Source organism: Sporosarcina sp. BP05, from assembly GCF_014282005.1.
GTDB lineage: Bacteria > Bacillota > Bacilli > Bacillales_A > Planococcaceae > Sporosarcina.
Genome location: NZ_JACFTD010000021.1, coordinates 1 through 55786, shown reverse-complemented (window position 1 = coordinate 55786; position 55786 = coordinate 1). Strand labels below are relative to the sequence as shown.

The window sequence follows — 55786 nt, the reverse complement described above, 5'->3', positions numbered from 1 at the left end:
TCGCCCGTCTCGCACATTTATCTTTCGACATATATGTGGTGAAGTTAATTAAAACGTCGAAAAATACTACATGTTTAGGTCCCGTGGTGTAGCGGTTAACATGCCTGCCTGTCACGCAGGAGATCGCCGGTTCGATCCCGGTCGGGACCGCCATTTTATTTGAAATTCAGAACCGATTCCAGGAAGATATATTCCCGGGTCGATTTTTTGTTTTATGAGATAAATAACCATGTTTTGTGGTTCTTTGTCAAATGACGTTGGTGAAGAATAGTAGCCAACCATAACTTAGTTATTGTCGGGCTATCCAAGAAGTCAGTAAAGCTGATTTTTTAGGATAGTCCTTTTTCATATAGTCTTCCATGTATCCCGTTGTTTTCCGCTCCAGATGGACGCTTTCCGCGCGCACGGCTTCAGCCAATCGAACTGCGAAGGGTTCGATTTGCCGTATTTCTGTGTTCTTTGCAGAAATTAAGGCATTCTTGCCCCGTGCTCCCAACGCTAGCGCTTATGCTCGCAAAAGCCGTTCTTCGTGACGGCTCTTCCTGTGGGGTCTTCAGCTCGCGCTGTTCCCGCTGGAGTCGCCATCTTGCACTACAAACAACTAGTATTGCACTTGTGAATTACATAAAAATAGACAAAAGACTTTCAAGCCTATTAAATTCTCATAAATGTCACACAGCGTCAAAATGGGATTGTCCTTGTTCCTGCTGTTTAACCGATGGTTTTAACTTGAAGTGTAACAGAATCCGTTTTCTATAGTTCTGGAAGTTTCTATATCCATAGGCGACACGATTCAATACCTTGATCTTATTGTTGTTCCCTTCAATTCTTCCGTTATTGTAGGGGTAAATAAAACTGTTTTCTATAAATGGAAGATGTTTTCTCAACGTTTTTAAACTTGTTCTCATATAATTTGGAATTGCAGATGGAACCGCATTTGTTAAACAGGACGATAGTCCTTCGAAGTCCTTATTTGCCATGGATTCCATTAATTCTTGATAAAGTTCATAGTTCGCTTTTAGTACAGGATCATAATTTAACATCTCATCTACAATACTTTGCCCTGTACGTTGGCCAAACAATGGATAATACTTATATTCTACGCTGGATAGATCTGAACGTTTTTTTAATAATAGCTTCCAATAACGCTTAAGGCGACGGTATTTCTTCATATCTTCCCCATTGGACATTCTTAGCTGATTCATGACCTGAATACGACATTTATTCATAGAGCGATTAATCAGTTGAACCAGATGGAATCGGTCAATGATAATTTTCGCCCGTGGAAATAATTCTTTAATCACACTTACATAACCCGCATTCATATCAATTGTTACGGTTTCCACATGTTGACGGTCAGTCCAACTGTAGTTCAAAATAAAGTGATTCTTAATTGTAAGATTATCTCTTCTATTTAAGATATCCAATATGTCGCCTGATTCCGCATTTATATATTCGAAGGCCATTTCACCTTTTGCGTATTTGAATTCATCAAAAGAAAGATGCTTAGGTAGTACTTTGTAGTTCGTAATAAATTGTTTCGCGGCTTGATTAATTTGCCGTTGAACAGTTGCAGGTGATACTGAACAATCCCTCGCGATAGACGTAAGCGACTGTGCTTCGGCAGACTTTAATATGACTTGTGCTTTTACATTTTGTGAAATAAAACAATTCCTTTGAACAATAGGTGTTTTAGCGGTAAAACTCCCTTGACAGGCTTGGCACATGAAACGTTGTTTCCGTAGAAGTAGGTAGGTTGTATTTATACCCGTAATGGGTAAGGTAATTCTGGATAATTGTGTCCCGTTTTTAAAGACTGTAAAGTCGGTGTTTTTCACACCACATTTCGTACAATGTGTGGGAGTATAGGTCAACTTTCCGGATATATATTTACACTTTACCCCTTTATAGGTTTCTTCTATTACACATTCCTCATCAAATTTAATGTTTGGGTCTTGAATATCAAGCAATAATTTAATACTATTAGAATTAGACAAGTGAGTTCTCTCCTAGATGATGGTTTTAGTCGACTTTTATTCTACAGGGAATCTCACTTGTTTTCTATTTACATAAAGGGATTTTATCTTACCTCGACTCTCCAGCTGATTGAAGTGGAAAGCGGCGACTCCAGTGGGAACAGCACGAGCTGAAGACCTTGGACTGAGCGCAGCGAAGGAAGCGGCTGAGGCCGTGCCCGCGGAAAGAGTCCGCTTGGAACGGAAATCGGCGGTTGGTAGGATTACCTTATCCAATATAGTTATAAAAAATGACGTTAGTGAAGATCCTCCCCATCTCCTTTTAAAGGGATGGGGATTTTCTTTCACCAACGTCATTTATTGTACAACCTGTTTTGTTAGATAATGTGTTTTCGGTATACTATAGCTTGGAAGTAGATACTAATTTATAGGTAACTTAATTTATGTTCGAAAAGGACTTTTATCAATCTATTTTATTCTTTTATTAACGAATAAAACACATCGATGAAAAAACCACTTGTAATTATCATAAGATATGCTATACTAAGTATTGTCTTTAAGAAAAGACGATGTAGGTCTGGTGACGATTGCGAAGAGGTCACACCCGTTCCCATCCCGAACACGGAAGTTAAGCTCTTCAGCGCCGATGGTAGTTGGGGGTTTCCCCCTGCAAGAGTAGGACGTCGCCGGTCTCACATATTTACTTTCGATATTAATGTGATGAAGTTACTTGAAAAATCGAAAATTATTACATAGTAAGGTCCCGTGGTGTAGCGGTTAACATGCCTGCCTGTCACGCAGGAGATCGCCGGTTCGATCCCGGTCGGGACCGCCATTAAATTTTAAATTCAGAACCGATTCTAGGGATTAATTCCGGGATTGGTTTTTTTGTATATAGAATTCTAGGATTTAACAAATATATTTATTTGAAAAAGAAGTAGGCAACATTTTTTTTGCAAAGTAGACAACACTTCAACAAAAATAAACAACGTTATAACAAAAGTAAGCAACGTTTTCAGCAAAGTAAACAACACCCCCATCCGAAAATACATATATAAGCGTAGATGCTTTCTGATATATCATGTTTTCGGTACACTATAGCAAAGAAGCAGAGAGGAAATAACCTATGACTAGGGAAATAGAAGTAAATTCTATAGAAGAGACAGAGCAGATTGCAACGAAACTTGCAGCCCTTCTGACACCACCGGACGTACTTACGCTTGAAGGCGATTTAGGTGCGGGTAAAACGACCTTTACAAAGGCACTTGCAAAAGGACTTGGCATTACACGCACGGTTAACAGTCCGACATTCACAATCATCAAACAGTACGAAGGTAATTACCCACTAAATCATCTCGATGTCTATCGCTTAGCTGGCAGTGATGAGGATCTTGGCTGGGATGAATTGTTTTACGGAGATGCAATATCTGTTATCGAGTGGGCGCATCTTATACAAGATGATTTGCCGGCAGAACGTCTGGAAATCCAGCTTGTTCATGGTGGCGGAGATAAACGGATGATTACATTCACGCCAATAGGTGAAAGATATGAAAAGATTTGCGAGGGGATTTTCTTATGATCTGGCTAGGTATCGATACGGCTAACACGCCCATTTCAGTTGCACTTGTGAAAGATGGGGAACTATTAATAGAAGGAACTTCAGCGATGGCTATTAACCACTCGCTACGTGCCATGCCAGCAATTGAAGAGTTGTTGGAACAAGCGGGTTTAGTACCTACGGATATTGATGCAATTGCAGTCTCAGAAGGGCCGGGTTCTTATACAGGCGCACGAATTGGAGTGACGATAGCGAAGACACTTGCATGGACACTTGGTAAACCTCTTGTGGGCGTATCCACTTTAAAAGCACTGGCGGCAAATGCATTATTCTTCAATGGGTTGGTTTGTCCAATTGTTGATGCGAGACGGGGCAATGTCTATGCCGGCGTTTATCAATATGTTGAAGGAAAGCTTACTGAAATTATTGAGGATGGCCATTACTCGTTGGAAGAGTTGGTCCATTTGCTTGAGCAACACAGTAGTCCTGTTTTATTCGTTGGAAAAGATACAGCAATGCATGAGAAAAAACTTATTGAACAACTAGGACACCGTGCAGTTCTAGCACCCCTTCAATTTAATCTACCACGAGCTTCATCCCTTATATATATTGCTGCTCAATCAGAATCAGAAGCGGATATACATGCATTTGTTCCGGAATATCGACGTATTGCTGAAGCTGAAGCAAATTGGTTAAAAGAGCAGGGGAAGGACAATGATCGTGGATAAAGAGATTAGTTATAGAGAAATGGGAGTAGAGGATATTCCTTCAGTTGTTGAAATCGAAAAGGAATCATTTGCTACGCCGTGGACTGCAGAAGCTTTTGAGCATGAAATGACCGAAAATGAACATGCGCACTATGTTGTTGCAGTTTATGAAAATGAAGTTATCGGGCATTGCGGAATGTGGATAATACTGGATGAGTGCCATATTACGAATGTTGCGGTACGAAAGCATTTAAGGGGTAATGGCATCGGCGAAGCTCTTATGAAGGAAGCGATTACGCTTTGTATAGAAAAAGAAGTCCGTTTAATGACACTGGAAGTGCGGATGACCAATATTACGGCTCAAAATCTATACCGTAAGCTTGGGTTCCAGGACGGCGGAATTAGGAAAAACTATTATACGGACGACCATGAAGATGGGCTCGTCATGTGGGTGGAATTCAAATGACAAAAGATAGCTATATTTTAGGAATTGAGACAAGCTGTGATGAAACCGCTGCATCCGTCGTGAAAAACGGCACAGAGATTATATCGAACGTCGTAGCATCTCAAATCACTAGCCAAAAACGGTTTGGTGGGGTAGTGCCGGAAATTGCATCGAGACACCATGTTGAGCAAATTACACTGGTGATTGAAGAAGCACTTGCGAATGCTGAACTAAAACCTGAGGAACTTGACGCAGTTGCTGTTACGGAAGGACCTGGTTTGGTAGGGGCCTTGTTGATTGGTGTTAATGCTGCGAAAGCATTTGCTTTTGCCAACGGTTTACCGATTATCGGTGTTCATCATATTGCAGGACATATATACGCTAACCAACTAATGCAGCCCATGGAGTTCCCACTTCTTGCGCTCATCGTCTCAGGAGGCCATACAGAGCTAGTAATAATGGAGGGGCATGGTTCGTTTAAATTAGTTGGAGAAACACGTGATGACGCTGCTGGTGAAGCCTATGATAAAGTAGCTCGTGTACTGGGTCTTCCTTACCCGGGCGGACCAAAAATCGATAAGTTAGCGGCTGAAAGCGATGGCCAAGTTGTTTTCCCGAGAGCATGGCTCGAGCCAGGTTCATATGACTTTAGCTTCAGCGGTCTTAAATCATCAGTGATTAATTATAAGCATAATCTCGCACAAAAGGGGGAGGATGTAAATCCCTTTCATGTTGCGGCTGGCTTCCAAGCAAGTGTCGTTGAGGTGTTGACGACGAAAGCGTTAAGAGCAGCGAAAGAGTTCGGTGTGAAACAGGTAATTGCCGCTGGCGGAGTAGCAGCGAATAAAGGGTTACGTGCTTCTCTTGAAGAAACATTTAAGACGCAAGATATACCTTTTTACGTTCCACCAATCGCATTATGTACAGATAATGCGGCAATGATTGCTGCAGCTGGATCGGCCATGTTTATAGATGGAATACGCGGAAATCTTGCGATGAATGGTAAGCCTGGTATGCCCCTAGTGTCATGGAAACAGTAATTAAGTAAAAACACGAAAGTCGTCATATTTTGACAACTTTCGTGTTTTTTTATCCCGATTTTTTTTTAGATGTCAATAGGGAACGTTCGTACTTATGCACAGTTGTGGATAAGTTGTGTATAACAATTGTATATGTACATTTAGTAACAGTGATTAAGGGATAACTATGTGTATAAGAAATGCATTGTTTGTGGATAGTGTGGATAATAACGGAGTATTACAGGTATAACTACATTTCTTGTGTGGATAAGGTTGTGGAAACATTTTTCAGGGAATATCTTTTCCTACTTTTATTTGATAGGTTACGACAGCAAGAAATGACAAAACGTCACGCTAAACCATTGGATCTGGTTTAGCGTGACGTTCAAACTCATCTTACAATGCCTCTAGTTCTTCTTGAAGACCAAGCCAATTTTCGGACTTGCTGTCATGCTGTGCCTGAATTGCATCAATCTGTGCCTGTAACTCCATTAATTTCACATGATCGTCTGCAAATTCAGGAGTAGAAAGTTCATCTTGCAGTGCTACGATTTCATCTTCCAAAATAGTTAGTTGCGATTCGACTTCGTCAATAGCTCTAGTCAGTCTTCTTTCCTGCCTTTTTAGTTCTTTATCATCATCATTTTTTCTTTCAATGACAGGAGTTGCTGTTGCTTTAGCGGCGTTAGATTCGGCAAGTAGTTCTTCCTGTTCCAGTTTTTTCTCGATGAAGTAATCATAATCACCGAGGTATTCGGTTGTACCTGTTGCACTGATGTCGATTACCTTTGTAGCGATGCGATTGATAAAGTACCGGTCATGCGACACGAAGATGAGGGTGCCTGGGAAGTCATCCAATGCATTTTCAAGAATTTCCTTGCTATCCAAGTCAAGATGGTTCGTTGGCTCATCAAGGACAAGTGTATTTGATTTTTGTAACATTAATTTAGCGAGAGATAATCGAGCTTTTTCTCCACCTGACAGGGAAGAGACGGGCTTCTCAACATCTTCACCTGTAAATAAAAAGCGTCCAAGTACTGAGCGAACATCTTTTTCATTCATCGTCGGCCAATCATCCCAAAGCTCCTGAAGAACGGTCCCAGTTCCGATAAGTGTCGCTTGTTCTTGGTCGTAATAGCCAAATTGAACATTTGTACCATAACGAATTTTTCCTGCTAGTGGTTCTTGGGACTTGACGATGGTCTTCAAAATGGTTGATTTACCGACGCCGTTCGGTCCGATAAGTGCAATGCGGTCTTGTTTGTAGACACGCATGCCGATACCAGTTGAAACAGGGATACTGTCATAACCGACAGCTACTTCTTCCAGTGCTAGTACATCATTTCCACTGGGACGATCAATCGAGAAGGTAAAGTTTGCGGATTTTTCATCTCCATCAGGAGAACCCATCCAATCAGTCTTTTCAAGCGTTTTACGTCGGCTTTTCGCCATTTTTGATGTTGATGCCCGGGCAATGTTACGTTGAACGAAATCCTCGAGCTTGGCCTTCTCACCCATTTCCTTGACGTAAAGTTTTTGATCACGTTCATAATTTTTCGCTTTTTCGTCAAGATACGCACTATAGTTACCTGTAAACTTCGCGACTTTTTTCCGCGAGACTTCGTAGACAATTGTCACGATTTCATCTAAGAAATAGCGGTCATGGGAAACAATTAAGATTGCGCCTTCGTAGGATACCAAGTATTTTTCTAGCCAGCCAAGCGTTTCGATATCCAGATGGTTTGTTGGTTCATCAAGGATGAGGAGATCTGGTTTACTAAGCAGCATTTTAGCGAGTGCCAATCGCGTCTTCTGACCACCGGAAAGAAGATTGACGTTTTTGCTGTAATCCTCTGGGTAAAAACGCATCCCGTGAAGCACGGAGCGAGTATCAGATTCATATTGATAGCCGCCAGAGTCTTTGAATTCGATTTGTAGGGCGTCGTACTCTTTGATAACGCGATCATAGTCGCTCGGGTTGTCGTAGACGGACGGGTCTGCCATAAGCCCTTCAAGCGATCGAAGCCGTCTTTCAATACTATGGAGTGGTTCGAATACAGTCATCATCTCTTCCCAAACCGTCAAGACAGAATCAATACCTGAATGCTGTTCAAGGTACCCAATCCGGATATCTTTAGGGACGATTAAATCCCCCGAATCAGCGCTCATTTCACCTGCAATTATTTTGAGTAATGTCGATTTACCGGCTCCGTTGCGTCCAACAAGTGCGACGCGGTCGCGGTGCTGTACTTCCAGCTTTACGTTTTCTAATATATCTGTTCCTGAAAATGATTTTGTTAATCCGTTCACTTGTAATACGATCAAATAAAGCACCTCTATTCCTCTTCAGTTTAAATGAATGGCGTCAGGCGTGCAACGGTCGACTTTACAACGCTCATTATCTACTGTACGATAGAATCGCCTTTAGATACACTCAGGAGGGTTAAAATGATAGGGGAAACAATCAAAATTCCGCAGGCGACGTCAAAACGTTTGCCTTTATATTATAGGTTTCTTCAAAACTTCGCGAATTCAGGGAAGAAACGAGTATCATCCAGTGAATTAAGCGAAGCTATGAAAATTGATGCTGCCACGATTCGACGTGATTTTTCACATTTCGGTGCACTTGGCCGTAAAGGGTACGGGTATGATGTGCATTATCTAGTCGACTTTTTCCGTCAGGCTCTCGATCAGGATGAAGTGACAGATGTAGCGCTCATTGGCGTTGGTAGTTTAGGGAACGCTTTTTTGAAATATAATTTCCATAAAAATCACAATACGCGCATCATCATTGCATTCGATCCGAAAGGTACGCATGAAGGGACAGAGATGAGTGGAATTCCGGTCTTTCATCCTGATACGATTGAGGATAAAATCAAGGAATTAGGAATCGAACTCGTCATTCTTTCAGTACCTTCACGTGTAGCGCAAGAAGTGACAGATAAGCTTGCAGCTATTGGTGTGAAAGGAATCCTTAACTTTACTCCGGTACGGCTAACGGTACCTGAATCGTTACGGGTTCATACAATCGATTTGTCTGTCGAATTGCAAACGCTTATTTACTTTATAAAAAACGACGTAAAAGATTCACATATGTGACGCTTCGTAAATAGTAATTCCGGCGGATTTCGTGTAAAATAGACAAAAGAAGGATTGAGTTCAATCCCCATCTTTATGAAGGAGGTGTCCGAGATGCCAGGTCCAGGAAGTCTGATTATCATTGCTGTTATTGCTTTGCTCGTATTCGGTCCCAAGAAACTGCCTGAAATCGGGAAAGCCTTTGGTTCATCACTGCGTGAATTCAAACACGCGACAAAAGGTCTTGTAGAAGACGATGAAGTAAAGAAAGTTGAAGACAAGAAAGAAGAACTGAAGTAAGTTAGGATGTTTGTCAGATGAATGATAAAAACTTAACAGTCATTGAGCATATAGATGAAATTAGAAAACGGCTGATGATTATCGTCGTTTTCTTTGTTGTTGCGGTAGTGGGGGCTTTCTTTATAGCAAAACCGCTTATTCAGTTCCTGCAAAATGATGGGGAAGCACATAATATTGCGTTAAATGCTTTCAATGTACTTGACCCGATTATGATTTACGTGAAAGTGATTGTCTTTATTGCACTCATCGTCATTTCACCGGTGCTTATGTATCAATTATGGTCCTTTATTTCACCTGGATTACATGAAACTGAGCGGCGCGCGACATTGAATTATATCCCGTTCACATTTTTCCTGTTTGTTGGTGGTATTGTATTTTCGTATTTCGTCCTGCTACCTTATGTGATGAAATTCATGATGACTTTATCCACGGAGCTCGATATAACCCAAACAATTGGCATTAATGAGTATTTTTCGTTCCTTTTCCAATTGCTAATTCCGTTTGGTATTGTTTTCCAATTACCGATAGTCTTGTTATTTTTAACAAGACTTGGTATTTTGGATCCAACCACACTTGTGAAAGTACGGAAATATGCTTACTTTGTTCTATTTGTAATTGCGGCATTCATTACACCGCCTGACTTGTTGTCACACGCATTTGTCACAGTTCCATTGTTTGCACTTTATGAAATAAGTATTTTCATTTCACGCTTCGGTCACCGAAAATACTTGAAGGCCGAACAGCAGCGACAATTTGAAGAGGCGAAAGCTGAACAACAGCGTCAGATTGATGAAGTTAATGAGCAACAGCAGAAATGAAAAAAGTCTTCCACAACCCTACATAGGGCTGTGGAAGACTTTTTTAGTGCATAAAGAAGATTATTGCTTGTTTCAAGTCCTCTTGCAATTGCTGTAACTTCTCAATGTTTAAATTGAGGACAACGACAAATCCGTTCATTAGTAAATGGGCAATCATTGGTGTCAGTATGCGTTTCGTCCGGTAATACAAGTAAGAGAAGACGAAAGCGGGCATCATATAAATTAGAAGGTGTTCGAATTCATTATGAACAGCAGCAAACACTAGGGCGCTGACAATGGCTGCAATCCAAAAGTTTGTCTTTTGATAAATTCCGCCAAAGATAACTCGTCGAAAAATGATTTCTTCTAGGAATGGTGCGAATAGTACGATTGAAATGATGATAATTGGTGACACTTTCGCAATGTCGGAAAGAATTGCGGTGTTATCGGATCCTGGTTCTATTCCGATTGCAATCTCGATGGCACCAGCAAGCATTTGTCCACCCAAGGCAAGGAAGAAACCGATGAATCCCCAAAGTACTGAATTGCCGATGGTAGATTTTTTACCTCCGAATACTTGGAAGAATTTTTTCTTCTTCAAAATGATTAGTAGAAAAATGATCGCGGCAATTGAATTAACGGTGAAGAGCGACCAAGAACTCGCCCGGTACTTCATGTCCTGTTCGGTGTATTGTTCATTCCAAGGAAAGTTTTCGAATAAGCCCTGCGCCAAAAATACACTGCCCACATGCATTAGAATGTAGGTAAATAAAAGATACATATAGATTTTCCAATTCTTCAAGTAGCGCCACCCTTTCAACTGGGGATGAAGTCAATTTTAGCTGTTTAGAGGTAGATAAGCAAAGAGAAAATGTTCGGAGTATTTCACTTGCAATATATGCAAATGTTCATTATGATTAGAAATGTATTAGCACTCATGTCTACCGAGTGCTAAAAGGGAGATATTATCTGAGGAGGTTGTTTCAATTGTTGAAACCATTAGGTGACCGTATTGTTATCGAGCTAATCGAGGCAGAAGAAAAAACGTCAAGCGGTATTGTTATACCGGACTCTGCAAAAGAAAAACCGCAAGAAGGTAAAGTTTTTGCTACAGGTACTGGACGCGTTCTTGAAAACGGACAACGTATCGAATTGGAAGTTAAAGAAGGAGATCGAATCCTCTTCTCAAAATATGCAGGTACTGAAATCAAACATGAAGGTAATGAATATCTGATCTTGCGTGAAAGTGACATCTTAGCAATTATTGGCTAATAGACTGATGCACAACTTGTTTAAAAATACACGAAAAATCAGGAGGGTACTTATAAATGGCTAAACAAATTAAATTCAACGAAGACGCACGAAGCGCAATGCTACGTGGGGTCGATACATTAGCAAACGCTGTAAAAGTAACGCTTGGACCTAAAGGACGTAACGTTGTCCTTGAGAAGAAATTTGGTTCACCGCTTATTACAAATGACGGTGTAACAATTGCACGTGAAATCGAACTTGAAGATGCATTCGAAAATATGGGTGCAAAACTGGTTGCTGAAGTAGCGTCTAAAACGAATGAAATTGCTGGTGACGGTACAACGACTGCAACGGTTCTAGCGCAAGCAATGATCCGTGAAGGACTGAAAAACGTTACTGCGGGTGCTAACCCTGTCGGAATCCGTAAAGGAATCGAAAAAGCGGTTATCGCTGCTGTTGAAGGGCTTCAAGAAATCTCCAATGAAATCGAAGGAAAAGAAGAAATTGCACAAGTTGCATCTATTTCTTCTGGAGACGAAGAAGTTGGGAAACTCATTGCTGAAGCAATGGAGCGTGTTGGCAACGACGGCGTTATTACAATCGAAGAGTCAAAAGGCTTCACAACTGAACTAGACGTTGTTGAAGGAATGCAATTTGACCGCGGTTATGCTTCTGCATATATGGCAACGGATACGGACAAAATGGAAGCTGTGTTGGACAATCCTTATATCTTGATCACAGATAAAAAGATTACGAACATCCAAGAAATCCTTCCTGTTCTTGAACAAGTTGTACAACAAGGTAAACCACTTCTTATGATTGCAGAAGACGTTGAAGGCGAAGCACTTGCAACACTTGTTGTGAACAAACTACGCGGTACATTCAATGCTGTTGCTGTTAAGGCACCAGGCTTCGGAGATCGCCGTAAAGCGATGCTTGAAGACATTGCAACTTTGACTGGCGGAGAAGTTATCACAGAAGACCTGGGTCTTGACCTTAAAACTGCTGACATTTCTCAGCTTGGCCATGCAGTGAAAGTTGTTGTTACAAAAGACAACACGACAATCGTTGAAGGTAGCGGCAATTCAGAGCTTATTGCATCACGTGTTAACCAAATCCGTGTTCAACTTGAAGAATCCACTTCTGAATTCGATAAAGAGAAATTGCAGGAGCGTCTTGCTAAACTTGCAGGCGGTGTTGCAGTTATCAAAGTCGGAGCAGCTACTGAAACTGAACTTAAAGAACGTAAACTTCGCATCGAAGACGCATTGAACTCAACGCGTGCAGCTGTTGAAGAAGGTATCGTTTCTGGTGGTGGTACTGCTCTTGTAAACGTCTATAGTAAAGTAGAAGCATTACTAGAGACTACTGAAGGCGACGTAGCTACAGGTATTAAAATTGTGCTTCGCGCGCTTGAAGAGCCTGTACGTCAAATCGCTAACAACGCTGGTCTTGAAGGATCTATCGTTGTAGACCGTCTGAAACGCGAAGAAGTAGGAATTGGCTTCAATGCAGCTGACGGTACGTGGGTAAACATGATGGAAGCTGGAATCGTTGACCCGACTAAGGTTACACGTTATGCACTCCAAAACGCAGCATCTGTTGCAGCGATGTTCTTGACTACTGAAGCAGTAGTTGCAGACCTTCCTGAGCCAGCTGGTGCAATGGGCGGAATGCCTGATATGGGTGGCATGGGCGGCATGATGTAAAAAGCACCCATAAACCTTGGTGTCAAAGGGTTTAGGATGCTTTAATCATTGTTAAGGCGAGAAAAAAGCGAGAATGAAATATAAATAAAAAAGTGTCAGGTTTCTTTGAGTTTATCAGTCCATACCGAAAGGTGGCTGCTAAACAAATGAGAAGCCTGACTTTTTGTGTTTCTTGTGATTTGAGAGTAAATGGTCATAGATGTATTTATATCAGTTTTCATTTGTCCAAAAATTGATGTCAGATACTTTCAAAGCGAGTAATACCTCAATTCGAAGACCGGAATGTGAAAGTGTGGTAAGAACTACAAGATCATTTCTCAATTCTCTACGTTCTAATAAATTGTAAAACGCCTCTACTTCTTCAAACACTTCCCTTGGAAGGATTTCCGAAATGTACAATTTGTTTTGTTTGAAAAGTTTCAATTTCAGTGCATCGTTAAGAATCATTCTTCCCGTTAAATGGATGCTATCAATGTAATTCAGGCTGAACATATTTTTTGTCACGGGATCTTTACCACCCCGAAGGCAATCGCCGAAAACACAAAAAGGCGCTTGTTTATATTCGAGATATGGGCCCATTTCCGGAACATCTTATATTAGATATCAGGCTATTGAAATTATACCAAAGAGTTGATTCATATAATCAAGGGGGATAAGTTGTTGCTGGATGTCAATTCTATGCGAAAAGTAGTAAGGGCTACAACGTGCATTGGTACCGAAATAAATAAAAATAAAAAGCCCCTTGCATTTTAATACAAGGGGTTTAAAAGTCGTTTAGAACACATTCATGTGAACTTTTTCCATCGATAGTAAGTGTTTACGAGATAGTGATACCTGCACTTGCTGTACCGATAGCCAGACCTGCGATATCTATTCCAGAAGTAGTTGATGAAAACACCATTAACAAGCGGTCTCCCACTGCCACTGGTACAGGTGAGAAATTCGACGAATCCCCAAAAACTGTAGTACCTACAGGTAGGGCAACTGTGATAGATGGAGCTAGATTTACAGATACACCTGTAGGACTAAAGGTATTACTTCCTGCCGGTGCTCGATAGATTTGAGCTGTGATTGTTGTCGTTCCGAGAAGTGTCCATGTAACTGTTGCAGTGAAAGATGCAGAAATAGCTGTTAAAGTACCTGCTCGCGGAACTGAAAAAGCTTCGTTGAATAAACCTGACAAGTCTATTGTGCTACCAAGAACGGTTGGGCTGAGAATGTTAGTACCAAACCCAACGAATGCGGGCGTACTAACTAATCCACCTAGAATACTAGTCAAAGTGACTGGTACAACACCAGAAGCGAATGGGATGATTGAACCAGTATTAGCGTTAGCTGGCGGGATACAACCAGCGGCAACGGCTGTGAATGGTCCAACATTACAATTGAGTTGTCCTGTATCGACCCGGAAGCAACCTGAACTGTTGCGATGAGATCCACCGCATCCACTACATCCATGCATTTTAAAATTATTTGAAATCATATTAACACCTCCTTTCTCTGTTATCCTATTCAAAACAATTGCAGGGCGGACGGGCTATCAACTACTTGTTAGTAATAACTTTTAACTTAGTGCAGCGTAAAGCGTATTCTCTTGAATAACTGTGTAACTACAGAAGAGCTGCTATTAGCTGGATTTTGCTAATCTAATTTTAGAATCAAAAAAAGCCGTCCTGACACTCAGTCGGAATGGCTTTTTTAATTGGGGTACATAAATTTGTCGATGCCAGAGATTTCATCTAACTATAAAGGTTAAAGTATTGAATATGGCATATGAACTAAGCTGAGGAGCGCCCTAAGCGAAGAAGTGTTATTGATGGGTTTATGAAGTCAACATATTCAGCGATTATTTTTCAGAAGTTTTAAATTACTGCTTCTTCCGAAAAATATTAAACAACGATAACGATTCTTTGTTTTTATGTTGTTGTCGTTTCATTTCGTTAGAAGGTTCAATTGGAGCTTTGTCCTCCTCAATTATAGCTATATTATGCACTTCCTCAGGGTACGGCGTCACTGTTTCATTAATTGCATACTCGCTATCCGCCTGTAACAAAGACAGATCTGGCGTCACTGTTTCATTAATTGCATACTCGCTATCCGCCTGTAACAAAGACAGATCTGGCGTCACTGTTTCATTAATTGCATACTCGCTATCCGTCTGTAACAAAGTCAGATCTGGCGTCACCGTTTCGTTATTTGCATACTCGCTATCCGTCTGTAACAAAGACAGATCTGGCGTCACCGTTTCGTTATTTGCAAGTTCGTTAGTCGTTCGTGACGAAACCGGATCCGAATTCTCGTTTACGTTTATTGGAACTGCTTTGTTTTTGGTAGTATTAGTAAGATGAATGGTCGTTGCCCTACTCACATTTCTGTACGGCCCATTATAGATTTGACTAGGATGAATGCCGGTATACGGAAAACTAAGTTTATTGGGTTGCTGTTCTTCTAGATAATCCTTGTGAATATCGGTACTTACTATCGGCGTTACTTCATTTGAATCTTCTTCGATGTTAGTAGCGTTTCCTATTAGATTTTGCAGTTGTCTATAAGATGGCGGCCGATTAGATTTTCTCATGGAAGAAATAGGTGCAGTTTCTTCTATAAAGTCCTCTTCCTTTTCTTGAGTAGCATAGGCGATATTTGCAGGGTATTGTGCATTGTATGGAGCAATTATATTTTCAATATGTTCCTCGTTATCACTTGTTATTAATTTATTCTTGACGTGGGAAAGGTCTTGATTTAACCCCTCAATCGTTTGGTTAAGAGAGTCCATCTGTACTGATAAACTTCTAATTTGTTGCTCATACTCCTCCAGTTGTACACTTTGCTTTTCATTCATTAGTTCCATTACGCCTTCTAACTTTGAGACTTTTGTTTTAAAACCATTCGCTTCGATCTTCATGGCAAGGTAATCGTCAACCGAGTTTCCAGTTTTTAATGTGGTAAGGGTATCTTTGTAAGTCGCGATTTTTTGCTTCAGTTTTTCAATGTCCTGTGCGGAGTATAACTTAGAATCTCCCATCACTTTTCACCCCTTTGTAGTACATTACTATACTATTAATCGTGTTTTCATTACGTGACACATTATCACTTTTAGAATCGGATGATAATAGAATAAAGAGCTGGAATCTGTATAGGTGAACTTCACCCATACAGATACATTTATTCCAATTGACTCTTGCATTTTCTATTTTAAATATGTTGAAAAAAAAGCGTACCTATATATACTGAGCTTAGGCGCCTTACAAGGAATACTTACTTCAAACTATCTGGTTTATAATTTTATCTCGATAAGTCATTGGTGTGCCTAAACACTAATTTCTTCACATCATATGATACGAATGAAAGAAAAAAAATTTGGAGGTGCCTGCAACATGCAAGAAAAAAAGCCATGTGATGGAAAAGAGTTAATTTGTATAAATGTAGATAAGGTATATGATTGGATCGTTAAAGAAAACTCGTTTGATATTTCGCCAACGGGTCCAATTACTTTCAATCCCGCGGCTTTAATGCCTACTGGCGCGATTAGTGGTGCGATGGTTACATGTGAAGTGAATCCCGCTGCGTCGAATCCAATCGTCATCCTACATCGGGAGAATCGCCCATTTTGTATTGATGGAAAGACAGTTTTACTTCAGCAGCTCGGTATTCAAAAGAATTTTGATGTAAGCATCATCGTTACTTTAGCGAACGGAACGATAATGACGAGTGCAAATATCCCGGTTACCCGTTGTGAACAAGTCATTCTATGTGCCCCTGAAGGAACAAATGTTGAAGTTACGTACACAGATCTTGATTGTTTCGTCTGTTCTACTGGAACACTCACTGGTGGTGGAGCAGAAGGTACAATGACATTCTCTGGTCTATCTATCTCGGTATCTACCTGCCAAAGCATTCAATCGACATTCCCAGTAACTGTTGAATTTTTAGCTGATTACTGTGAACCAAGAGATGATTTACCAACTGTTTGCCCTGCACCAATGCGTCCGAAACAATGCTCAGTTGTTTTCCCTGAAACCGGACATTGCTGCCACTAATATAGGCCAATTGTGATAACGAGTAGGGCCAAAACATATAATGAAGGGAGGATATTCCTCCCTTCATTTTTTTTGGGAAAGGGGTAGAGAATAATGAGGAACAATCACAACGATGTAGAAGCGAAAATTACTCAGCTTCAGCATCAAACAAAATCGTATTTATATGAAATTAAAAAGTTGGTAGATGAGCTCAGTGAACCTGTCAGTATGAATATAATAAGCTATTTCACTTATTCATTGAACATTTCTCACGATCCTGAGCAGGAGAGCTTATGCATTGGTTCTTACCATATACATAACTTGGGTAACCAGCCAATCACAAATCCATCTATGTGTATAAAAGTATCTACAGGGTCTCCCTTCTCCTTTTCAGGGAGGTACGTTTATGCCGATTTTAAGCAGTCATTGAAAGTTGCAGATGGCTGGGAACGTACAAATGAGAAAACGAATAAAGAGGAGTTTTGGCTTAGACCTTTAGGGAAAGCATCCATTGAACCTAATGAGACCATTTCATTTTCAAACTTCCAGATTACATGGTCTCCCAAAGAATCTTATGCGGCCAGTATCCTAGGATTTACGTATAGTGATCAAATGAAAGATGGAATCGCTGTGATTAATCCCATTAATCTCAATGGAACCGTGCAGAAACAGGAGGATGAAAATGAGTGATCTAGATGGCAAAGAGCAAGAATTATTAGTGCAGCATGTCATCAGCCAATTTATGAAAGATCAGCTTAATGGGCTAAAAGAAGGAAAAGGGGAAGCCAATAATAGTTTTGTGTTTTTGGAAAATAGCACATTGAATATGTTGATACTCTATCTATTGATGAATGGAAAAAGTCGAACGCATGAAAAAGTGTGCGAGGATTCTCAAGTGAAAAACGTAGAGGAACTTGAGCATATTATTGCGGATAGCAAAAAAGAATTTGAAGAAATTCTTACATTACTAAAAGAAAAGTTCTAATGTCATCTGTTGCAACCTAGCCTTAAAAATATTGCTATAGGAGGTACTGACGTGAATAGTGAAAACATAAAAAATAACGACCCCTTACAACTTCGACAAATGATCATCTTTTTAAAGGCGGAATTAGCTAGACATAAACATGAAGTTAAGAAATACCAAAATAGCTATCACTATTCAGTAGTAGAAAACCTAGAGCAAGAAAATATACAATTAACGAACGAAAAAAACGAACTAGCTGAGGAGTTAGTTAAGTTAAATCAAGAAATTAAAAAGCGGGCTAGTGATTATAAGGGACCTGTCCAATTGCGAGGAATACAAGGCAATAGATTCATCGCTTCTATTGATACCTTTCAGAAAACAAAAACAGATCTATTACCAATTAGTAAACAGTTAACCGAAGTTATTAATAAATTAAAAGACGGAGTCAATTCCGATCAACAAAGATACAAAAAAAATGACAGGCAAGTTTCTTCTCTTCATAAAAAACTTGAGAATAATAAAACGACTATAGACCAGCTTGAATATAAGTTGGTTGATCTCATTCAAGAAGCAAATAAACAAGTGCACTCGCAACTGGAGAAGTTAGACATATCCAACAAAGAGCGTACCCAATCTGAGAAAGTGAGACAACGTTTACTAATAGAACTAGAAGAAAAAAACAATACAATAGGAAAACTCCAACATGAAATAGTTGATTTAAAAGGACAAATTGACAAGCATACTGAGGTTGTTGCAATAGAAGAACAAAATGTAACTAATAAAACGACTATAGCTCGGCTTGAAAATAAGCTTGTTGATCTTATTCAAGAAGCAAATAAGCAAGTGCATTCTCAACTTGGGAAATTAGACATAGCCAATAAGGAGCGTACGCGGTTCGAAGAGGTAAGACAACAATCCCTAATAGAACTAGAAGAAAAAAACAATACAATAGGAAAACTCCAACATGAAATAGCGGATTTAAAAGGACAAATTGAAAAGCATACTGAGGTTGTTGCAATAGAAGAACAAAATGTAACTAATAAAACGACTATAGCTCGGCTTGAAAATAAGCTTGTTGATCTCATTCGAGAAGAAAATAAACAAGTACACTTGCAACTGGAGAAGTTATTCAAAGTCGACAAAGAGCGTACTCAGTTAGAAGAGGTGAGACAACAATCCTTAATAGAACTAGAAGAAAAAAACAATACGATAGGAAAACTCCAACATCAAATAGCGGATTTAAAAGGACAAATTGACAAGCATACTGAGGTTGTTGCAATAGAAGAACAAAATCTAACTAATAAAACGACTATAGCTCGGCTTGAAAATAAGCTTGTTGATCTCATTCGAGAAGAAAATAAACAAGTACACTCGCAACTGGAGAAGTTATCTAAAGTCGACAAAGAGCGCACTCAGTTAGAAGAGGTGAGACAACAATCCCTAATAGAACTAGAAGAAAAAAATAATACGATAGGAGAACTTCAACATCAAATAGCGGATTTAAAAGGACAAAATGAAAAGCATACTGAGGCTATTGCAATAGAAGAAGAAAATCTAACTAATAAAACGACAATAGACCAGCTCGAATATAAGCTTGTTGATCTCATTCGAGAAGAAAATAAACAAGTACACTCGCAACTGGAGAAGTTATCCAATGTCGACAAAGAGCGTACTCAGTTAGAAGAGGTGAGACAACAATCCCTAATAGAACTAGAAGAAAAAAACAATACGATAGGAAAACTCCAACAACAAATAGCGGATTTAAAAGGACAAAATGAAAAGCATACTGAGGCTATTGCAATAGAAGAAGAAAATCTAACTAATAAAACGACTATAGCTCGGCTTGAAAATAAGCTTGTTGATCTTATTCAAGAAGAAAATAAACAAGTGCATTCTCAACTTAAAAAATTAGACATAGCCAACAAGGAGCGTATTCAGACCGAAAAAGTGAGACAACGTTTACTAATAGAACTAGAAGAAAAAAATAATACGATAGGAGAACTTCAACATCAAATAGCGGATTTAAAAGAACAAAATGAAAAGCATAGTGAAGTTTTTACAAGGCTAGAGAAAAGTTTGAACCAGAACAATGATAGTCAAGCAGGAAGAGACTCGTTTACTTCTACAACTACTCCTACTATTGATACTGAAACACTTATCCAATTAGACCATCAAATAAAAGAGATAGTAGCTAAATCGTTGGACTACGAAGAAAAGTTGGATGCCAAGTTACTTGTTGTTAATACTTTGGAAGAGAAATTAAATCAGCTTACCGATGAAATTGATGGGATAAAGAATTTTAGTGTAGAGGGTCGGGGTTTAAAAGGAATTTGACGACTATAGTTTAATAATGCGATGGCGGCGAGTGAAGTAGATTGCATTCAAGTTCCCCCTATTCACCTATAACTCAATAGGCTCAAACTTTTTTCGGAAAGTAATGAGCCTTTTTTTGTCTGTTCAATTTTAGTGCAAGAGCATACTGACTATTTAGTTGTCACTGATCCGCCTTCAGTAAAAGTAGCTTCCACAATAAAAGATTGGAGTTATTTTCTTATCCTACATAAAAGCGTTTACATTTAATCCTAATCGAACTAATATACTTGTATACAAGTATATTGACCTTCAGGTGAGGGAGTGAGCATATGGGTGGAAAAAAGGAATATATATATCCTTTAAAATGGATTGCGAACGCTTCCATGGGAGTACGTTTAGCGTGCGAGCTTAGAATGCGGATTATTTCTGGCATGATAGAAAAGGGTACTGTTTTATCGGAAAATAAATTAGCGTTGGAATTTGAAGTAAGTCGTTCTCCTATCCGGGAGGCATTAAAAGTATTGGCATCAGAAAATATTATTCGATTAGAAAGAATGGGCGCGGTTGTAGTTGGGTTATCCGAGAAGGATATCAAGGAAATTTACGATGTTCGTTTACTGATAGAAACTTTCGTTTATGAACGGATTGTTAAAATGGACACAAGTGAATTAGTAAAAGAACTAAGTAAAATTCATGAAATGATGGAAGTCGCCATTAAATACAGAGATGCAGATGAGTTCTCTTATCAGGATGTCTTATTTCATGAAACAATTATTCGTTCAATTGACCATTCCTACATCATGTTGATTTGGAATAACACGAAACCTGTGATGGAAAGTTTAATTCTTTTATCGATGCGAATGCGTTTAGAGGAAAAATACGATGATTTTCCTCGTATCTTGAAAAATCATAAGGTTTACATTGAAGCCATAAAAATAAAAGATAGAGATATTATGATTCAAGCATTGCACCAAAACTTCGATGATGTGCAAGGAAAAGTGGAAGACCTTTGGATGTCGCAACAAATGCTTACTAAAGGAAGTGAGTGATAGTGGTGACGAATTATATGTTAGGCGTAGATATAGGGACGACGAGTACGAAAGCAGTTTTATTTACAGAAAAAGGAGAAATATCCCAACAAGAAAATATTGGCTATCCACTTTGCACACCAGATATTTCGACAGCTGAACAGAATCCAGAAGAAATATATCAGGCTGTATTACAAGCAATTTCAACTGTAATTAGGAAATCTCAAATCTCTCCAGAAAAGTTATCGTTCATTTCATTTAGTAGTGCGATGCATAGTGTTATTGCGATGGATGAAAATGATCAGCCGCTAACGCAGTGCATCACTTGGGCGGATAATCGAAGTGAAGCTTGGGCACGTAAAATTAAAGAAGAGTTAAATGGTCATGAAGTGTACAAGCGAACTGGAACACCTATTCACCCAATGTCACCATTAAGCAAAATTGCATGGATTGTACATGAGCGTCTTGAAATAGCTGACAAGGCTAAAAAGTATATAGGCATTAAAGAATATGTTTTTAAGAAGCTTTTTGATCGCTATGTTGTAGATCATTCATTGGCGTCAGCAATGGGTATGATGAATTTGGAAAAATTGAATTGGGATGAAGAAGCTTTGGAAATCGCGGGTATTACACCGGGGCAGCTATCTGAGCTGGTACCAACAACTGAGATTTTCAACAACTGTAACGCTGGAATAGCAAGACAGCTAGGCATCGATCCGCAAACTTCGTTTGTTATCGGTGCAAGTGATGGAGTACTTTCTAATATAGGTGTGAATGCAATAGGTAAGGGTGAAGTAGCGGTAACAATTGGGACAAGTGGTGCAATACGAACAGTCATTGACCGCCCTCAGACAGACGAAAAGGGACGAATATTTTGCTATGCATTAACCGAGAATCATTGGGTCATTGGCGGGCCAGTAAACAATGGTGGAATGGTACTTCGCTGGATTAGAGATGAATTTGCATCATCAGAAGTAGAAACAGCAAAAAGGCTTGGCATTGATCCTTATGAAGTGTTAACGAAGATTGCTGAACGTGTAAGACCAGGATCTGATGGGTTGTTATTCCATCCATACCTAGCAGGTGAACGTGCACCATTGTGGAATCCTGACGTGCGCGGCTCATTTTTTGGTTTGACGATGACGCATAAGAAAGAACATATGATTCGGGCGGCTCTTGAAGGTGTGATTTATAATCTGTTCACAGTATTTTTAGCACTAATTGAAGTTATGGATGAACCAGTTATTCGAATTCAAGCAACTGGTGGTTTCGCAAGATCGGAAGTATGGCGCCAAATGATGGCCGACATATTCGATTTGGAAGTAATTGTCCCGGAAAGTTATGAGAGTTCATGTCTAGGTGCTTGTATCTTAGGACTCTATGCCACGGGGAAAATTGAATCATTTGAAGTTGTTTCTGAAATGGTTGGCAGTACTTATAAGCACAAACCTGTGGATTCTGATGTACAAGAGTATAGAAAACTATTACCGATATTCATTAATTTATCGAGAGTATTGGAAAAGGAATATACAAGTATTGCGAATTATCAGAGGGGGTTAATTAAAAAGTAACAAAGAAGCTGTGAAGAAGATTGTCATGCCGTTATTCATTGCATCATATGTGAACGATGCTGTTTTCTGGATGTTTAAAGAATTTCATAGTTTGACTCTGAAAGAAACTTTTACAATGTTTGACTTCAGTCCGAAGTCAATAATTAAAACAGCCCGGTGAAGCGAGTAATAATCGCATCACTGGGCTGTTTTAGTATGCATGACTTACTTTTTCACTGTTTCATCTTTAGGTCCTTTTTTAAATACAGAACCAAATAATACAACAAGGCTTCCAAGACCTATCCATGTCAACATTTGAACAGGGTGGCTCCAGCCAAATCCTTTGCCAAAGAAGAACAGTTCACGAAGCCCTTCAATCATATGGCGCATTGGAAGCCAAGAGTTAATCCAATCACGATAGAACGAAGACATGAACTCCGGTGGCATTGCTAGCAGTGGTGCTCCGAAGAACAGCATAATCACGAAGATAGGAATGCCTTTAATCCCTAGCCACATAAGAACTGCCGAAATCATTAAGAAGAAAGTAAAGTAGGTGAGTGACAGGAATAAGCCGGTATCACCAAACTTCGGAATGTCTAAACCGAGCATCGTACTAGCTAACCATGTCAACCCGAATCCTGCGATAAGCGCAAGAACTGCACCTATTAATACCTGGATGGAAACGCCTACCAACCTATCTTTACGGTTTCTAAATACAGTCTTGCTAAGTGTTATGAAAATAATAGTCGCCCCAGCAATGCTTCCCATCCAGATTGGCTGGAACATTGTAACGGGTGCATTTCCGTTCGCGCTCTTTGTTCCGATTTCATTGACGTTGATGACCTTTTTTATAATTGGGGAAACGAGAAGAGCCGCCTGCTCTGTTGTAATCGTTCCTCCTTGCATTTCGAAACCTTCCAATAGCTGTGTTCGGACGTTAGCGTTTATTCCGTCGACGATTCCATTTAATATCTGTCCCGCCATATTAGCCGCCAACGGGTTCATACCCTGATTCACTAAAATCTGAATTTCAGGTGAAGTCGGTTTTGGCGTTTGAAGGGAAACTTGATTTTTACTGAAATCTTCCGGAATCACTAATGCAGCATAATATTTCTTTTCATCCAATCCTTTTTGGACTTCTGCCAAGCTGTTCACTTCAATCCATTTGATTGGCGAATCTTGACCGGGTATGGCTTGTGAACGGATGTTTTCGACTAATGTGTTACCCATATTCCTATCCATATTATTCGGGAGTTCAGCTCCTAAGTCCTCGTTAACAATTGCAACGGGCATATCTTTAGGCGCTGGACTAATGGATGGTATAAGCGTTAATGAAAAAATGAAAATGATGGCAATGACAGCAATGGGTGAAATAAATGCTAATTTATTTTTTAAGACATTCATGGTAAAACCTCCTCTTATAATGAACAGATTGTTGAATAGTGACCTAAGTGTATATTATAATTGAAATACCAATAACATCAATAATCAATTGATTGAAATCTGTTTACTAATCAACAAATAGAAGGAATATGTTTGATATCGTCTGTAAAAAGGAGCGAATGTCATGGAAAAGAAGAAAATGGATCGACCTATTGTTCGGACAAGACGGTTGATCCGAGATGCATTTACAGGATTGATGGAGGAAAAAGGATTTGAAGCGATAACAGTAAGTGATTTGACGGAAAAGGCTGACATCAATAGAGGGACATTCTATCTACATTACAAAGATAAGTATGATTTATTGGAACAAAGCGAAGGAGAGATTTTTGAGGAACTGGATAGAATTGGAGAGGAAGCTTGGAAAGCAGTGAATCAGAATTATACAAACGATCTTCAAGTTGAGCAACCACTCCCTTTTGTAATAAAGTTATTTGAATTCCTCGAAGAGAATTTTGAATTTATGAAGGTTATTTTAGGACCGAATGGAAATCCATCTTTTCAAGTTCGATTAAAGGAATTCATAAAAAAGAAAATGCTTTATAAGTTTAGTAATTTCATGAATGAAGAAAACATGGTGATTCCGCTTGATTATTTAGTCGCCTACGTAAGTTCTGCGCATCTGGGAGTCATACAATGTTGGCTGGAGAGTGGAATGGATAGATCACCACAAGAAATGGCACATATGTTATCACAAACGACATTTTGGGGTCCTGCCCATGTGGCTGGATTACGAAAAAATTAACTGGTAGATTGCAAGCATACTAATCAAACGAAAAAGGCATGTATGGTAGAGAACCCAAACATGCCTTAAACTATCATTTATTATCCGGCTACTGGAACATCGTAATTACTATCACAATGGCTCCAAGCAGGATTGAAATCCATGCCAACGCTTTTTGTGGAAAAGCTAAACAAACTAAGCCTAAAACGAGTGCGCCACCACCTAACCAATAAGGTGCATAAAAGAACCCTACAGCCGCTAAAATTATTGCTAGCCAACCAATCCAGATGCCTAAGGAAGTTTTCAAGTCAATGACCTCCCTTCAATTTGATGGGAACAACAACTGAGTATACTGGTCGTTCGTTATTGTTCTTATAGTTTATTATATGCAGGGTTATGGTGGGGACGGTGGTCATTAGTCGTAATATTGTTATGTGCGCTCAGTTCTCTTTTTGTTGAATGAAATCGGTGAGTGTAGCTGAGGGGACTTGATTAATTATATCAAGGATAGCAAAATCCTATTCAAGTAACTAGGGTGTTTGGGTGGAAAAACAAACTGAAACTATGAAACAATTAATTAATTTATGTAAATGTGTTGCTAATTTTCCAACAATGATGTAAAGTCTGTAATAACGTAACGAAGCAAAACCAACTTAATAGTTTTTCTTATCTAGAGAGGTATAGGGACTGGCCCGATGACACCTCAGCAACCGCCATTTTGTGGCATGGTGCTAATTCCAGCAAGTCGATAAAACGACTTGGTAGATGAGGAGAAGACTTATTCAGATTTAGAGTCTACTTCCTTTATGTAACACAGGAAGAGGCTCTTTTTTATTTTAATAATTTATTCCAATAAGTAACTTATTTTAAAGAACGAGGAAAAAATTTTGGGGCGGGACTCGAGGAAAGTGAAAGGAGTAAGTGATGGTAATGAATCTAGTAGAGACTATGAAAGAACGCATTTTGATTGGTGATGGAGCAATGGGAACTCTTCTCTATACACACGGTGTGGATCTATGTTTTGAGGAGCTGAACTTGACGCATCCTGAACAAGTGCTTCACATCCATCGGGCCTATATAGAGGCAGGTGCGGATATTATTCAAACGAATACGTATGGCGCCAATTATATTAAGTTAGCACGTTATGGTTTGGAGGACAGTGTAAAAAAAATAAATAAAGCAGCAGTCCAAATTGCCAAAAAAGCCGCTGGTAATGATACGTTCATCCTAGGGACTATCGGGGGTATTCATGGATCTCGAACATCCATTGGTACCGAGGAGGAAATCAAGCGCAGCTTTAGGGAACAATTGTATTGCCTACTTCTAGAGGGAGTGGATGGCCTACTTTTAGAAACTTATTACGATTTTGATGAATTAACAACGGTGCTGAAAATTGCACGTGAGGAGACAGATATCCCAATTATTACGAACGTTTCAATGCATGAAGCTGGGGTACTTCAAAATGGGTTGGAGCTAGCGGATGCTTTGCAACAGTTGGAAGATCTAGGCGCGGATATCGTTGGTGTCAACTGCCGCCTCGGTCCCCATCATATGTTAGAGTCTTTAGAAACGGTTCCATTGATGAAGCGCGCTTTACTCTCGGTCTATCCGAATGCTAGTTATCCGGGATATAAGGATGGGAAATTGTTTTACGAAAATGAGCCTGAATATTTCGAGAAATTTGCAATGAATTTTCGAAAAGAAGGGGTCAGTTTAATAGGTGGATGTTGTGGGACGACGCCAGAACATATTCGTGCACTTGTGAAAGGACTTACAAATCGTGAACCGATTCAAGAGAAATTTGTTGAAAAGAAGGAAGCGGAAATAGGAATTGTAGAGTCGCCGTCAAAGGAATCGAAACCGCCAACATTGCTTGAAACAGTGAAAAAAAGGCATTCGATAATTGTTGAACTTGATGCACCCAAACATTTAAATACGAGTGAGTTCTTTAAGGGGGCGCAGGCGTTAAAGGATGCTGGTGTGGATGCCATTACATTGGCCGATAATTCATTGGCAACACCAAGAATATGTAATGCTTCAATGGCGTCACTTGTTAAACAAAATATTGGTGCAACGCCTCTTGTCCATATTACGTGTCGGGATCGCAATTTAATTGGATTGCAGTCACATCTCATGGGATTACACACATTAGGTATCACTGAGTTATTGGCAATTACGGGGGATCCCACAAAAATCGGTGAATTCCCCGGAGCAACGTCTGTATTCGATATGACATCTTTTGAATTGATCCAACTCATAAAGCAATTCAATGAAGGCATTTCCAAGTCTGGGAAGTCATTGCAACAGAAGACGTCCTTTACTGTGGCAGCGGCCTTTAATCCGAATGTGCGGCATTTAGATCGCGCCGTGGAAAGATTAGAGAAAAAAATAGAAGCAGGAGCCGACTATTTTATCACGCAGCCTATCTATAGCGCGGAGAAGATTATTGAAGTATACGAGGCGACAAAACATATTGAGACGCCAATTTACATCGGAATTATGCCGCTGACCTCGTCGCAAAACGCCGAGTTTCTACACAATGAGGTACCTGGCATTAAGTTGACGGACCAAGTACGTGCAAGAATGGCTTTGTTAGATGGTAATCGTGAGCAGTCTACGAGAGAAGGTTTAGAGGTTTCTAAGGAATTGATTGATGTGGCGCTTGAGCATTTTCATGGCATCTATTTAATCACTCCCTTTATGCGCTATGACATGACTGTACAGTTGACGGAATATATACACGGTAAAGTGGACGCGATTGTAGCAAGGGAGGTGATTCAAACCGAGAGTGTCGTGTATTAAAATGGATTGAAAAAATAAAATAAAAAATAAAGGGGCTAACATACAATGGTAAAAGTACAAAGTTCAATTAGTGGGTATCCAAGAATTGGTGGAAAACGTGAATGGAAAAGGGCGTTGGAAAGTTTTTGGAATGGGGCAAATTCAGAAGAACAGCTATTGAAAACAACGGAAACAATTCGATTAGAAAGTTTGCAGAAGCAAAAAGAATTCGGTGTCGATCTTATTCCTGTTGGAGATTTCTCATTATATGACCATGTACTGGATACATCGATTATGTTTGGCGTGGTACCAACACGCTTTGAGTATACAGGTGGTAAAGTGCCTTTGGAAACGTATTTTGCAATTGCCCGTGGAACGAAGGATGCAGTTGCTTCAGAAATGACGAAATGGTTTAATACAAACTATCACTATATTGTTCCGGAACTAGAAGGTGTAACGCCACAACTAGTTGAAAACCGTCCTCTCGCTTTTTATAAAGAAGCAAAAGAAAAGCTAGGTATTGACGGCAAGCCCGTTATCCTAGGTCCAGTTACATATATTAAACTGGCAAAGTCTTTCGGCGAAGAGAATTTCCCTACTTTACTGCAACAGTTTACGCCGTTATATATCGAAGTATTGAAAGAACTTGTAGAAGCAGGGGCCAAGTGGGTTCAGGTTGATGAGCCGATTCTTACAAGTAAGTTGTCGGAAGAAGATTTCCAACATGTGCAACAGGCGTACGCAGCAATCCATGAAGCGGTGCCACAATTAAAGATTATCCTACAAACGTATTTTGAAAAAGTAGCTAATTATGAAGCGGTTGTTGCGTTGCCAGTACATGGATTCGGTCTGGACTTTGTGCATGGCGATTCGCTTGAATTGTTACAGAAATATGGTTTCCCTCAAGACAAAGTACTTGCGGCGGGTGTTATTGACGGTCGAAATGTATGGCGTGCAGATCTAGATAAAAAAGTAACGCTATTAGAAGAAATCCAGTTACATGTTGATAAAAGCCGCTTGATTGTTCAACCTTCTTCTTCACTTCTTCACGTTCCTGTTAGTACGGAAACGGAAGAAAAATTGGATCCAATTATTAAAGGCGGTCTTTCATTCGCTGATCAGAAGCTTGCTGAAATTGTCCTCCTTAGTAGAGGGGTTCACGATGGAACTGAAACGATTGCAACAGGACTAGAGGAGAGCAGAAATGCACTTGCTCGTCTAAATAACTCGAAGTATCGACAAAATGTTGAAGTGAAAGAAACGATTGAAAATTTAACTGAGCAAGATGTAAATCGTTCATTGCCATTTGCGGAACGGATTATTGAACAGCAAAAACGCTTTAATTTACCTCTTCTGCCGACAACGACAATCGGGAGTTTACCGCAGACGCCAGAAGTCAGACAGACAAGATCTAAATGGCGTAAAGGTGAAATAACGAATGAGGCCTACGAGCAATTTATCAAAGATCAGATTGACAAGTGGATTGAAATTCAAGAAGACATTGGCATTGACGTTTTGGTTCATGGTGAATTTGAACGAACAGATATGGTTGAATACTTTGGTGAAAAGTTCGAAGGGTTTGCAGTATCACAGTTTGGCTGGGTTCAGTCATATGGTTCGCGTTGCGTCAAGCCGCCACTCATTTTAGGTGATGTTGCGTTTAGTGAACCTATTACTGTGAAAGAAAGTGTCTATGCCCAAACGTTAACGACGAAGCCGGTAAAAGGCATGTTGACGGGTCCTGTAACGATATTAAATTGGTCGTTTGTACGGGATGACATTCCACGTTTCGACGTATTGAACCAAATTGCATTTGCACTGCGTAAAGAGATTGAAGAGCTTGAAAAGAACGGTATCCGCATGATTCAAGTAGATGAGCCTGCACTTCGAGAAGGTTTACCGTTGGATCTAGAAAAACGTGAAAGCTATTTGGATGCTGCTGTCTATGCATTCAAACTGGCAACTTCTTCTGTTGAAAATGATACGCAAATCCATACACATATGTGTTACTCGGAATTTAGCGGCATTATCAAATCAATTAGCGCGTTGGATGCGGATGTTATTTCAATTGAAACGTCAAGAAGTCATGGCGAAATTATCGCTGCATTTGAGAACAATACGTATGATAAAGAAATTGGCCTGGGTGTTTATGACATCCATAGCCCACGTGTTCCAAGTAAGGAAGAAATGAAACAAAATATTAATCGTGCACTCAAAACCATTAATCCGAAACAATTTTGGATTAACCCAGATTGCGGCTTGAAAACAAGAAAAGAAGAAGAGACGATAGGCGCTTTGAAGATAATGGTAGAGGCGGCGAAAGAAGTTAGGGAAAGTCAATTGGCTGTACTTAAGAGTTAATTATTTTAAGTAAGCCTTGGAAATAAGATAGGCGTCTCCCCGTGGATCAATGGCGGTGGAGATGCCTTTTTTTGTGTGCCGGGATTTTTGGCCTGTAGATTATAGATATGATCGGCCATGCAGGAGATCGTTACGGGATTAGGTCACGTTTTTATTATTCTAATCTCCCATAGTATCTTTTAGTATACTATGGCACTCTGAAGTGCGTACTTCCCCTTGGGTGTTAGTGGTGTATAATTAAATTAGAAACAGAGTTACAAATTATTAATATAGAGGAGTTTTACATCATGGCAATTAAAGTTAAAGCAATTATCGGAAGTACTAGTTCAACTTCATTTAACCTGAAACTAGTTGAACATATGAGAAGTCGTTATGCAGATCAATTAGACATCACACCTGTCTTTATCAATGATCTTGAAATGTTTTCAATTGATATAGAAACTAACCCATCTGCAAATGTAGTGGATTTTAAAAATAATGTAAAAGATACAGACGCTGTATTATTTGCAGTTCCTGAATATAACTTCTCTATTCCAGGTGCATTGAAAAATGCAATCGACTGGTTATCACGTGGTGGCGAATTTACACTTAAAAACAAGCCTGGTTTCATAGTAGGATCTTCTATGGGAGCATTCGGAAGTATCCGTGCGCAACTTCACTTAAGAGAAATTTTGTCAAACCCGGCATTAGCACCTGTCTTACTGCCAGGTAACGAAGTATACATCGGTTCGGTTCATGAGAAAATGAACGAAGCTGGCGAACTTACTGATAAAGCTACAATTGATTTCTTGGATTCAGTAGTTTATAACTTTATTGAGTATTACAACAAAACGAATGCTACAGTTAAAGCTTAAAAAATCTACGGATAATGCAAAAACAGACAATCTCTTGAAGAGTGTCTGTTTTTGATTTATCCATTATAATGCGTCGTTGGTATTCTGGCTATTTCTTTTCTTTTCAATATGTGTAACATGACTGGTGCCCCATTCGTGCATAATGGCTAAGATAGGCTGTAAGCTTTTCCCATACTCAGAGATAGAGTACTCAACTTTCGGGGGAACCTGTGGATAGATGACTCTGTTAATAATATCTTCATCTTCCAATTCCCTTAATTGTTTGGTTAACATTTTTTGAGTAATCCCCGGCATCAATCTTTTTAATTCACTAAACCTTTGTGTTCCTTCAGTAATTAAATGCAGTAAAATAATTGGTTTCCATTTACCTACTAAGATCCCTAGAGCTTCGTCAACTTTACATAGTTCAGGCTGTATCCCCATAATAACCTCCTTTAGTATCTTTTTGTATACTATAGCACTTTGTGGTGCGTACTTCACACTTTGGCGAATTTAATCCATAATAACATATATAGGAATCAGTTACTATTTGAAATGAAGATACCCTTCAAATCAGCTTCGGCTACTCCTGTAAGGCGCCTTCGTTCAACTTTCACATGTATTCATATGTTCAATATATACAATCGAAAACAGAAGGAGGAAGTTAACGTGAATAATAAACAAGTTTTTTCAAGAGGAATCAGAAGTGTAAGGGACGTCGTTTATCAGCAACAATCGCCAACTCATAAAGTAGGATTGGTAATTGAACCAGGAAACTGGCAAGACGCTGATCCATTTCTTTTGATGGCTGAAGACTTTTTCGTGCGCGGAACATTTGGCATGCATCCGCATCGTGGTATTGAAACCGTTACGTACGTGATTGATGGAAAGCTAGAGCACTTTGACAATAAAACTGGGGGAGGGGAACTACACCCCGGAGACGTCCAATGGATGACGGCAGGTAAAGGAATCATTCATACAGAGGACCCGGCTGTCGGGGAAACGGTTCAATCGCTGCAATTGTGGGTCAATCTTCCAAGCGATAAAAAAATGTCGGAACCACGTTATCAGAACATGCGTGCACAAGATATGCCGGTCCGTTATGAAGATGGCGCTACGATACGTGTTTTTTCCGGTTCTTCGCAAGGTGTTACGGCTGACACGAAAAATCACGTACCTGTTTCGATGGTCGAATTGATTGTTGAACCCGGCACGACTGTCACACAGGACCTTCCTGGCAGTTACAATGGTTTTCTATATATAATAGAAGGAACAGGGACATTCGGCAGTGAAAGCGCGGAGGGGAAGAAGGGACAGGTTCTCTGGTTGGAACGTGGAACAGATGGCGAAAAGACTGAAGTAAAGATTCACGCAGAAGAGAAACTGCATATCATGTTATATGCAGGTCAGCCTGTCGGAGAAAAAGTAGTAGCACGTGGTCCGTTTGTGATGAATTCAGAAGAAGAGATTGTGCAGGCCTATAAAGATTACAGAGATGGTAGATTTGAGTGAACATGCACGATTCAATTTAATACAGAATCACAAAGTATGAAATATTCTAACAGATTTGATATGCTTTTAAGTGAAATAAGAAAATGGGAGTTGCTGATATGGGAAGTAAGATAGAACAAGTAGCGCGTTTTAAAGAAGCAATGGGGAATTATCCAACGGGAGTCACTGTCGTAACAGCATTTGATGCAGATAAAAAACCGATGGGGCTAACGGTCAATTCATTTGCATCCGTATCATTAGAGCCTTTACTTATTTTGTGGTCCATCGACAAAAGAGTATCTACCTATAGTGACTTTCTAGATGCTGAAAAGTTTTCTGTAAATATTTTAGCGGCAGATCAAGGCGAATTATGTACGTTATTCTCTAGCAGGGTTGCCGATCGATTTAGCCAATGCGATTGGAAAGAGTCAGATTTAAATCTACCAGTTCTGTCAAATTCGCTTGCGGTTTTACAATGCAAAACGTTTCAACAAATTGATGCTGGGGATCATACGATATTCATAGGCGAAGTGTTAGATATTCAGAATGAAAGTAAAGAACCGCTGCTGTATCACCGAAGAACTATAGGTGCAATTCCAGAAGGTTTTTATAGCGAATAATAGCTTTGAAAAGTTCGACATAGAAAGGCCTGGCATCAGTATACACGACTGATGCTAGGCCTGTTTTATTGATTATAGACTTGTAGTTACTGTCACCGTTTGCTCCCGGGCTATTTGTAGGGCTTGATCAAAATCGGCAATTAAGTCATCGACATGTTCGAGCCCGACAGAAAAGCGTAACAGACCTTCAGTAATGCCGCGTTTCTCCCGTTGTTCTTTAGGCATGGCAGCATGGGACATCGTTGCGGGATAGGAAAGAATTGATTCAACACCGCCTAAACTGACTGCGAAAATAGGAATCTGGACGTTTTCAACAAATGCCTTTGCTGTCTCTCTATTAGGCAAGCGGAAAGACAAGACAGCGCCTGGATTTGTCGACTGTTTCGCGTGGATTGCGTGTCCTGGGTGACTTGCTAACCCTGGATAAAACACTTCTTCCACTAAAGTGTGGTCGTTCAAGTATGAAGCTATTTTTTGTGCCGATTCAGATGACTGTGTTAAACGGGCACCTAACGTTTTGATACCTTGAATTAACGCGTAAGAATCCTGCGCGCCTAGAATAGAGCCGAAAGAGTTTTGAATGAATGCCAATCGATTGCCAAGTTCTTCACTCTTTGTAACTGCCAATCCGGCAATGATATCGCTATGCCCCGATAAGAACTTGGTAGCACTATGAACAACGATATCAACGCCAAGATCCAGTGGACGTTGGTAAAGTGGCGACATGAAGGTGTTGTCAAGAAAAGTCAGACAGTCATTCGCTTTTGCAAGTTCAACAATCGCTTCAATATCCGTAATGCCTAGACGAGGGTTGGATGGTGTTTCAATATAGATTACTTTTGTATTCGGACGAATTGCATTTGCGGTTTCCTCGACATTGGCTAGATCTACAAAGGTATGGTCGATACCGAATTTCGGCAATACTTCAGTTACGAATCGGTATGTGCCGCCATACACATCTTCGGTCACAACGATATGGTCGCCTGAAGATAGAAGCATAAATGTGGCCGAGATGGCAGCCATTCCGGAAGCAAAGGCTAATCCACGCGCGCCGCCTTCTAGTGAGGCAATTGTTTTTTCCAATGCGTCTCTCGTCGGATTGCCCGACCGGCTATAATCATACGGCCCAAACGCATCAAAGCTTTCCTGATGAAACGTTGAAGATAAGTAAATAGGAACGTTGACAGCACCTGTTTTTTGCTCGTAATCGCCACGTGTCGATGCATGGATGAGGGTCGTTTCCAATCGCTCTTTATTTAAACTCATCGTTGAAGCACCCCGCTATTCAAAGTTGCAAACACTTGCTTTAAATCTGCAATCAAATCTTCAGCTTCTTCCACTCCGACAGAAAAACGTAAAAGTCGGTCGCAGACGCCACGTCGTATCCGTTCTTCGCGCGGGATATCTGCGTGGGTTTGCGTTGCTGGATAAGTGATGAAACTTTCGACTCCACCTAGACTTTCCGCAAATGTGATGAGCTGTAGATTTTCAAGGAATGGTCCGACCAAATCACTATCGTTTAGCCGAAATGACAGCATGCCGCCTTTTCCTGGATAGAGAACGTCCGTAACAAGTGGTTCATCCTCCAAATAATTGACGAGTATTTTCGCGTTTTCATCATGCTGCTTCATTCTCAAATGCAGTGTTTTCAGCCCCCTTATGATTAGCCATGAATCGGAAGGGGAGAGGACCGCACCGATAGCATTATGGTTGGCGGCTAGTTGATCACAAAGTTTTTCACCTTTTGCAACGACAAGTCCCGCGAGGACATCGTTATGTCCTCCGATATATTTCGTTGCGCTGTGCATGACGATGTCAGCACCAAGTTCAATCGGTCTCTGGAAATAAGGTGTTAAGAATGTATTGTCAACAATCAATAGTAAATCGTGCTTCCGAGCAAGTTCTGCGTACAGGCGAATATCAAATTCTTGCATGAGTGGATTCGTAGGTGTTTCGATGAAGAGCGCTTTTGTCTTCGAAGTGATTAACTTCTCGGTCTCATTTACATCTGCGAAATTCGTATACGTTGTACCGATTGAGTAAACGTCGGAATACTGTTCGAGCAAGCGATATGTGCCACCGTAAATATCTTCTGGAACAATCAATTCATCCCCAGGGCGGAATAGCGTTAGAATAAGCTGAATCGCCGCCATACCAGAACTGCACGCATAACCAGCATCGCCACCCTCTAAGTTTGCAATTCCATCTTCCAATATGGAACGGGTTGGATTTTTTGTCCGTGTGTAATCATAGCCAGTCGATTGACCGAGCCCCTTATGTTTGTACGCCGTTGATAAATAAATCGGCGGGTTAACCGCGCCAGTCTTCGGATCGCTGTTATTTCCTAATTGCACCAGAATTGTCTCTAAACTTCGTTTTGTCATTGTAGTCACCCTTTTCATTTTAATTGAAAAAGGGGACCCTCTATAAGAAGAGGGTCCCCGAAATATCGTAGACTATCTTCTTATCTTCTAGGGAAATGGACACCTAAGGGAATTAGCACCGTACCTGAAAAGGCTGGTTGCTGAGACGTCAAAGGGCCCTTCCCTCGGTCTCTCTTGATAAGAATTAAATTATTGAATTATGTGAAAAGAACAATATCCATAATTTTATCATGACATGGAAAATAAAACAAGAGTGAATTGTCAATAATCCATCTTTCAGTAGTTGCATTCGTTGATTGAATAGCTTGGATACAGTCCGCACCTACGAAAATGGACCAATTATCAAACCAGGAAGTTGAACCAAGGCCAACGTCTTCAAGAGTTTTTATGGCATTACGTCCAGCCACACGTAACCCTTAGTAAAGTTATCGTGATCAATTTGTCCAAAGCGAGCCGAAAACGAACAAGTGGAAATGGATACTTTCACACTTTTCTTACAAGTGCTTTATGTATTAAAATAGGTAATTCACAGACTTGGTCTATTGTAATACTAAAAAAAGAATTGTGTTATATTGTTAATCAATGATTCTTCTTGGAAGTCGTCCGATTTGATTTAATGAAACTTATTAGTTATCAAGAACGTATATGTATGAACTGGGGGTGATGAAATGCCGAACTGTAATAGTTGTGGCCGCAAATGGAATTGGAAGAATGCGTTCATCAAGTACCTTAGGTTCAACAGGGGAGTTGAATGTCCGTACTGTGGTGAAAACCAGTATGTAACCCCTAAATCTAGAAAACGCACTGGTTTGATATCCATTGCGCCTACATTGACGCTTATCCCAGCAGTACAATTTGAAATCCATTGGACAATTGTAATTTCAATCTTGAGTGTAACCGCTGTTTTAGTTATGTTCCTTTCCCTATATATGATTGAATTAACGAATAAAGATAAACCGCTTTGGTGAAAAAATGGGGGCCAATTACAAGTAGGACATGGAATTTCCGAATCCGTCCTATTTAATCACGTTATTCAAAAAAGTAAACTGGGCAAGAGCCAAAAAAATATTGGAACCTATATAGGTTCCAATATTGAATATAGCAATGGAGGTGCAGATGAATGGAGAAGAACAGTGAAAAAAACGTGTATTGGACATCGCTTAATCACTCGCAATGGAATATGTATATAGCAGCTACGACAGAGGGGCTTTGCTATATCGGTACCCCGAACGCACCATTCGAAGAACTAGAAGCGTGGGTGAACAAACGGCTTCCGAGTCATACTCTGACGGAGGAAGCGGACATTCTGAAGCCGCACACTGTCGAGTTGGTCGATTATTTAAAAGAGCAGCGCCGGAATTTCTTATTGCCAATCGATCTTCATGGTACTCCTTTTCAACAAATTGTCTGGAAGGCATTGCAAGAAATTCCATACGGACGGACTGTATCCTATTCAGACATTGCCGAACGGATTGAAAAACCGAATGCGGTCCGAGCCGTCGGAACCGCTATCGGCGCCAATCCGGTCTTGATTATTGTTCCTTGCCATCGCGTCATTGCAAAAAGTGGTAAGTTGGGCGGTTTTCGGGCCGGCTTGGAGATGAAAGAGCAGCTTCTAGGACTGGAAAGATAGCGTTTCGATAGAAAAAAAGACAAGGGAGAAGTAATTAATCTCACCTTGTCTTTTTGCTTTTTAGAATAGATGTGGGATGCGCCGATTCTTTATTCGTTACATCAAGTATATCAAGTAGAAAAACAAAAACGGGAATACCGATAATGAGTCCCCATACGCCAAAGAAGTTTTGCGAGAAAATGAGCACGATAAACGTGTAGAAAACGGGTAAATCTGTTTTTGAAGACATTAGTTTCGGATTTAAAATATAGGCTTCAATGCCATGAATAATCATGACTGCAATAATCACGTAGACAACTTTCAGGAATCCTCCGATTGTAAAAGCAATTATCGTCAGTGGAACAAGTGAAATGATGACTCCAGCAACAGGAATGAGCCCTAAAAAGAAAATCATAATTGCCAACCCGATTATTTGTGGGAATCCGAGTATGAGCAATACGATCACGGACAAGATTGTATTAACAATCGCAATAATAAATTGGGCTTCAATCACTTTTCCAAACGTCCGTGTGAACTTTTTGCCAAAGAACTCAATTTCGAAGTAAAAAGGAGCAATCTTACTATCTTTAAATTTGTTTGTAAACTCTATTAAACGTGGTTTTTCTAGTAAAAAAAATAAGCTTAATACTAGGGCAAGTAGTACTTGAATACTCGTTTTACTAATATCAGAGAAATACTTTAACAAGAAAGAAAAACCATTTTCCAAGTAGGCTGCAATTTGATTGCTAGATATGACGGATTCTAAGTAGCTGAGCAGTACATTGTCATGAGGTTCGGAAAAGAAGTTTGTAATCCTTATTATAATTTGACTGATTTCCATTGTGATTAGAGGTAAATACTTTACAACGCCAACTGTCAGTAAGCCCACAATCACTGTGTACAGCAGAATGACCAGTAGCTTGCGATTTAAATGTACACGTTTGATCGTAAACTCAATAAGCCGATCCAATAAAAAAGCGAAAATGAAGGTAAGCAAAATAATATTCATCATACTTTTGACGCTGTATAGAATTAAAATAATTAAAGCGAAAATTAGTATACGCCGTGGTCCCTTTTTCTCGAAAATATCTAATAACCCACCCATATACCTAGCTCCTCCATAAATAACTAAAAGTGAAAACAAGAAATGAGACCATTCATTGTTAGTATTGCTACGATTTGTAGAGATTACAAGATAGAAATGCTTTTTTATAAAATAACTTGCGAACCAATATGCAAGCGCTAGCCGTGAAAAAAGGAGTAATAAACCGTAAAAGGTCATAACTCCTCTGCTTATGTTTAATTATATGATAGATATTGTAATAAATGAAGTTTGAAACATACTTTAATTGATAGGAACTGCTACCCAATGCCCATCAGAAACCTCGATTAACTCAGATTGTGATAGCTGATATTTGTCCTCCTCGATTTGTTCTTCCATAAGCGTTCGTTTTTTCTTCGATTCTATTTTCGGATCAGGAATAGGAATCGCTGAAAGTAGCGATTTTGTATAGGGATGCTGAGGATTGGAATACAGTTCTTCGCTTTCAGCAAGCTCAACTATTTTCCCAGCATACATAACGGCAACCCGGTCACTGATGTGTTTAACCATGGACAAGTCGTGCGCGATGAACAAATAGGTTAGTCCGAGACGATGCTGAAGATCTTCCAGTAATTCCACGATTTGCGACTGGATAGAAACATCAAGTGCCGATAATGGTTCGTCGCAAACGATGAAGTCAGGTTCTACGGCAAGTGCGCGTGCAATACCAATTCTTTGGCGCTGTCCCCCGGAAAATTCATGTGGGTAGCGCATTGCATGAGATGGTTCGAGCCCAACCATAACAAGTAATTCTTCAACCCTCATTTTTCGTTCCTCTTTATTTTTACTCAACCCATGGATGTCTAATGCCTGACCGATAATATCAAGCACTTTGAAACGCGGATTAAGTGAAGAATACGGATCTTGGAAGATCATTTGCATATGACGTCGCATCGTTTTCATTTCATTTTTCGAAAGTCGGTTGATGGCCATCCCTTGATACAAAACATCACCGTCCGTTGGTTCATGAAGACGTAAAATGGCGCGGCCAGTCGTCGACTTACCTGACCCTGACTCACCAACAAGTCCGAGCGTCTCTCCGGGTTTTATATGGAAGCTGATATTATCCACGGCCTTCACTACATTGCCTTTCCCAACGTCGAAATGCTGCTTCAGTGATTTCACCTCTAGCAGAGGTTTCCCACTTTCTATACCAATAGTACGTAAAGGAGTGCGTTTTGGCTTCTTTTCTTCGTCAAGGCGTGGAAGTGCGTTGAGCAGTTTCTTCGTATAGGAATGTTTAGGATTATCAAAAATTTCTTCCGTCGTTCCGGTCTCCACAATTTCACCGTCTTTCATGACGACGACGCGATCGCACATGCCGGCGACAACGCCTAGGTCATGGGTAATCAGTATGATGGAGGTTCCAAAACGTTCCTGCATATCTTTCATCAAATTTAAGATTTGGGCTTGTATTGTCACATCAAGTGCAGTCGTCGGTTCATCCGCAATTAGTAGTGTCGGACGGCAGGCGAGTGCAATCGCAATCATGACGCGCTGCCGCATTCCACCTGAAAACTCGTGTGGATATTGGCTGAAACGCGCTTCGCTATCACGTATACCTACAAGTTTCAGCAGTTCAATGGTACGGTTTTTCGCATCTCTTTTAGATAAGTTCTGATGTTTGATTAAACTTTCAGCTATTTGCTTACCGATTTGGATTGTTGGATTTAACGAAGTCATCGGATCTTGAAAAATCATGCTTATATCGCGACCACGGATACTCTCCATCTCTTTTTCCGTTTTATGCACGAGATTTTCACCTTGAAATTCAATCTCTCCATCTTTTAGATAAGAAGGGGGAGAGGGGAGGAGGCGCATGATTGAGCGGGCTGTTACGCTTTTTCCACTTCCTGATTCACCTACAATTCCAAGCGTCTCACCTTTCTTCACTTCAAAACTCACACCACGGACTGCTTCAAATTCCTTGTCGTGGCCCAGAAACGAGACGCGTAGATCACTTACCTTTAAAACTGTTTCCAATAAAAACACCTACCTATTATCTGAAATTAAATTTAGTTGAAAATTACATTGACTTAAATAGTTACCGAATCTATACTTTACTATACCAATAGGAATTAAACAATATCGGAAAGGAGGAGCTGCTTCGATGAGAGTGAATAAAGAAGCGACACCCTATTTCAGGTTATCGGATGTCCTTCAATATACGGTTGGCAAAATGGAACTACGGCGGTCTTATAAGTATTGGCTAGTAATTTTAGGTTTTCCAGTTCATCTAATTGTATTTTTATTCTATCTTTTGAAGAGAAGAGACGATACATACACGTTGATTTATGAAGAGGTAAGGGGATCTTTGACAGTATCGGGTTATAAAGAAGGTACGATGCATGATTTTAAAGAACAATTACTACGAAAACATTCATTCTTCAATAATGAAGTAAATGAGAAGGAAATAGATAGGGAAGTGGAAAAGCTTGCCGAAGAACAATTTAGAAAAACGCTAACGAAAAAAACAAATGAAATAGCGAACCTAAAAGGCGTTCAGCGGGTAACATATTCAACTTACTTTCAATCATTGCTTGGAAAACCGTTGTTTTTGCTTGCTTCATTCATTCCGGGCTTCTTCATGTATCTACTCATTCTTTTGTTCAGCAATCCGTACGTCAAATTTATAGTTGAACGATTGATTATGAGCCTCTTCGTTATAGCTGGTGTTTCAGTTCTGGTGTTCACGATACTTTACTTATCGCCATTTGATCCTGCCGCGAATATTCTTGGCGAGGCGGCGACGAAAGAGCAGATTGCCTCATTCAATCAATTGCATGGTTTGGATTTATCGTATCTTTCACAATTATGGAATGCGCTTAAAGGAATCGCCACGTTTGATTTAGGAGCTTCTTATGCCGGCAATGAGGATGTCGCAGCAAGTATTGCAAATAAATTCCCAATCACATTGACGATTGCGGTTTTATCATTACTGATGGCAGTTGTTATCGCCATCCCAGTAGGCATCATTTCTGCAACAAGGCCGAATTCGTTTTTGGACTATTCGTTTATGTTTATTGCATTGATTGGATTGTCGATCCCGAACTTTTGGCAAGGGCTACTATTTATTTTGAACTTTTCTATTAAATTACAATGGCTACCCGCCACATATAGTCCTCAAAACTGGCTGTCTATTATCATGCCAGTTGTCGTACTCGGAACTGCTTTGACTGCATCTGTTGCGAGGATGACACGTTCGTCGATGTTGGAAATCATCAATGAGGACTACATCATCACAGCAAAAGCTAAGGGGCTCAATAGGCTTCAAGTTCTTTGGAAACATGCGGTAGGCAATGCAATGATACCAATTATTACAGTTATTGGTCTGCTATTCGGGGGAATGCTTGGAGGCGCAGCGGTGACTGAGAAAGTATTTAACATTAGCGGAATCGGAAGTTACATCGTAGATAAGCAGTTCATTCCCGATATACCTGCCATAATGGGTGGGGTTATCTATATTGCAATAACGATTTCATTAGTCAATGTGCTCATCGACATTTTGTATGCGTTTTTCGATCCTCGCATCCGTTCGAAGATGAAGCAATCGTAGAGCGGGAGAAGGTGTGAAGGTGATGCTAAACAAAAAACATGCATTGAAAATATCGCGGGAATATACACAAGCAAATTTCACATGGATTATTTCTTTAATCCTGACTGTCGTCTTGCTACTGAACAGTTTCAATTTCAAAGAAGGGGAGTTGAAAGGTTCGGTCTTTAGCGTATTTGCGGCTTATGCGTTTTTCACGATCTTTCAAACTATCCTCACATGGATGGTGAAGCGAGACCTTCTGACAATAGGTGAAATTCGGAGTTCGACAAGAAAGCTAGGTTATGTACAGTTGTTCAGTATAGTAACGGGAAATGTATTTACTGCAGCATTTGCCTTTAATCTCATTAAAAAGCAGAAGACGCCGGAGTATACGTTCGCTGTCTATATGCTGCTCACCCAGGTTTTTATCATCGCCATATCATCGCTTAATTTATTTAAGTCATATGTAGCGGATTCATTTTTATCAGCAATGATTATATTACTAGGAATAATGATTTTTCAAGTCGTGACACTGATTCTCACAGCGAGATATGTTAAGGAAGAGAGTGCGCCGGCTTGGATGATGATTGTTGCCATAGTACTCCTGTTTACCGCGTTGACTGGTAATTTATTTGCATTATTGCTTGGCTATAGCTTGATAGTAAAGGTTCGCAGTCATGATCAGTCTAAGATTTCGAAGTGGAATACAATGTGGAAAAAGATTACCCGTAATTCAACGGCGATACTTGGTTTGTTTTTCATCATTCTTATGTTTTCCATATCCGTTTGCAGCACATTTACATTTGACTACGATATGGCAGTTGAAAATGATTATGGTGCAATACTTCAAAAACCGAGCCTTGCCTATCCGTTTGGCACCGATAATTTCGGACGGGATTTGTTTTCAAGAATCATTTTTGGTGCAAGAATTTCGCTTCTTGTAGGGTTTGCTTCGACGGCCATTCCAGTTGTTATTGGTGGCTTTCTAGGTGCGTTAGCTGGATATTACAGTCAGCGGACGGACAATATCATTATGAGACTACTTGATATACTATATGCCGTTCCTGGAATTCTATTAGCAATTGCTATCATTGCGGCATTTGGGGCAAATACGACGAATCTAATTTTAGCGCTTAGTGTCGGGTCTATACCTACCTATGCCCGGACTATGCGTGCGAATGTCATGATGGTGTCAAACTATGAATTTGTCGATTCTGCACGTGCGCTCGGTTCAGCGGATTTTTCTATTATCTTTAGACAGATAGTGCCAAACTCACTTGCGCCGATGATAGTCAAGGCAACACTGACAATCGGAGGCGCAGTTATCGCGACGAGCAGTTTAAGTTTCTTAGGACTCGGCGTGGAACCGCATATTCCAGAATGGGGAAACATTTTAAAAATCGGCAGCACATATTTGGAATCGCATTCCTATTTAGCCATTATCCCGGGGCTTGCGATTATCTTGCTTGTCTTATCGTTTAACTTTTTGGGAGATGGATTGCGTGATGCCTTTGATCCAAGAATGGATTGAACATAAATACCGAACAATAATAAGGGGGAATTAATAATGAAGAAAAGTTTATTGACGATTTTACTAGCAGTTATGGTGGTTTTGGCCGGATGTGTAAGTACGAAATCGGATGTTTCCGATAAAAAGAATGACAATACAGAACCAAAGACGGATAAAAGTAAAGTGGTCATCGAACTTCTGGGTATGGGTTCTGGAGAAGAAGATATGAACATTGTACGAGATCAGCTTATTAAAAATGGCTTTGACGTTAAGTTGAATATTCAACCTGATTACGGAAGCTTCACTGCACAGAAAGAGGCAGGGAATTATGATGTCGCATTATCTAGCTGGACTACAGTTACAGGGAATCCGGATTATGCCGTTCGGGCACTGTTCAAATCAGACGGTGATAACAGTATTATGGCTGATGAAGAAGTTGATGCATTGATTGAAAAAGCAAGTACAGAAACGCCTAATGAGTTTGCAAAGACATACAAGCAATTAGAACAGCGTCTAGTGTTTGACAAAGCTTATATTGTACCTCTTTACAATTCATTTAAAGCACAAGGAGTCAATAAAGACATTCTTGACGTAAATACAGTACGACTTGCTAAATCACGTGCAATCGCGTGGGAACCTATTGATTTTAATGACAAAACAAAAAGAGAAACTGATTCATTAATCGTTCAGCAAGCAAACGGAACGTTGACGTCTCTTGATCCTATTAAAGCGAACGACGGCTCAATTAATACACTTAATACGAACATGTACGTTCGACTAGTTAACCTGACGGATGATGATGTAGTCGTTTCAGATGGCTCACTTTCTTATAATCATAGTATTGCAGAAGGCAATTCAGCATATTATTTCCTTCTCCGTGACGATCTTAACTTTGCTGCTATCACCGATGGAAAAGCTGTAGATACAGGTGAGCGTGTAGGCGCAGATGATGTTATTTTCTCACTGAACCGTGCGAAAGATCCGAATTCTGTACCTGATCACCGCACATACAGCTTGCATGAACATATTCAAGATGTAGAAGTTGTAACGGATCTATCTGAATTGGATGTTCTGCAATCCGGAAGTAACGAAACGATCAGAGAAGGACTGGAGAAGGGCTTGGACGTGAAAATCGCTGAACTCGTTTCTGATAAAACTTCAGCAGATAACACTTCAGGAAAATACCAAGTTGTGAAAATGACAACAGTTAACCCTTTCCCGCAAGTTCTGAACTACTTGGCTCACCAATCTGCGGGAATCGTGTCTAAAAAACAAGTCGAGAGCATCAATACGTATGATGTCGCTTCGTTCGACGTAAGTAAAGATATCCCTTACGGCGACCAAAATTCTGTTACAGAAGGTGCCAAATATAACAATACATTGTATGCGAGTGGCCCATATATTCTGTCCCACAAAAATGATTATGAAGCAATCTTCTACAAAAACCCTGCATATATGGCAGGGACGGATTACGAACCGAAAATTTCTAATGTAACTGTACGCTTTATACAAGATCCGGACAGTACGCTTTCGGCATTGCGTAACAGTGAAATCCATTTGTTTAACGGTGTTCCGGAAACAAAATATGATCTAGTTGAAAATGACAGCAAGTTATTCCTACAAAAAAATGATAGTAACGCTGTAAGTTACTTACTTTTCAATACGAAAAATCGTGAAGTATCAACAAGCGAAGCGTTAAGAAAAGCCGTTCTTTACTCTATCAACCAGGATGAAATTCTGAATTTCTATCAAGGGAATAAAAAGAAGGCAGTTTCTACAGTTAGCCCGATGGTTGATACGGGGAATGAATTGAAGGCAGATTCGGCAAAAGTTCAAGAGTTTTTGAACGATTATAAAGCAGGTAACTAATATCTTCTCATATGATTAATGAAAAGAGACTAAATCGATATTAGGATTTAGTCTCTTTTCCTTTTATTTAAGTTTTATTTTTTTGTCGACCGATAAAAATCAATCATCGCTTTTTTTCGGTCACCAAGCGTTGCGAACTCACGGGATAATTCTTCATGAATACCGTTCTGATTGATTGTTCTCGTTTTTATCTTTTCAGATAAGGGTTTATTTTTGTTTGCATCTCGTTCATTGTCTTTTTTCATAAAAATACCTCCTTAATAGAATCAATTCTATTTAATATGGCTTGGCAGAATAAATTCATTCATGAATTGCGGAAAAGGAAAAAGGATATGTTACATCATGTTATTTTCAGTCGATATAGGGTAAATAGTGTATACTTGTACCATTAGTATGCGGAAGAAGGAGATTGACATGAGTTCGAAATATGCGGATGACAGCTTGGCTTTACATACAGATTTATATCAAATCAATATGGCGGAATCATACTGGGCGGATGGTATACATGAACGGAAAGCGGTTTTTGAACTCTTTTTTAGAAACTTGCCGTTCGGTAATGGCTATGCGTTATTCGCGGGGCTTGAGCGGGTTCTAGATTATTTAAGAGATTTTCATTTTAGTGAAAGTGATCTTGCTTATTTGAAGGATGACCTCGGCTATGAAGACGATTTCATATCTTATTTAAAGGAGCTCCGTTTCTCAGGGGATGTCTATTCGATGGTTGAAGGGGAACTTGTATTTGCGAACGAACCGATTATTCGCGTAGAAGCGACACTTATCGAAGCCCAGCTGATCGAGACAGCTCTCCTTAATATCGTTAATTACCAGACGCTTATTGCGACAAAAGCGAGCCGCATCAAACAAGTCGTCAAGGACGAAGTAGTGATGGAATTTGGCAGTCGCCGTGCGCATGAGATGGACGCCGCGATATGGGGTGCACGTGCTACGTTCATTGGCGGAGTAGAAGCGACAAGTAATGTCCGCGCTGGGAAAAGATTTGATATTCCTGTAGCGGGAACGCATGCCCACTCAATGATTCAGGCCTATAAAAGTGAGTATGAAGCATTTCACTCTTATGCGAGACGCCATAAAGACTGTGTTTTCCTAGTAGATACTTATAATACAGTGAAAATAGGTATTCCGACTGCCATTAAAGTAGCAAATGAACTTGGTGATAAAATCAATTTCATCGGCGTTCGTTTAGATAGTGGAGATATTTCATTCCTATCAAAAGAAGCGCGCCGAATGCTAGATGAAGCTGGATTCTCAGATGCGAAAGTATTTGTTTCAAATGACTTGGATGAATATACAATCCTCAACTTGAAAGCACAAGGCGCGAGAGTAGATGTGTGGGGAATTGGAACGAAATTGATCACGGCGTATGATCAGCCCGCACTAGGGGCAGTCTACAAAATTGTCTCCATAGAAAATGAAGTCGGCGAAATGGAAGATACAATCAAAATTTCATCGACAACCGAAAAAGTGACGACGCCTGGTCGGAAAAAGTTGTATCGAATTATTGACCGAGAAAACGGTAAGGCTGAAGGGGATTATATTACGATGCATGATGAAGACCCCGCATCTGAGAAACGAATCAAAATGTTCCACCCCGTCCACACATTCATTTCAAAGTTTGTTACGAATTTCGAAGCGAAAGATCTACATGTCAAAGTCGCGGAACAAGGAGTTATTATTTACGATAATCCAACGCTTCAACAAATGCGTGATTATGCGAAAGGCAACTTAGAATTATTATGGGATGAATATAAACGATCCCTTAATCCTGAGGAGTATCCGGTCGACTTAAGCCAAAAGTGTTGGGACAATAAGCTGCGTAACATCCAGGAAGTCCAGGAAATGGTGGAAGACTTTATTAACGGATAAGGAGGTTTGTTGAAGTTGACACTACAAGATCGAATTATTGCCGAGTTACAGGCGCGACCTATTATAGATCCTAAAGAAGAAATCAGGAAATCGATTGACTTCATGAAAGAATATGTAAGGAAAAACCCGTTTCTAAATGGCTTTGTTCTTGGAATTTCAGGGGGGCAAGACTCGACGCTTGTCGGGAGACTTGGCCAACTCGCTGTTGATGAATTAAATGATGAAGAAGAAACAGAGCGTTATAAATTCATTGCAATTCGGCTGCCTTACGGTTCTCAGTTTGACGAGGAGGATTGCCAGGAAGCATTGGAATTCATTAAGCCGTCGCTGATCTACACGGTTAACATTAAAGAAGCTGTCGATGCGAGCGAGCGTGCATTGACAGCAGCGGGCGTTACGTTGACCGATTTCGCTAAAGGAAATGAAAAAGCACGGGAACGTATGAAAGTTCAATACTCAGTTGCGGCCATGCATAATTGTATTGTTCTCGGGAGTGATCATGCAGCGGAAGCGATTACCGGGTTTTATACGAAATTCGGGGATGGCGGTGCAGACCTTATGCCGATCTACAGGTTGAACAAACGGCAAGGGAAAGAACTCCTTAAGGAACTTGGCTGCCCTGAACACCTCTACTTGAAAGTTCCGACGGCGGATCTTGAAGAAGACAAGCCAGCAATACCTGATGAAGTAGCGCTTGGTGTTACCTACGATGATATCGACAATTATCTCGAGGGGAAAGAGTTACCGGAGGGGCCCCGTATAGCAATAGAGAATCATTTTCTCCGTTCAAAGCATAAACGGCATATGCCAATTACGATATTTGATGATTTTTGGAAGTGATTTATGGGCTCCTACGGGGGTCTTTTTTTATTTTCTAGAGAGATAAGTATAGTTTTTCCGCTTAAAGCAATGTCTAGACCCCTGCGTGTAGTCTCTGGGCCCAGACTAAGTGGGGTATGCTGCTATTGCGACAGAACATCGCGCCTTTCTCTGTCGCTTCAGTCCTTAAGTTAAAGGCCCTCCAGCGCTTTTCTTATCAACGCTTAAGTTGTGTGGTAATGGGATATCCTGTATTATAAAGGTGTGTTTTGTTAATTTTCGGACAAATTGAGTCTTATATACAAATGGGGGAATTGAAATGACACATAAAGAGATGATTGAGAAAGTATTAACCAACATCGAAAAAGTGATGATTGGGAAAAGAGATATCGCCGAATTAAGTGTTACCGCCCTTCTTGCCCGGGGTCATGTCCTTCTTGAAGATGTGCCGGGTGTTGGAAAAACGATGATGGTAAAAGCGTTAGCTAAGTCAATTGGCGCAGATTTTAAGCGTATTCAATTTACACCTGACTTACTTCCATCTGATGTTCTTGGCGTTTCAATTTATAATCCAAGAGAAATGGAATTTGAATTTAGGCCAGGACCAATCATGGGGAATATTATTCTAGCTGATGAAATCAATAGAACTTCGCCAAAAACACAATCCTCTTTATTAGAGGGGATGGAAGAGTCTACGGTGACGATAGATGGTGAAACGATGCGGATTCCGCAACCGTTTTTTGTTATGGCAACACAAAATCCGATTGAATATGAAGGGACATACCCGCTGCCTGAAGCGCAACTAGACCGTTTTCTATTCAAACTGAAGATGGGCTATCCGACAAAGCTTGAAGAAATTGAAGTACTTGATCGTGCGGAGAAAGCCGTTCCGATTGATACGTTGGAAACGGTGGTATCACTTGAAGAATTAATCGAACTTCAGAAGGCTGTAACGGAGGTTAAAGTCGATAACACCATTAAATCCTATATCGTGGAATGTGCTGCGCAGACGCGTGATAATCCATATGTCTATTTAGGTGTAAGTCCACGTGGATCTCTTGCGCTTATGAAAGCGTGTCAGGCGTATGCAATGATAAAAGGCAGAACCTATGTTATACCCGACGATGTTCAGTATTTATCTCCATTCGTATTTGGACACCGCATGATTTTGCGCCCTGAAGCTAAGTATGAAGGGATTTCCACGACGGAAATTGTGGAACGGATTTTAATGAAAGTACGTGTGCCTATAGATAAGGTTCAGTTGAAATGACAACTGCTAAGAAAATGATTGGTACTTCTAGCCGGTTACTATTTGTATTGTTCGTCTTGGTTGCTACATTTGTTTTTGCTATGTTCCAAGGCGGCATGGTAAGCTGGACTATTTTTTATATCATATTGCCTTTTACAATCTATTCTCTATTACTATTTTTCTATCCAATGTCGAAAATGACCGTGGAACGTACTATTCGGACACCTCATGTGCAAAATGGCGAGAAGTTGATTGTTTCTATATCAATTAAACGTAAAGGCCGATTTCCTTTGCTTTATACCGTTGCGAGTGAAAGGTGGACGGAGCCGGAAATAGTTTTGTTGGCAGGTGGAAATTTAAAACGCCTGTTTGTTTTTGGATTTCGTAAAGAAGTTGAGTGGGAATACGAAATTGAAAAAATGCCCAGGGGTGAACATGTACTTCAAGGGGTGAAAGTTGAAATCTCCGACTTTTTCGGATGGCTTCGGAAAACGAGATTTATTGAAATAGAGAATACGATTCTTGTGTTTCCGAAAATGACAGGTATTCATTATGTTCCATTCAATACGCAATATGACCAAGGTACGATGGCCTCACCATTAAATATCGTCAAAGATATGACGATGGCTACGGGCGTCCGCAATTACCAGTCAGGTGATCGAGTGACATGGATTCATTGGAAGTCGTTTGCTAGAACGCAGACCTTGATGACAAAGGAGTTTGAAGATAGACGATCCCAAGAGTTATTTATAATCATGGATGGTAGAGAGACGGAAATGTTTGAGGAGCTAGTGGAACTAACTGCTTCGATATTGAAAGAAGCATCAAGTCATCAGGCAGGTCTTGCCTTAATGACGACGGGCCCTAATCCTTCCTTATTTCCATTTATACAATCTGAACAGCAACTTCATATGGCGCTAGTTCACTTGGCGAAGATTAAGCCCACCAATGAAGCGTCGCTAACTGACTTTGGAACTGCGTTTCAGCACGGTGGCAGTATTGTAGTGATCACGGGGAACCCGGACGGACCTTTCATACAATCGGTTATGCTAAGTGTGAAAAATGTTGAAGCCATCATATGCATGGTCGTGGTGAAAAGGGATGATCCGGCACTGCAAAGAATTGAAGATGATATCCGATTAGCAAAATCAAGGGGAGTAACCGTACGTTTATTAGAGCGGGAGCAGTTTATGAATGCTTTTAAAGAGGTGGTGCGATTATGACTGGAACGCGAATTGATAGGCGACTGCTCCTAATTCTGTATATACTCGCATTGATCCTTTTAAGAGAATGGCTCATTCCGGTTATTGAATTGACTAATTCAGACCATTTATCACTGTTCTTATTATTTGTTGCGTTGTCATTTTTTTTGTCCCTAATTAAAGTGAAGTGGTGGATAGTCCTTCCTACAAAATTACTCTTCATCGTATTAGCGACTCATTATGTGTTTTTTGAAAAGGTACTATTTACGCAGGAAACACTGGTCCGTTTATCGGGTAACTTCCTTGCGAATGCACCAATTATTATGAATGGTGACTGGGAGCGAATTACGAATCCATTTAGGACTGTTTTGTTTTTTGCGGTGCTGTGGATGACGACCTATCTTATCCGTCATTGGATTGAAGTAAGAAAAAGTATTTTGCTATTTTATATTATGACTATTCTATTTATAGCGTTCATTGATACTTTCGGTGGATATGCAGCAGACGGCGCTATCTTCAGGATAATGGTGACGGGGTTATTACTTCTTGGTTTGCTGGCGATTACTAGGCTTGCGGAGAGGCACAATACATCTGTTCCAACAGGTACGTTCCTAGCGATATCCATTCCACTTCTTGTCGCAGTCGTTGTAAGTGGTGCGCTTGCAAACATTCTTCCGAAAAAAGATCCCATCTGGCCAGATCCGTTTCCTTATTTTGAATCACTTGTACAAGGCCGCGGGGAAGGCGGTGGTGGAGCTAAAAGTGGATACGATATGAATGATTCCACATTGGGTGGTTCGTTTGTACAGGATTCCACATTAGTTTTTGAGGCAAAAGTGGATAGCCAACAATATTGGAAAATTGAAACGAAAAACACATACACCTCTAAAGGTTGGGAACAGGTATCTATTGACGATGTTCCAATTAGTTTTATTCCTGGTATGAAGATGGGGGAAATTGCGGGTCGAGGGAATGTGGAAGATACGGCCCAACTACTTGCAGATTTGAAGGTGTCGGAAGCATTTCCTTTCATTGTTTATCCTTATGGGATGAATAAAGTATACGCAACAAAGGATGTTGTATTTCAATACTCAGAAGGGGCAGGGAAGTACAGTACAGAAATCGAGGGCAAGCAAGAGGCCCTGGATTCGTATCAAGTCGAATTCACAGAGTCCGACTACAGTTTGAAAAAGTTAAGGGCCACAAGGATGGAAGACTTTTCAGGGGTAGCTGAAGATTTAACGCAGTATCTACAACTTCCAGAGCAATTACCTGAGCGGGTGAAGGAACTTGCAAAAAACATAACAGATAACCAGGAAAGTGTGTACGAAAAGACAAAGGCAATTGAAAGGTACTTTGGAAGAAATGGCTTTGTCTATACGCAGCAGGGTGTCGCTATTCCGAAAGCGGGCGATGATTATGTAGATCAGTTCCTCTTTGATACGAAAAAGGGATATTGCGATAACTTTTCCACGTCTATGGTTGTCATGTTACGCTCGATCGATATTCCAGCACGTTGGGTAAAAGGTTTCGCTCCCGGAGAATTTGTTTTAAATGACGCGGATGAGAAAGTTTATCAGATTACGAATAATGAGGCGCATTCATGGGTTGAAGCATATATGCCTGGTATTGGTTGGATGCCGTATGAACCGACGATTGGGTTTAATAGCTTAACGGATATTGAATACGATATCGAGTTGAACCTTGATGATACATTAACACCGGAAGTGAAAAAGCCTGAACAACCAAAGAAAGAACAGACAGAAAAAACGGTTAAAACAGATAAGAACTTTAAAATTAGTGAGATTTTTATATCTGTAGGTACTTGGATCCGAAATAATATGTGGATAGTAGGTGCAATTGGATTTATAGTCATTTTTGCCGGTTGGAGACTATTCGTTGGTAGGGTGAAATGGCTGCCTAAAGTACTCGTGTATACCCATCGCACTAATCAAGACGACTGGGTTACATTTACAAGACGCTATACCAGTTTATTAAAGCAACTAAATCGTTCCGGTCTGAAGCGAGCAACTGGCATGACATTATCTGATTATGCCACGATGGTTGACAACTACTTCGGTGGAGAAAGAATGAAAATGCTTACAACTGCATACGAAAAGGGATTGTATGGTGGAAATATTACTGATCATGAATGGTTTGAATTGAAGGAAATATGGGAAGACTTAATCAATAGGACTTCAGGTTGATTTTTGTCGTAAATAGAAGTAAGATGAAAAAAGAATAAGCCCAAGATGCCCTCATATATATCCGATAATATGGTTCGGATGTTTCTACAAGTCACCGAAAATGACTTGACTATGTAGGTGGATTCAGCTCATATATATGAGCTGTTTTCGCTTTTTTTATAGATGATGAGACGCGCAGAAAGCTGGACTTTCTGACGCGTTTTTCTCTATTTGAAAAGACGTTGTGGGACGTTTGGAATATAGTTATGTTGCACGATGAAAAAATTGGTGAAATAGCCGGAAAAGGCTGGAATAATAAAATTAAAAGGGGTTGTATCATCTTGAAGCAGGACAATATTTTAGTATTGGATTTAGGTAGTAGTGAGAATACGACAATAGCCCGTTGGATTCGTGATTTGGGTGTATATAGTGAAATTCATCCTCATGATCTTACAGCCCAAAATATTGAGCAGTTAAAAACGGTAAAAGGGATTATTTTAAATGGTGGTAAAAATAATATCATTGATGGCGAAGCAATCGATGTATTAGATGAAATCTATTCTTTGAATATTCCGGTCATTAGCGTAAATCACCCATCAACAAAAGCATTGGAAGTGCTAGAGCAATGGCCAAGTGAAGAAGAAACGAAAGCAGTGTTAAAAGATTTCGTTTTCCATACATGTAAAGCGGAAGCGAACTGGAATATGAAAAATTTCATTGATGACCAAGTTGCTTTAGTCCGTAAACAAATAGGCGATAAGAAAGTATTATTAGCTCTTTCTGGCGGTGTAGATTCGTCTGTTGTTGCAGCATTATTAATCAAGGCAATCGGCAAGCAATTAGTTTGTGTGCATGTAAACCACGGTTTAATGCGTAAAAACGAGTCTGAGGGCGTTATTCAAATGTTCGAAAAAGACTTGGAAGAAAACCTTATTTACGTGGATGCGAGCGAGCGTTTCTTAGGTAAACTAAAAGGGGTAGACGGAGCAGAAGAGAAACGTAAAATTATCGGTAATGAGTTTATTCGCGTATTTGAAGAAGAAGCGAGCAAATTTGAAGGGATCGACTTTTTAGCACAAGGAACAATCTATCCGGATATCGTAGAATCCGGCACGAAAACACATAAAGTCGTCAAATCTCACCATAATGTTGGAGGGCTTCCAGAAGATATGCAATTTGAATTAGTGGAGCCGTTATTCCAATTATTCAAAGATGAAGTACGTGCATGTGGTGTTGAGTTAGGTCTTCCGCATGATATGGTCTATCGCCAACCATTCCCAGGACCTGGTCTAGGTGTGCGCGTTTTAGGTGAAATTGAGCCTCATCGTCTTGAGGCAGTACGCGAATCAGATGCTATTTTACGCGAAGAATTTGCACTCGCAGGATTGGATCGGAAAGTTTGGCAATACTTTACAATCATTCCGAACTTCAAGTCTGTCGGTGTACGTAACAACGAGCGTACGTATGAATACCCAATCATTATTCGTGCCGTTAACACAGTAGATTCGATGACAGCGACAGTGGAACAAATCGACTGGCCAATTCTTCTGAAAATCACTGACCGGATCATTAACGAAGTAAAAAATGTAAACCGCGTATGCTATGACCTGTCTCCAAAGCCAGGCGGCACAATCGAGTGGGAATAAAATAGAGGATATCGTATAAAACCGAGGATATGGCTCGGAAGTTTCTACCGGAACACCTTAAATGTTCCGACTACGAATTCGATAGAAGGGGGACAACCCTTCTATTTTGAATTTGTGTTGGAGAAGCATGCGAGGCACTATCGTATGCTTCTTTTTGTTTGGAAAATTGATTTGAAGAGGAAGGTATACATGAAAAAGTACTTTGAGTTCGACAAGCTTGGAACAAACTACCGCCGGGAAGTTATCGGGGGACTGACAACGTTTCTTGCGATGGCGTATATTCTTATTGTTAACCCTTTAATGTTGTCACTTGACGGTATAACCGGTATCCCTGACGAGATGCGTATGGACAAAGGAGCAGTTTTCGTTGCCACAGCGCTTGCCGCAGCAGTAGGTTCATTGTTCATGGGACTTATCGCGAGATATCCAATTGGACTTGCGCCGGGGATGGGATTGAATGCATTCTTCGCATTCAGTGTTGTATTGGGTATGGGAATACCTTGGCAAACTGCATTAACAGGCGTTCTTTTTTCGGGTCTCATATTTATTGTATTATCGCTTACGGGTCTCCGTGAAACGATTATTAATGCAATCCCTGCGCAACTAAAATTTGCAGTTGGTGCAGGTATCGGTCTTTTCATAACATTCCTCGGGTTTCAAAATGCGAATATTATCGTTGCTGATCCAAATACGCTTGTAGCTTTAGGTGACCTTTCAAAGGGACCAACTTTACTAGCTATATTCGGGCTTGTCATAACGGTAATTATGATGGTACGTAAAATTAATGGAGCTATATTTTACGGAATGATAACAACTACTATAGTAGGGATGATTTTCGGACTGATTAATTTGCCCGATAAAATCGTGTCTAGTGTACCTTCAGTGGCTCCAACATTCGGTGCTGCATTCGAAGCGATATTCCAAGATCCGACGTCACTATTAACGACACAATTCCTTGTGATTGTTATTACATTCCTTTTTGTTGATTTCTTTGATACGGCGGGTACGCTGGTCGCGGTTGCGAATCAGGCGGGTCTAATGAAAGATGATAAGTTGCCAAGAGCGGGGAAAGCACTTCTTGCGGACTCAATGGCGACTGTAACTGGGGCAGTTTTTGGAACATCGACTACAACTTCTTACATTGAGTCGACTGCCGGAGTAGCTGCAGGGGCAAGAACAGGTTTTGCTTCCATTGTAACTGGTGTTCTATTTCTTCTTGCACTGTTCTTCTCACCGCTGCTGTTTGTGATCACGGCGGAAGTAACTGCACCAGCGTTAATTATTGTAGGTGTGCTGATGGCATCTTCATTAGGGAATATTGAATGGAAACGCTTTGAAATTGCAGTGCCAGCATTCTTTACAATTATCGCAATGCCACTTAGTTATAGTATTGCAACTGGAATCGCCATTGGTTTCATCTTCTATCCGATTACAATGATTGTCAGTGGACGCGGAAAAGAAGTTCATCCAATTATGTATGGTTTATGGTTTATCTTCGTTTTGTACTTTGTGTTTATAAAATAATGATAGTGAAGGAACGGCCCCCAGGCATGATAAGGGGGCCGTTTTTCTCTGGTTGTTGCCTGTAGATTTGAGACATGAAGTAGTGAGGATTAATAATAACTAAATAAACTTTACAAAAAGCATACAAAACTGTTGACATCCTTTTTGGGGGATGTTATATTGATTAAGCAGTCGGGAGCGAACGACAAATAACGACAGCGAGTTACAACAAATGAACCTTGAAAACTGAACAGCAAAACATCAATGAAATTAAGCGAGAGTGCTAACGCACTTGAGCAAAACGTTTCTAACTAAGTCAGC

Annotated in this window: 49 protein-coding genes, 2 tRNA genes, 1 rRNA gene and 4 riboswitches; of the genes, 37 read left to right on the top strand and 15 right to left on the bottom strand. The window is 40.2% G+C overall.

Annotated elements, in window-relative coordinates:
* The first annotated feature begins 77 nt into the window (after positions 1 to 77).
* A tRNA-Asp gene (locus H2672_RS16840) sits at positions 78 to 153 on the top strand.
* A 518-nt stretch (positions 154 to 671) separates the two neighbouring features.
* On the opposite strand, the gene H2672_RS16835 is transcribed toward H2672_RS16840, so the two are convergent.
* A complete protein-coding gene (locus H2672_RS16835) occupies positions 672 to 1997 on the bottom strand; it encodes an ISL3 family transposase (protein WP_186673286.1) in 1326 nt (441 codons plus the stop codon).
* A gap of 555 nt (positions 1998 to 2552) precedes the next feature.
* Here H2672_RS16835 and rrf point away from each other — a divergent pair.
* The 6 genes from rrf (at position 2553) to tsaD (ending at position 5726) form a co-directional block, all read left to right on the top strand.
* Positions 2553 to 2668, top strand: a 5S ribosomal RNA gene (gene rrf / locus H2672_RS16830).
* Between the two features lie 67 nt (positions 2669 to 2735).
* Positions 2736 to 2811 (top strand) — tRNA-Asp (locus H2672_RS16825).
* Positions 2812 to 3102: 291 nt separating this feature from the next.
* The gene (gene tsaE / locus H2672_RS16820; protein WP_186673284.1) at positions 3103 to 3555 is read left to right on the top strand and encodes a tRNA (adenosine(37)-N6)-threonylcarbamoyltransferase complex ATPase subunit type 1 TsaE; all 453 of its coding nucleotides are present in this window, start codon (positions 3103 to 3105) and stop codon (positions 3553 to 3555) included.
* Positions 3552 to 4262 carry a tRNA (adenosine(37)-N6)-threonylcarbamoyltransferase complex dimerization subunit type 1 TsaB gene (tsaB, locus tag H2672_RS16815; protein ID WP_186673281.1) on the top strand — a complete coding sequence of 237 codons (711 nt, stop codon included), beginning with the start codon at positions 3552 to 3554 and terminating at the stop codon, positions 4260 to 4262. The genes tsaE and tsaB overlap by 4 nt, the downstream gene beginning before the upstream one ends.
* Positions 4249 to 4707 carry a ribosomal protein S18-alanine N-acetyltransferase gene (gene rimI, locus H2672_RS16810; RefSeq protein ID WP_186673279.1) on the top strand — a complete coding sequence of 153 codons (459 nt, stop codon included), beginning with the start codon at positions 4249 to 4251 and terminating at the stop codon, positions 4705 to 4707. Before tsaB ends, rimI begins: the two co-directional genes overlap by 14 nt.
* Positions 4704 to 5726, top strand: a complete 1023-nt coding sequence (tsaD, locus tag H2672_RS16805) for a tRNA (adenosine(37)-N6)-threonylcarbamoyltransferase complex transferase subunit TsaD (protein WP_186673277.1) — start codon at positions 4704 to 4706, stop codon at positions 5724 to 5726. Before rimI ends, tsaD begins: the two co-directional genes overlap by 4 nt.
* Before the next feature lie 375 nt (positions 5727 to 6101).
* On the opposite strand, the gene H2672_RS16800 is transcribed toward tsaD, so the two are convergent.
* Positions 6102 to 8030: an ABC-F family ATP-binding cassette domain-containing protein gene (locus H2672_RS16800; protein ID WP_186673302.1), complete on the bottom strand. Its 1929-nt coding sequence runs from the start codon at positions 8028 to 8030 to the stop codon at positions 6102 to 6104.
* A gap of 123 nt (positions 8031 to 8153) precedes the next feature.
* Between H2672_RS16800 and H2672_RS16795 the strand changes: the two genes are divergently transcribed.
* From H2672_RS16795 to tatC, 3 genes are all read left to right on the top strand, one after another.
* Positions 8154 to 8804, top strand: coding sequence for a redox-sensing transcriptional repressor Rex (locus H2672_RS16795; protein WP_186673275.1), 651 nt, complete (start codon positions 8154 to 8156; stop codon positions 8802 to 8804).
* A gap of 93 nt (positions 8805 to 8897) precedes the next feature.
* Positions 8898 to 9083, top strand: coding sequence for a twin-arginine translocase TatA/TatE family subunit (locus tag H2672_RS16790; RefSeq protein WP_179393543.1), 186 nt, complete (start codon positions 8898 to 8900; stop codon positions 9081 to 9083).
* 17 nt (positions 9084 to 9100) lie between these two features.
* Positions 9101 to 9901, top strand: a complete 801-nt coding sequence (gene tatC / locus H2672_RS16785) for a twin-arginine translocase subunit TatC (protein ID WP_186673273.1) — start codon at positions 9101 to 9103, stop codon at positions 9899 to 9901.
* Positions 9902 to 9944: 43 nt separating this feature from the next.
* On the opposite strand, the gene H2672_RS16780 is transcribed toward tatC, so the two are convergent.
* Positions 9945 to 10682, bottom strand: a complete 738-nt coding sequence (locus H2672_RS16780) for a CPBP family intramembrane glutamic endopeptidase (RefSeq protein ID WP_222439440.1) — start codon at positions 10680 to 10682, stop codon at positions 9945 to 9947.
* Positions 10683 to 10867: 185 nt separating this feature from the next.
* On the opposite strand from H2672_RS16780, the gene groES reads away from it, so the two are divergent.
* Complete coding sequence (gene groES / locus H2672_RS16775) at positions 10868 to 11152, top strand: co-chaperone GroES (RefSeq protein ID WP_067205358.1); 285 nt, start codon at positions 10868 to 10870, stop codon at positions 11150 to 11152.
* A gap of 56 nt (positions 11153 to 11208) precedes the next feature.
* The gene (groL, locus tag H2672_RS16770) at positions 11209 to 12840 is read left to right on the top strand and encodes a chaperonin GroEL (RefSeq protein WP_186673272.1); all 1632 of its coding nucleotides are present in this window, start codon (positions 11209 to 11211) and stop codon (positions 12838 to 12840) included.
* 210 nt (positions 12841 to 13050) lie between these two features.
* Here groL and H2672_RS16765 read toward each other — a convergent pair whose 3' ends face one another.
* The 3 genes from H2672_RS16765 to H2672_RS16755 all read right to left on the bottom strand — a co-directional run bounded on the left by H2672_RS16765 (position 13051) and on the right by H2672_RS16755 (position 15865).
* Positions 13051 to 13344, bottom strand: coding sequence for a site-specific integrase (locus H2672_RS16765; RefSeq protein ID WP_186673271.1), 294 nt, complete (start codon positions 13342 to 13344; stop codon positions 13051 to 13053).
* Positions 13345 to 13657: 313 nt separating this feature from the next.
* Positions 13658 to 14323, bottom strand: coding sequence for an exosporium glycoprotein BclB-related protein (locus H2672_RS16760; RefSeq protein ID WP_186673270.1), 666 nt, complete (start codon positions 14321 to 14323; stop codon positions 13658 to 13660).
* Between the two features lie 384 nt (positions 14324 to 14707).
* Positions 14708 to 15865 carry a hypothetical protein gene (locus tag H2672_RS16755; protein WP_186673269.1) on the bottom strand — a complete coding sequence of 386 codons (1158 nt, stop codon included), beginning with the start codon at positions 15863 to 15865 and terminating at the stop codon, positions 14708 to 14710.
* 352 nt (positions 15866 to 16217) lie between these two features.
* On the opposite strand from H2672_RS16755, the gene H2672_RS16750 reads away from it, so the two are divergent.
* The 7 genes from H2672_RS16750 to H2672_RS16720 all read left to right on the top strand — a co-directional run bounded on the left by H2672_RS16750 (position 16218) and on the right by H2672_RS16720 (position 22895).
* Positions 16218 to 16880, top strand: a complete 663-nt coding sequence (locus H2672_RS16750; RefSeq protein ID WP_186673267.1) for a BMQ_0737 family morphogenetic spore coat protein — start codon at positions 16218 to 16220, stop codon at positions 16878 to 16880.
* Between the two features lie 93 nt (positions 16881 to 16973).
* Positions 16974 to 17549, top strand: a complete 576-nt coding sequence (locus tag H2672_RS16745; RefSeq protein ID WP_186673265.1) for a hypothetical protein — start codon at positions 16974 to 16976, stop codon at positions 17547 to 17549.
* Positions 17542 to 17844 carry a hypothetical protein gene (locus tag H2672_RS16740; protein WP_186673263.1) on the top strand — a complete coding sequence of 101 codons (303 nt, stop codon included), beginning with the start codon at positions 17542 to 17544 and terminating at the stop codon, positions 17842 to 17844. The genes H2672_RS16745 and H2672_RS16740 overlap by 8 nt, the downstream gene beginning before the upstream one ends.
* Before the next feature lie 51 nt (positions 17845 to 17895).
* Positions 17896 to 20157, top strand: coding sequence for a hypothetical protein (locus tag H2672_RS16735; protein ID WP_186673261.1), 2262 nt, complete (start codon positions 17896 to 17898; stop codon positions 20155 to 20157).
* A gap of 308 nt (positions 20158 to 20465) precedes the next feature.
* Positions 20466 to 21185 (top strand): GntR family transcriptional regulator, encoded by a 720-nt coding sequence (locus H2672_RS16730; RefSeq protein WP_186673259.1) that lies wholly within the window; start codon positions 20466 to 20468, stop codon positions 21183 to 21185.
* Between the two features lie 5 nt (positions 21186 to 21190).
* On the top strand, positions 21191 to 22735 hold the full coding sequence (gene gntK, locus H2672_RS16725; RefSeq protein WP_186673298.1) for a gluconokinase: 1545 nt from the start codon (positions 21191 to 21193) through the stop codon (positions 22733 to 22735).
* Positions 22736 to 22760: 25 nt separating this feature from the next.
* Complete coding sequence (locus tag H2672_RS16720) at positions 22761 to 22895, top strand: GntT/GntP/DsdX family permease (protein ID WP_255485868.1); 135 nt, start codon at positions 22761 to 22763, stop codon at positions 22893 to 22895.
* A 44-nt stretch (positions 22896 to 22939) separates the two neighbouring features.
* Here H2672_RS16720 and H2672_RS16715 read toward each other — a convergent pair whose 3' ends face one another.
* Positions 22940 to 24118: a YhgE/Pip domain-containing protein gene (locus H2672_RS16715; protein ID WP_186673257.1), complete on the bottom strand. Its 1179-nt coding sequence runs from the start codon at positions 24116 to 24118 to the stop codon at positions 22940 to 22942.
* 163 nt (positions 24119 to 24281) lie between these two features.
* Here H2672_RS16715 and H2672_RS16710 point away from each other — a divergent pair, with 163 nt between their 5' ends.
* A complete protein-coding gene (locus H2672_RS16710; RefSeq protein WP_186673255.1) occupies positions 24282 to 24899 on the top strand; it encodes a TetR/AcrR family transcriptional regulator in 618 nt (205 codons plus the stop codon).
* Between the two features lie 88 nt (positions 24900 to 24987).
* Here the strand turns inward: H2672_RS16710 and H2672_RS16705 are convergent, their stop codons facing one another.
* The gene (locus tag H2672_RS16705; RefSeq protein WP_207151888.1) at positions 24988 to 25185 is read right to left on the bottom strand and encodes a hypothetical protein; all 198 of its coding nucleotides are present in this window, start codon (positions 25183 to 25185) and stop codon (positions 24988 to 24990) included.
* Between the two features lie 356 nt (positions 25186 to 25541).
* A riboswitch (SAM riboswitch) is annotated at positions 25542 to 25650 on the top strand.
* Between the two features lie 158 nt (positions 25651 to 25808).
* Here H2672_RS16705 and H2672_RS16700 point away from each other — a divergent pair.
* The 3 genes from H2672_RS16700 (at position 25809) to H2672_RS16690 (ending at position 30874) form a co-directional block, all read left to right on the top strand.
* Positions 25809 to 27680 carry a bifunctional homocysteine S-methyltransferase/methylenetetrahydrofolate reductase gene (locus H2672_RS16700; protein WP_186673293.1) on the top strand — a complete coding sequence of 624 codons (1872 nt, stop codon included), beginning with the start codon at positions 25809 to 25811 and terminating at the stop codon, positions 27678 to 27680.
* A 45-nt stretch (positions 27681 to 27725) separates the two neighbouring features.
* A complete protein-coding gene (metE, locus tag H2672_RS16695; RefSeq protein WP_186673254.1) occupies positions 27726 to 30020 on the top strand; it encodes a 5-methyltetrahydropteroyltriglutamate--homocysteine S-methyltransferase in 2295 nt (764 codons plus the stop codon).
* Positions 30021 to 30307: 287 nt separating this feature from the next.
* Positions 30308 to 30874, top strand: a complete 567-nt coding sequence (locus tag H2672_RS16690) for an NADPH-dependent FMN reductase (RefSeq protein WP_186673253.1) — start codon at positions 30308 to 30310, stop codon at positions 30872 to 30874.
* 63 nt (positions 30875 to 30937) lie between these two features.
* On the opposite strand, the gene H2672_RS16685 is transcribed toward H2672_RS16690, so the two are convergent.
* Complete coding sequence (locus H2672_RS16685) at positions 30938 to 31297, bottom strand: winged helix-turn-helix transcriptional regulator (RefSeq protein ID WP_186673252.1); 360 nt, start codon at positions 31295 to 31297, stop codon at positions 30938 to 30940.
* A gap of 225 nt (positions 31298 to 31522) precedes the next feature.
* Between H2672_RS16685 and H2672_RS16680 the strand changes: the two genes are divergently transcribed.
* Complete coding sequence (locus tag H2672_RS16680; RefSeq protein WP_370569689.1) at positions 31523 to 32365, top strand: pirin family protein; 843 nt, start codon at positions 31523 to 31525, stop codon at positions 32363 to 32365.
* A 98-nt stretch (positions 32366 to 32463) separates the two neighbouring features.
* Complete coding sequence (locus H2672_RS16675) at positions 32464 to 32964, top strand: flavin reductase family protein (RefSeq protein WP_255485867.1); 501 nt, start codon at positions 32464 to 32466, stop codon at positions 32962 to 32964.
* 72 nt (positions 32965 to 33036) lie between these two features.
* Here H2672_RS16675 and metC read toward each other — a convergent pair whose 3' ends face one another.
* The 3 genes from metC to H2672_RS16660 form a co-directional block, all read right to left on the bottom strand.
* Positions 33037 to 34230 carry a cystathionine beta-lyase gene (metC, locus tag H2672_RS16670; RefSeq protein WP_186673250.1) on the bottom strand — a complete coding sequence of 398 codons (1194 nt, stop codon included), beginning with the start codon at positions 34228 to 34230 and terminating at the stop codon, positions 33037 to 33039.
* Positions 34227 to 35348 (bottom strand): methionine biosynthesis PLP-dependent protein, encoded by a 1122-nt coding sequence (locus H2672_RS16665; protein WP_186673247.1) that lies wholly within the window; start codon positions 35346 to 35348, stop codon positions 34227 to 34229. Before H2672_RS16665 ends, metC begins: the two co-directional genes overlap by 4 nt.
* Positions 35349 to 35425: 77 nt before the next feature.
* Positions 35426 to 35532, bottom strand: a riboswitch (SAM riboswitch).
* Positions 35533 to 35545: 13 nt separating this feature from the next.
* Positions 35546 to 35755, bottom strand: coding sequence for a hypothetical protein (locus tag H2672_RS16660; RefSeq protein ID WP_186673245.1), 210 nt, complete (start codon positions 35753 to 35755; stop codon positions 35546 to 35548).
* Between the two features lie 261 nt (positions 35756 to 36016).
* Here H2672_RS16660 and H2672_RS16655 point away from each other — a divergent pair, with 261 nt between their 5' ends.
* Both H2672_RS16655 and H2672_RS16650 read left to right on the top strand, forming a co-directional pair.
* Entirely contained in the window at positions 36017 to 36316 is a 300-nt protein-coding gene (locus H2672_RS16655; RefSeq protein WP_186673244.1) for a TIGR04104 family putative zinc finger protein, read from the top strand.
* A gap of 152 nt (positions 36317 to 36468) precedes the next feature.
* Entirely contained in the window at positions 36469 to 36981 is a 513-nt protein-coding gene (locus tag H2672_RS16650) for a methylated-DNA--[protein]-cysteine S-methyltransferase (RefSeq protein ID WP_186673243.1), read from the top strand.
* Positions 36982 to 37021: 40 nt separating this feature from the next.
* Here the strand turns inward: H2672_RS16650 and H2672_RS16645 are convergent, their stop codons facing one another.
* Together H2672_RS16645 and H2672_RS16640 are read right to left on the bottom strand one after the other, a co-directional pair.
* Positions 37022 to 38065, bottom strand: coding sequence for an AI-2E family transporter (locus H2672_RS16645; RefSeq protein ID WP_186673242.1), 1044 nt, complete (start codon positions 38063 to 38065; stop codon positions 37022 to 37024).
* Between the two features lie 240 nt (positions 38066 to 38305).
* Complete coding sequence (locus tag H2672_RS16640) at positions 38306 to 40045, bottom strand: ABC transporter ATP-binding protein (RefSeq protein ID WP_186673241.1); 1740 nt, start codon at positions 40043 to 40045, stop codon at positions 38306 to 38308.
* Positions 40046 to 40172: 127 nt separating this feature from the next.
* Here H2672_RS16640 and H2672_RS16635 point away from each other — a divergent pair, with 127 nt between their 5' ends.
* From H2672_RS16635 to H2672_RS16625, 3 genes are read left to right on the top strand one after another with little or no spacing between them, the layout of a single operon-like run.
* Positions 40173 to 41618, top strand: coding sequence for an ABC transporter permease (locus H2672_RS16635; RefSeq protein ID WP_370569688.1), 1446 nt, complete (start codon positions 40173 to 40175; stop codon positions 41616 to 41618).
* A 22-nt stretch (positions 41619 to 41640) separates the two neighbouring features.
* Positions 41641 to 43128, top strand: a complete 1488-nt coding sequence (locus tag H2672_RS16630) for an ABC transporter permease (protein WP_186673240.1) — start codon at positions 41641 to 41643, stop codon at positions 43126 to 43128.
* A 36-nt stretch (positions 43129 to 43164) separates the two neighbouring features.
* Complete coding sequence (locus tag H2672_RS16625; RefSeq protein WP_186673238.1) at positions 43165 to 44976, top strand: ABC transporter substrate-binding protein; 1812 nt, start codon at positions 43165 to 43167, stop codon at positions 44974 to 44976.
* A gap of 74 nt (positions 44977 to 45050) precedes the next feature.
* Here H2672_RS16625 and H2672_RS16620 read toward each other — a convergent pair whose 3' ends face one another.
* Positions 45051 to 45221, bottom strand: coding sequence for a hypothetical protein (locus H2672_RS16620; RefSeq protein ID WP_186673236.1), 171 nt, complete (start codon positions 45219 to 45221; stop codon positions 45051 to 45053).
* 169 nt (positions 45222 to 45390) lie between these two features.
* Between H2672_RS16620 and H2672_RS16615 the strand changes: the two genes are divergently transcribed.
* The 7 genes from H2672_RS16615 to H2672_RS16585 all read left to right on the top strand — a co-directional run bounded on the left by H2672_RS16615 (position 45391) and on the right by H2672_RS16585 (position 55486).
* The gene (locus H2672_RS16615; protein ID WP_186673234.1) at positions 45391 to 46860 is read left to right on the top strand and encodes a nicotinate phosphoribosyltransferase; all 1470 of its coding nucleotides are present in this window, start codon (positions 45391 to 45393) and stop codon (positions 46858 to 46860) included.
* A gap of 15 nt (positions 46861 to 46875) precedes the next feature.
* A complete protein-coding gene (gene nadE, locus H2672_RS16610; RefSeq protein WP_186673232.1) occupies positions 46876 to 47700 on the top strand; it encodes an ammonia-dependent NAD(+) synthetase in 825 nt (274 codons plus the stop codon).
* Positions 47701 to 47998: 298 nt separating this feature from the next.
* On the top strand, positions 47999 to 48949 hold the full coding sequence (locus H2672_RS16605) for an AAA family ATPase (protein ID WP_186673225.1): 951 nt from the start codon (positions 47999 to 48001) through the stop codon (positions 48947 to 48949).
* Positions 48946 to 50151 (top strand): DUF58 domain-containing protein, encoded by a 1206-nt coding sequence (locus tag H2672_RS16600; protein ID WP_186673223.1) that lies wholly within the window; start codon positions 48946 to 48948, stop codon positions 50149 to 50151. The genes H2672_RS16605 and H2672_RS16600 overlap by 4 nt, the downstream gene beginning before the upstream one ends.
* The gene (locus H2672_RS16595) at positions 50148 to 52337 is read left to right on the top strand and encodes a DUF4129 domain-containing transglutaminase family protein (protein WP_186673221.1); all 2190 of its coding nucleotides are present in this window, start codon (positions 50148 to 50150) and stop codon (positions 52335 to 52337) included. The genes H2672_RS16600 and H2672_RS16595 overlap by 4 nt, the downstream gene beginning before the upstream one ends.
* 31 nt (positions 52338 to 52368) lie before the next feature.
* Positions 52369 to 52469: riboswitch (purine riboswitch) on the top strand.
* Positions 52470 to 52651: 182 nt separating this feature from the next.
* Complete coding sequence (gene guaA, locus H2672_RS16590; RefSeq protein WP_483315868.1) at positions 52652 to 53962, top strand: glutamine-hydrolyzing GMP synthase; 1311 nt, start codon at positions 52652 to 52654, stop codon at positions 53960 to 53962.
* Positions 53954 to 54055, top strand: a riboswitch (purine riboswitch). It overlaps the preceding gene by 9 nt.
* Before the next feature lie 96 nt (positions 54056 to 54151).
* Positions 54152 to 55486 (top strand): NCS2 family permease, encoded by a 1335-nt coding sequence (locus tag H2672_RS16585; RefSeq protein WP_186673219.1) that lies wholly within the window; start codon positions 54152 to 54154, stop codon positions 55484 to 55486.
* The last annotated feature ends 300 nt before the right edge of the window (positions 55487 to 55786 follow it).

Excerpts from the sequence above, each read along its gene's own strand:
- H2672_RS16615 (WP_186673234.1), top strand. The coding sequence starts at position 45,391 with ATGAGTTCGAAATATGCGGATGACAGCTTGGCTTTACATACAGATTTA.
- metE (WP_186673254.1), top strand. The coding sequence starts at position 27,726 with ATGGTAAAAGTACAAAGTTCAATTAGTGGGTATCCAAGAATTGGTGGA.
- tsaD (WP_186673277.1), top strand. The coding sequence starts at position 4,704 with ATGACAAAAGATAGCTATATTTTAGGAATTGAGACAAGCTGTGATGAA.
- rimI (WP_186673279.1), top strand. The coding sequence starts at position 4,249 with ATGATCGTGGATAAAGAGATTAGTTATAGAGAAATGGGAGTAGAGGAT.
- H2672_RS16760 (WP_186673270.1), bottom strand. The coding sequence starts at position 14,323 with ATGATTTCAAATAATTTTAAAATGCATGGATGTAGTGGATGCGGTGGA.
- tsaE (WP_186673284.1), top strand. The coding sequence starts at position 3,103 with ATGACTAGGGAAATAGAAGTAAATTCTATAGAAGAGACAGAGCAGATT.
- tatC (WP_186673273.1), top strand. The coding sequence starts at position 9,101 with ATGAATGATAAAAACTTAACAGTCATTGAGCATATAGATGAAATTAGA.
- H2672_RS16650 (WP_186673243.1), top strand. The coding sequence starts at position 36,469 with ATGGAGAAGAACAGTGAAAAAAACGTGTATTGGACATCGCTTAATCAC.
- tsaB (WP_186673281.1), top strand. The coding sequence starts at position 3,552 with ATGATCTGGCTAGGTATCGATACGGCTAACACGCCCATTTCAGTTGCA.
- H2672_RS16685 (WP_186673252.1), bottom strand. The coding sequence starts at position 31,297 with ATGGGGATACAGCCTGAACTATGTAAAGTTGACGAAGCTCTAGGGATC.
- H2672_RS16715 (WP_186673257.1), bottom strand. The coding sequence starts at position 24,118 with ATGAATGTCTTAAAAAATAAATTAGCATTTATTTCACCCATTGCTGTC.
- H2672_RS16730 (WP_186673259.1), top strand. The coding sequence starts at position 20,466 with ATGGGTGGAAAAAAGGAATATATATATCCTTTAAAATGGATTGCGAAC.
- metC (WP_186673250.1), bottom strand. The coding sequence starts at position 34,230 with ATGAGTTTAAATAAAGAGCGATTGGAAACGACCCTCATCCATGCATCG.
- H2672_RS16605 (WP_186673225.1), top strand. The coding sequence starts at position 47,999 with ATGACACATAAAGAGATGATTGAGAAAGTATTAACCAACATCGAAAAA.
- H2672_RS16740 (WP_186673263.1), top strand. The coding sequence starts at position 17,542 with ATGAGTGATCTAGATGGCAAAGAGCAAGAATTATTAGTGCAGCATGTC.
- H2672_RS16790 (WP_179393543.1), top strand. The coding sequence starts at position 8,898 with ATGCCAGGTCCAGGAAGTCTGATTATCATTGCTGTTATTGCTTTGCTC.
- H2672_RS16635 (WP_370569688.1), top strand. The coding sequence starts at position 40,173 with ATGAGAGTGAATAAAGAAGCGACACCCTATTTCAGGTTATCGGATGTC.
- H2672_RS16755 (WP_186673269.1), bottom strand. The coding sequence starts at position 15,865 with ATGGGAGATTCTAAGTTATACTCCGCACAGGACATTGAAAAACTGAAG.
- H2672_RS16600 (WP_186673223.1), top strand. The coding sequence starts at position 48,946 with ATGACAACTGCTAAGAAAATGATTGGTACTTCTAGCCGGTTACTATTT.
- H2672_RS16710 (WP_186673255.1), top strand. The coding sequence starts at position 24,282 with ATGGAAAAGAAGAAAATGGATCGACCTATTGTTCGGACAAGACGGTTG.
- H2672_RS16700 (WP_186673293.1), top strand. The coding sequence starts at position 25,809 with ATGAATCTAGTAGAGACTATGAAAGAACGCATTTTGATTGGTGATGGA.
- H2672_RS16720 (WP_255485868.1), top strand. The coding sequence starts at position 22,761 with ATGCCGTTATTCATTGCATCATATGTGAACGATGCTGTTTTCTGGATG.
- H2672_RS16625 (WP_186673238.1), top strand. The coding sequence starts at position 43,165 with ATGAAGAAAAGTTTATTGACGATTTTACTAGCAGTTATGGTGGTTTTG.
- H2672_RS16620 (WP_186673236.1), bottom strand. The coding sequence starts at position 45,221 with ATGAAAAAAGACAATGAACGAGATGCAAACAAAAATAAACCCTTATCT.
- H2672_RS16750 (WP_186673267.1), top strand. The coding sequence starts at position 16,218 with ATGCAAGAAAAAAAGCCATGTGATGGAAAAGAGTTAATTTGTATAAAT.
- H2672_RS16795 (WP_186673275.1), top strand. The coding sequence starts at position 8,154 with ATGATAGGGGAAACAATCAAAATTCCGCAGGCGACGTCAAAACGTTTG.
- H2672_RS16690 (WP_186673253.1), top strand. The coding sequence starts at position 30,308 with ATGGCAATTAAAGTTAAAGCAATTATCGGAAGTACTAGTTCAACTTCA.
- H2672_RS16745 (WP_186673265.1), top strand. The coding sequence starts at position 16,974 with ATGAGGAACAATCACAACGATGTAGAAGCGAAAATTACTCAGCTTCAG.
- H2672_RS16665 (WP_186673247.1), bottom strand. The coding sequence starts at position 35,348 with ATGACAAAACGAAGTTTAGAGACAATTCTGGTGCAATTAGGAAATAAC.
- H2672_RS16675 (WP_255485867.1), top strand. The coding sequence starts at position 32,464 with ATGGGAAGTAAGATAGAACAAGTAGCGCGTTTTAAAGAAGCAATGGGG.
- H2672_RS16630 (WP_186673240.1), top strand. The coding sequence starts at position 41,641 with ATGCTAAACAAAAAACATGCATTGAAAATATCGCGGGAATATACACAA.
- H2672_RS16585 (WP_186673219.1), top strand. The coding sequence starts at position 54,152 with ATGAAAAAGTACTTTGAGTTCGACAAGCTTGGAACAAACTACCGCCGG.
- H2672_RS16645 (WP_186673242.1), bottom strand. The coding sequence starts at position 38,065 with ATGGGTGGGTTATTAGATATTTTCGAGAAAAAGGGACCACGGCGTATA.
- groL (WP_186673272.1), top strand. The coding sequence starts at position 11,209 with ATGGCTAAACAAATTAAATTCAACGAAGACGCACGAAGCGCAATGCTA.
- H2672_RS16595 (WP_186673221.1), top strand. The coding sequence starts at position 50,148 with ATGACTGGAACGCGAATTGATAGGCGACTGCTCCTAATTCTGTATATA.
- H2672_RS16655 (WP_186673244.1), top strand. The coding sequence starts at position 36,017 with ATGCCGAACTGTAATAGTTGTGGCCGCAAATGGAATTGGAAGAATGCG.